The following is a 57,671-nucleotide window of genomic DNA, read 5'->3' as shown; positions in this document are numbered from 1 at the left end:
CGCCATCACTTGCGGCCTGCTGAGCAACCCGCGCGGCACCCTGCATGTGACACCGACCGCCGCTTCTGACGCCGCCGCGAAAGCCAAGCCGTCGATGGTTGCCTTCATCGGGCCGCTGTCGGAATTCCGTGTGTATCTGGCCAGCCAGGGCAGCGCGTTGATCAAAACCACCACCGCGCTCAATCAGGCGATTGCCAGTGGCGACTTGAGTCAGGCGCAGGCGTTGTACCTGCCGGCGCGGGCGGCGTATCAACGCTTGGCTCCGGCGGCTCAGCGACTGGCCGAACTGGACAACCGCATCAACGCGCGCGCCGATTATTTCGAAAAACGCGAGCAGGATCCGGCGTTCGTCGGTTTCCACCGCATCGAATACGCACTGTTCCAGCAACGCCAACTCGATGGTCTCGCCGCCGTCGCCCAGCGTTTGGTGAGCGACGTCACCACGCTGAAACAGCAACTGCTCGCACAATCGTTGCCGCCGGAGCAACTGGTCAACATCGTCGTGCGCAACCTCAACACTCTCGCCGACGTGCGTGCCGCCAGCGGTGAAGAAGAACGCTACAGCCACAGCGACCTCAACGGTTTCGCCGCCAATCTGCAAACCGCGCACAAAGTCGTCGATTTGCTGCGGCCGATGCTGAGCAAATCAGCGGCGGATCTCTTGCCGAAAATCGAGCAGACGCTGGCCGACTTCGACAACCAACTGAATAGCTACAAGGTCAAGGACGGCTACGCCAGCTACGACGCCATCAACGGCGCGCAACGCAAGCAGATCGCCGACAAGGCGCAGGCTTTGGCCGACGCACTTGATGGCATCGATCCAGCCCTTGGCCTCTCCGGCCTGTAAGCAGAAGACCCGTACCGATGAAAGACTCAGAACAACTCAACCTGCAACGCCGCCGCGTACTGATGGGCATGGGCGCTGCCGGTGTCGCACTGGCCGGATCGGCCCTGAGCTGCCCGGCCATGGCTGCCGCACCTGCGCAAGTCACCGAAGCACCGAGCAGCGACAAGACTGAAGACCGTCACGATTTCCACGGCGTGCATCAAACCGGCATCGTCACCCCTCGCCCGGCATCGGGCATGTTGGTGGCGTTCGATGTGTTGGCCAGTGATCGCGAAGATCTCGAGCGACTGTTTCGCACGCTCAACGAGCGCATCGCCTTCCTGATGAAGGGCGGTCCGGTCGCGCAGCTCGACCCGAAACTGCCGCCGCCGGATTCCGGCATCCTCGGCCCGGTCGTCACCCCGGACAACCTGACCATCACCGTGTCCGTGGGCGACTCGCTGTTCGATGAGCGCTTCGGCCTGACGGACGCCAAACCCAAACGTCTGCAACGCATGGTCGGTTTCCCCAACGATGCGCTGGAGGCCGATTGCTGCCATGGCGATTTGAGTCTGCAGTTCTGCGCCAACACCGCCGACACCAACATCCACGCCCTGCGCGACATCGTCAAAAACCTGCCGGACCTGTTGCTGGTGCGCTGGAAACAGGAAGGCAGCGTGCCGCCGCAAGCCCCGGCCAAGCCCGGTGTCCCGGCGCAATCGGCGCGCAATTTCCTGGGTTTCCGTGATGGCTCGGCCAACCCTGATTCCAACGACGATAAAGCCATGGATCGCCTGGTATGGGTGCAATCGGGCAGCGACGAGCCCGCCTGGGCGGCGCACGGCAGTTATCAAGCGGTACGGATCATCCGCAACTTCGTCGAACGCTGGGATCGCACGCCGTTGCAGGAGCAGGAAAGCATTTTCGGTCGGACCAAGAACACCGGCGCGCCGATGGGCGGCCACCACGAAAGCGAGGTCCCGGATTACAGCAAAGACCCGGAAGGCAAGCTGACCAGGCTCGACGCGCACATTCGTCTGGCCAACCCGCGCACCGCCGCCAGCCAGGCCAACCTGATCCTGCGTCGCCCGTTCAACTATTCAAACGGCGTCAACAAGAACGGCCAGCTCGACATGGGCCTGCTGTTCATCTGTTACCAGGCCGATCTGGAAAAAGGCTTTATCACCGTGCAGACCCGCCTCAACGGCGAACCGCTGGAGGAATACCTCAAACCGGTCGGCGGCGGTTACTTCTTCACCCTGCCGGGGGTGACGGGCGACAAGGACTTTATCGGTCGCTCGCTGCTCAACGCCACACAACCCAAAACAGCCGCATAAAACAACTTCAACACTGGAGCCGCCACCCATGAAAAAGACGCCACTCGCGTTATTGCTGACCCTCGGTTTGCTCAACACCCCGCTGTCGGCATTCGCCGCGACAGCACCGCTGGATCTGGTCGGGCCGGTGTCGGACTACAAGATCTACGTCACCGAACAACTCGATGAACTGGCCAGCCACACCCAGCAATTCACCGACGCCGTGAAGAAAGGCGACCTGGCGTCCGCGCAAAAACTCTACGCACCGACCCGCGTTTTCTACGAGTCGATCGAGCCAATTGCCGAGCTGTTCAGTGACCTCGATGCGTCCATCGACTCGCGTGTGGATGACCACGAAAAAGGCGTGAAGGCTGAAGATTTCACCGGTTTCCACCGTATCGAATATTCGCTGTTTTCGGAAAAGAGCACCCAGGGCCTCGACGCACTGGCGGATGGCTTGAACAAAGACGTGCAAGACCTGCAAACCCGCGTCGCTGGCCTGACCTTCCCGCCGGAAAAAGTGGTGGGTGGCGCTGCTGCGTTGCTGGAAGAAGTGGCCGCAACGAAGATCTCCGGCGAGGAAGATCGCTATAGCCACACCGACCTGTATGACTTCCAGGGCAACATCGACGGCGCGAAGAAAATCGTCGATTTGTTCCGTCCGCAAATCGAGCAGCAGGACAAGGCTTTCATAGCGAAAGTCGACAAGAACTTCGCCACCGTCAACAAGGTGCTGGCCAGGTACAAGACTCAGGATGGCGGGTTTGAGACGTATGACAAGGTCAAGGATAACGACCGCAAGGCGCTGGTCGGACCGGTGAATACCTTGGCGGAAGACCTTTCCACGTTGCGTGGGAAGTTGGGGCTGAACTGAGTTTATGTAGGGTTTTTCAGGGCCTCATCGCTGGCAAGCCAGCTCCCACAGGTTTGGCCGGTGTTCACAAAATCTGTGTGCACTGCAAACCCTGTGGGAGCTGGCTTGCCAGCGATGGCGTCAGCAGGCCCGCCGCATCATCCGGATCAATTTACAAAATCCGGTAAAGCAACCGCTCAATCCGCACCCGACTCACGCGCTTGAGAAACTTCGCCACCCCTGCCGGGTATTCCGGCAAGGTCTCCAGATCGTGGAAGCTGGAAATCCGCGAGGTATGGCGGAAGATCGCCTCCAGCTCCTGCGCTCGCGGGGCCACCCACTCGCCTTTGGGATCATCGATCAACAACGCATTTTCCAGGTCCAGGCGGAACGCCCTTGGATTAAGGTTGTTGCCGGTCAGCAGCGTATAGCGCTGGTCGATCCACATGCCCTTGAGGTGATAGGTGTTGTCGCCGTCACGCCACAGGTGCAGGTTCAACTGACCGCTGTCGATGCTGCGCTGATGGCGTTTGGCGAAGCGGCGCAGGCTGATCTCGTACAGGTACGGCAACGCTGCGATCACCCGGAACGGCTCGCTCGGCGGGATGTAGAAGTCGTTGGCGGTCTTGTCGCCGACCACGATGTCGATCTTCACGCCACGGGCCAGCGCGCGGTTGATCTCGCGGATCACCCCCAGCGGCAGGTTGAAGTAAGGCGTACAAATGGTCAGCTGCTTTTGCGCACTGGCGATCAATTCGAGAATCGCCCGGTTCAATGGGTTGTTCTTGCCCACGCCGAGCAATGGACTGACCGACAGCCCCTCTTTGGCGGTGCTGCCGGCACTGGTGTCGTAGGTCGCGTGCTTGAGGCGGCTGCGCAAATCGCCGATGTCGTTACGCAAGCTGCGGGTGGTCGGCAGGTTCGGCAGGTCGAGGCGATGCACTGCTTTTGATTCGATCAGGCCGTGCTTGACCAGGTGATGCATCGAGTCCGCCAGCTCATGGCTTTGCAAGACGTGATAGCGGTCGAACCGGTACTTGTCGAACTTGTGCAGGTAAACGTTGTTCAGGCTGGCGCCGCTGTAAACCACGCAATCGTCGATCACGAAGCCCTTCAAATGCAGCACGCCGAACAGTTCGCGGGTCTGCACCGGCACGCCATAGACCGGCACTTCACTCTGGTGAGTGCGGGTCATTTCCTGATACCACGCCGAATTGCCCGGCTGCTTGCCGGCACCGATCAGCCCGCGCTGGGCGCGCAGCCAGTCAACCACCACGGCGATTTCCAGCTCGGGACGCTTGAGTTTGGCGGCGTGCAAGGCATCGAGGATTTCCTGACCGGCTTCGTCTTGCTGCAAATACAGGGCGACGATATAGATGCGCTGGGTCGCCGCAGCGATTTTCTCCAGCAGGCAACGACGGAACTCGGCGGCGCCGGACAAAATGGTCACGGCCTCGGCGGTCAGCGGAAAGCTGCGCAGTTTAGGCAGCAGAGAGCGTTTGAAAAGCAACGGCATAGGGCTCGCAATGGGTCGAATCCGAAGAACCCGAGAGCTTACACCATCGATCCCTGTGGGTCTTGTGAGGGTCTGTAAAGAGATCAAAAGATCGCAGCCTTCGGCAGCTACTGCACGGGGGGTTGTGAACACCTTGTAGGAGCTGCCGAAGGCTGCGATTTTTTGACTTTAAAAAATAGCTTGCCAATGAAGAACGGCCGTTCTACTGTGCGCAACATGAACAAAATCACTGACACCTCAACCCGCGACATCATTCTGGATGTCACCGAAAAGCTGATCTACAAAAGTGGCATCGCCGCCACGGGCATGGATCTTCTGGTGAAAACCGCCGGCGTCTCCAGAAAGAGCATCTACCGCTACTTCACCAATAAGGACGAGTTGGTGACCGCCGCCCTGCAACGCCGCGACGTGCGCTGGATGCACTGGTACCGGAGCGCTGTCGATCAGGCCGAAACGCCGGCCGATCGCCTGCTCAACCTGTTTACCGTGCTCAAGGGCTGGTTCGCCTCGGAAGGTTTCCGCGGCTGCGCCTTTATCAACACCAGTGGTGAGACCGGCGACGCGCAAGATCCGGTGCGTCTGGTCGCCAGGGAACACAAACAGAAACTGCTCGACTACGTGTGCGAGCTGTGTACCGAACATGGCGCCAAGGACCCGCAGTTGCTGGCCAAACAGCTGCTGATCCTGATTGACGGCGCCATTACCGTAGCGCTTGTGATGGGTGATCACAGTGCCGCCGATAATGCGCAATGCATGGCGCGAAAGTTATTGGACCTGTAACGCCTTAATAAGCCTGACAAGTTGTTTAAACGTTGAATCTATCGGGAGACTGATTATGTCTACTGCAGCTCAGGTACGTCCGCCATTGCCACCCTTCAACCGTGAATCGGCCATCGAGAAAGTTCGTCTGGCCGAAGACGGCTGGAACTCCCGCGACCCTGAAAGGGTTTCGCTGGCTTACACCCTCGACACGAAATGGCGCAACCGCGCCGAGTTCGCCAACAACCGTGAAGAAGCCAAAGCCTTCCTCACCCGCAAATGGTCGAAAGAGCTGGATTACCGCCTGATCAAGGAACTCTGGGCCTACTCGGACACGCGCATTGCCGTGCGCTATGCCTACGAATGGCACGACGATTCAGGTAACTGGTTCCGCTCCTACGGTAATGAAAACTGGGAGTTCGACGACAACGGCCTGATGTTCCAGCGCTACGCGTGCATCAACGACATGCCGATTCAGGAAAGCGAGCGCAAGTTTCACTGGCCGCTGGGTCGCCGGCCGGATGATCATCCGGGGCTGTCGGACCTTGGTCTGTAACCCGCACCTGTAGGAGCTGCGGCACGCTGCGATCTTTTGATCTTGCTCTTAAAAAACGGATCAAAAGATCGCAGCCTCGTTTCACTCGACAGCTCCTACAGGGGGACTTGGGTTTTGCTCAACGCAAAATCGTCAGCGCAAATCCGATCGAACTCATGGCAAACCCGCCGGGTCAACCAGCCATACCCGCCATGAGACTCGGAGACCTACGATGACCGATTATCCAAAACCACCCTTCCCTGCGCAGGCCCAATCCGTTCCCGGTTCGCAACGCAAAATGGAGCCATACCCTGATTGTGGTGAGCAAAGCTACGTCGGCTCTGGCCGCCTGGCCGGCAAGATCGCCCTGATCACTGGCGGCGACAGCGGTATCGGCCGCGCTGTGGCCATTGCTTTTGCCCGTGAAGGCGCTGACGTTGTCGTCGCTTACCTCAATGAACACGAAGACGCCAAGGAAACCGCGCGCTGGGTCGAACAGGCCGGTCGCCAATGCCTGTTGCTGTCGGGTGACCTCGCGCAAAAGTCCCATTGCCAGGACCTGGTCGATCAAACCATTGAACGCTTCGGCCGCATCGACGTGCTGGTCAACAACGCCGCGTTCCAGATGACCCACGAAAACTTCGAAGACATCCCCGATGACGAATGGGTGATGACGTTCGACGTCAACATCACTGCGATTTTCCGTTTGTGTCAGGCGGCGATCAAACACATGCGCCCCGGCGCGTCGATCATTAACACCAGCTCAGTCAATTCCGACATGCCGAAGCCGACCCTGCTGGCCTACGCCACCACCAAAGGTGCGATCGCCAACTTTACCGGTGGTCTGGCGCAGATGCTCGGGCCCAAGGAAATCCGCGTGAACTGCGTGGCGCCGGGGCCGATCTGGACCCCTCTGATCGTCTCGACCATGCCGGATGAAGAAGTGCAGAACTTCGGTGGCAATACCCCGCTCGGACGCCCGGGACAACCCGTGGAAGTGGCGCCGATCTATGTGCTGCTGGCCTCGGATGAAGCCAGCTACATCACTGGTCAACGCTACGGCGTGACCGGCGGCAAACCGATGCTCTGACGTTCGCCCCTGATCAGTGCCGCCCCCGTCCCGTGTAGGAGCTGCCGCAGGCTGCGATGTTTTGATCTGGTCTTCTAGAATCAAAAGATCGCAGCCTGCGGCAGCTCCTACAGGGAATTCGGCGGGAAAAATGAACACGACGCCCGGTCTACCCATTACGAGAGAAGAATCATGAGTTTTACCGTGTGGGTTGCCGTGCTCGGCGCCGTGTTGCTGACCTTGGCGCTGACGTCCTCGTACTTGCGCTGGATGCCGGTGACCACCTCGGCGGTGTGCTTGCTGCTGGGTGTTGCGATTGGCCCCAGTGGCCTGGATCTGCTGAAACTGTCGCTGGAGGACGCCTCGTTGTGGATGGAGCACCTGACGGAAGTCGCGGTGCTCTTTTCGTTGTTTGTCTGCGGATTGAAACTGCGCCTGCCGTTACGCGATAAACGCTGGCGAATCGCGTTCGGCCTGGCCGGCCCGGTCATGGTGCTGACCATCGCCGGCGTTTGCCTGCTGCTGCATTGGGGTTTGCAGCTGCCGTGGGGGCCATCGTTGCTGATCGGCGCGATTCTGGCGCCGACCGACCCGGTACTCGCGGCGCTGGTCCAGGTCAACGATGCGCGGGATGTCGACAGCGTGCGGTTCGGCCTGTCTGGCGAGGCCGGGCTGAATGACGGTATCGCCTTTCCTTTCGTAATCCTCGGGTTGTTATTGCTACAGGGCGACAGCAGCACCGGACTATGGCAGGACTGGTTTTTGCGCAGTGTGTTATGGGCTGTGCCCGCCGGATTGCTGACCGGTTATTGGATGGGCCGCGGCATTGGACGCGTGACGCTGTCATTACGCATCCACAACGAAGACAGCACCCTGAGCCCCAACGACTATCTGGCGCTGGCATTGATCGCGCTGGCCTATGTCGTGGCCGAAGCCATTGGTGGTTACGGCTTCCTGTCGGTATTTGCTGCGGGACTAGGCCTGCGTCAGGTGGAAGTGCAATCCACCGGTGCCGGCCAGCCGCCCGCCGAGCATCTGGTGCAACCGGTGGTCGGTCACCTGAATGCGGAACCGCAGCATGCAGTGCATGGCGATACCGAACGTTTGGAAGACAGCCAGGTTGCTGCCGGGATCATGATGGGTGACATGTTGTCGTTCGGGGGCTTGGTCGAACGGGCGATGGAAGTGTTTCTCGTCACACTGCTGGGTGTTGTGCTGATTGCACACTGGGACTGGCGGGCATTACTGATTGGCGGCGTGTTGTTCTGCCTGATTCGCCCGCTTTGTGTTGCGCTGATGCCGTGGGGATCTTTGCTGGAGGGACGGCAACGTTTGCTGATCGGCTGGTTCGGCATTCGCGGGATCGGCAGCCTGTTCTATCTGTTTTATGCCTTGAATCATGGACTGAGCGATTCCGTGGCCACGTTGTGTACCGACCTGACGCTGTCGGTGGTGGCGCTGAGCATTTTGCTGCATGGCATCAGTACGCAACCGATCCTGGCGCGATATGAACAGCGCAAAAAGCGCTCTCCCCAAAAACCTCAGCAACCCCGCCAACCTGTGTAGGAGCTGCCGAAGGCTGCGATCTTTTGATCGTAAAAAACAAGATCAAAAGATCGCAGCCTTCGGCAGCTCCTACAGGGAGTTGTGGGGGTGCAAAATTGTTGTGAAAAAAATGGATCGCTCAGCAATGGTCAGCGGTCACAACCTTAACCCCCGTCGCACCCTGTGTCGGGGCACGGCAGGTTCGGTTCCCCTGCGGCGCTACGCCTTAGAAAAGGAATCCCGTCATTTAAGGTTACGGTCATGAAAGAATGCTCGACTCCTGCGCAAATCAAGGCTTGCAGGGCTTTGGCCCTGGAACGCAATCGTCAATTGTTCGAAGAAGCGCAGGCGCTCAATCGAGCGGCGCATCAGTTACTCGAATCCGGGCAACTGGACGCCGAACAGTTTGAGCACTATCGGGCGTTGCGAGGCAAAGCCGATGTGAAGTTTGCCGATGCGATTGATCATTTGTGCGTGTTGAATGAGGATTTTCCGCCGATTCCGATGTCGGTGCAGAATTCGCAGGGGTTGCGGCGGGAGCTTGAGACAGCGCAGTGAGGCCGGGCGCCGAGAGCCCTCACCCTCTGGGAGAGGGCTGGGGTGAGGGGCTGTTGATCTTCGACTCGGGTAGCTAAAACCTAGCCCCCAGGATTCGTAACCTGGATAAACACCGCATAACTGCCCAACATCACCCAGAACGTCGCAAAAATCCAAGGCGTACGCACCGAGAACAACAGTGACTTTCGGTAGCCCTTGTGGCTCGACTCCATCTCGCTGAACAGCGGCGATTCATCGTACGCCAGACCCATCAAAGGCTCGCTCTGCAGCAAATTGCTTTGTTTGAAGTGCCAGTGGTCGATGATGTCGTACGCAGCACGAATTCCGGGCCAGGCGTTTAGCGAGCTGAGCAGCCCCAACAGCGCCAGAAATGGTGGCACCACCAGCGTGAACAACTTGCCCCACTCCGGGTTGAGGTTGGACATGCACGACGCAAAGGCAATCACCAAAAACGATTGCGCCGCCAGATAGGCATCGGTGCGATTGGCGAGGATGCTGGTTTCGTACTGGATCTCGCGTCGATAAAAGTCCAGACGTTCCTTGGGTGAACCGAACATCTTGGCGTCATGTTCAGTCTGGATTTCTTCAGCGGTCGGGTGGGTCAATATGCGAGACACGAGACGCGGGCTCCGGGGCAGGTAAAAAACTTAGAAGCCCCCTGCCGCACACTAGTTCAGCCGAATATCCCCACACCTCATTTCATCGACCGAGCAATGATTTCCACAAGATTCAACTGCGTGAATGGTTTAGGCAGGCGCGGCAACTGCGCGGCAAAGCCTTCCAGGCGCTCGGCGTAACCGGTGGCCAGGACGATCGGCAGATCAGGTTTAAGCACCCGCACCGCGTGAGCCAGTTGCGCGCCGCTCATGTGCGGCATGGCCATGTCGGTAATGATCAGGTCAATGACCTCGCCCCGGTCGAACAACGCCAGCGCCTCGGTGCCCGAGGTTGCGCTGACCACCCGGTGCCCGAGGTCCTCGAGCAGCAGACTGGTGCTGGTCAGCACCAGCGAGTCGTCGTCCACCACCAAAACGCTGAGACGCGGTACAGCGATCGGAGCGGCCGCTGGGAGCAATGGCTTCGCCGTCGCACCCTCGCCGGCCACCGGAATCCACAGTTCGGCAGTAGTGCCATTGGCTTTTTTACTTTTGAGGATGAAACGACCACCGAGCTGTTCAATGAAGCCATGCACCATCGACAAACCCAAGCCAGTGCCTTTGCCCACGCCTTTGGTGGTGAAAAACGGGTCGCGGGCCGAAGCCAGCGTCTGTTCGTCCATGCCTTCGCCGGTGTCAGTCATGCTCAGGCAAATGTAACGCCCCGCCGCCAATTCCGAATGACTGAGTTCAAGCACGACTTCGCGTTGCGCGGCAATGGTCACGCTGCCGCCCTCGGGCATGGCATCGCGAGCGTTGGTAGCCAGGTTGAGCAGCGCCAGTTCAAGTTGATTGACGTCCGCCAGCACCGGTTCCAGATCTTCGGGAAAATCTGTATCGATGCGAATGCCCGGCCCCAGCGAGCTGCGAAGCAAGCCGGTAATGCCTTGCACCAGTTGCGGAATGTCCACCGACTCGGTCTTGAGCTCCTGACGCCGGGCGAATGCCAGCATGCGCTGGGTGAGAGACACGCCGCGCAGAGCGCCTTGAGTGGCGTTTTCCAACAGGCGGATGATTTTCGGGTCGTCGCCAATGCGTTTCTGGACGATCTCCAGATTGCCGAGAATTACCGTCAGCAGGTTATTGAAGTCATGCGCTATACCGCCACTGAGCTGACCAATGGCCTGCATCTTCTGCGCCTGGGCCAACGCTTCACGGGTCTTTTCCAAAGACTGTTGGGCCTGATGGGCTTCGGTCACGTCGCGGGTGATCTTGGCAAAACCGAGCAACGTGCCGGTTTCACCGCGAATCGCATCGACCACCACGTGCGCCAGAAATTGCGTACCGTCCTTGCGCACACGCCAGCTTCGATTCTCGAAGCGGCCGGTTTCGGTGGCTATCGCAAGCGCCCGCTGCGGCTCGCCGCGTTCGCGGTCTTCGGGGGTATAGAAAATCGAAAAATGCTGACCGATGATTTCTTCCGGCAGATAACCTTTGATCCGCTGGGCGCCCTGGTTCCAGTTGCTCACCCGACCTTCGGGGCTGAGCATGTAGATCGCATAGTCGGTGACGCCCTGCACCAGCAGACGAAACTGCTGCTCGCTTTGCTTGAGGGTTTCCTCGGCCATCTTGCGGTCGGTGAGATCACGAGTGATCTTGGCGAAACCCAGCAGTTTGCCATTGGGGTCGATGATCGGATCGATCACCACATGCGACCAGAAGTTCGTGCCGTCCTTGCGCACGCGCCAGCCTTCGCCTTCGAACCGTCCTTCGCGGATCGCCGTATCGAGTGCCCGTTGCGGCAATCCGGCTGCGCGATCATCAGCGGTATAAAAACGCGAAAAGTGCTCACCGATAATTTCCGCTTCTTCATACCCCTTGAAGCGTTTGGCGCCGGAGTTCCAACTGGTGATGATGCCGTCGGGGTCGATCATGTAGATCGCATAGTCGACGACCGCATCGATCAGAAGCCTGAAACGCATCTCTTCGATCGCTGCGGTCTTGTTGTTTTCGCTCATCACACTCACCAGCCGTTGTCATGAACGGAAGTATGCGGCAATCCGGGGAATTGGGAAGCCGCCGCCTCATTTTTGATTGCCCACCAGCGCGGCAACAGTTGCTGAATGCGGCTTTCGGCAAAGCGGTCGTCGATCAGCATCACCACACCGCGATCTTCACGGGTGCGAATCACCCGGCCGGCGGCCTGCACCACTTTCTGCACGCCGGGGTAAAGATAGGTGTAGTCGTAACCGGCACCGAATATCGCTGCCATGCGCCGCTTCAGTTGTTCATTGACCGGGTTGAGCTGCGCCAGCCCCAGGGTGGCGATGAAGGCGCCGATCAAGCGTGCGCCCGGCAAATCGATGCCTTCACCAAACGCACCGCCCAGTACCGCAAAGCCGACGCCTTGGCTGTGCGGGGTGAACTGATCGAGAAACGCCTGTCGCGCCCCTTCGACCATGCCCCGCGATTGCTGCCACAGGGTGATGTGCGGGTGCCGTTCGGCCAGCAACGTCGCCACTTGTTGCAGGTAATCGAAACTGCTGAAGAACGCCAGGTAATTGCCCGGCCGTTCGCTGAACTGGCGGGCGATCAGCTCGACGATCGGCTCAAGCGATGCTTGGCGATGGTTGAAGCGCGTCGAGATACGACTGACGATCTGCACCTGCAACTGCTCGGCGCTGAACGGCGATTCGACGTCGATCCATACGCTGTCGGCGGGCGTTCCGAGCAAGTCAGCGTAATAGTTGCGGGGGCTAAGGGTCGCGGAAAACAGCACGCTGCTGCGCGCAGCCTTCAGGCGTGGGCCGATGAATGCCGCCGGTACCACATTGCGCAAACACAGCTGCGAGAGTGGACGTTTGCGGTCGAGGTCGCGCTTGCTGATGTCGAACAGGTAATGCGCGTCGTACAGCTCCGCCACCCGGCCAAATTGCAGCAAGTCGAAATAGAAGTTCTGCAAACCGCTGTCGAGGCCTTGCGGATGATCGTTGAGGTAATCGCCAATCGCTGCGCAACACAGGGAAATCGCCTGCAAGAGCTTTTCCGGGGCTTTGTCGTAGGCCTGATACGCCGCCAGTTGCGGCGCATGCAGCGCGTTCCATTCGCGATTGACCCGTTGCAGCGACTTTTTCAGCGGTTCGGGCGCGGTTTTGCGCACGCTGCCCAGCGTGGCCTGATCGAGACTGGCGCTGTACATCTGCCGGCCGCGCTCGACGAGGTTATGCGCCTCATCTGCCAGCACCGCGACTTTCCATTGATTGAGCTGCGCCAGACCAAACAGCAATGCGCTGAAATCGAAGTAGTAGTTGTAGTCGGCGATCACCACGTCAGCCCAGCGCGCCATCTCCTGACTCAGGTAATACGGGCACACCGTATGCTGCGCGGCGACTTCACGCATCGCGGCTTGATCGAGCAGGTTGATGCGACTGGCCGCTTCACGGGCAGCGGGCAAGCGATCATAAAAGCCCTGGGCCAACGGGCAGGATTCGCCGTGGCATGCCTTGTCCGGGTGTTCGCAGGCCTTGTCCCGCGCGACCATCTCCAACACGCGCAACGGCAAGGTTGCCGATTGGTCGAACAACACCTGGCTGGCGTCCAGCGCCAGTTTGCGCCCGGGCGTCTTGGCGGTGAGAAAGAACACCTTGTCCAGTTGCTGCGGCGCCAGAGCCTTGAGCATCGGAAACAGCGTGCCGAGGGTTTTGCCGATCCCGGTAGGGGCCTGCGCCATCAGACAGCGACCGGTGCTGATCGCCTTGAACACCGATTCGGCCAGATGGCGCTGACCGGGACGAAAATCTGCATGGGGAAAGGCCAGTTGCTGCGCGGCCAGATTGCGCGCCTCGCGGTGGGCCATTTCCTGTTCGGCCCAGTGCAGAAACAGGCCGCATTGCTGCTCGAAAAAAACCTGCAAGGCCTCGACGCTGAACGCTTCGACCAGACAGGTTTCCTTCTCGCTGACGATGTCGAAATACACCAGCGCCACGTTGATCTGCGCAAGATCAAGCTTGCGGCACATCAGCCAGCCGTAGACCTTCGCCTGCGCCCAGTGCAACTGCCGATGATTGGCCGGTTGCTTGCTCAAGTCGCCCCGGTAGGTTTTGACTTCCTCCAGACAGTTCTGCGCCGGATCGTAACCATCCGCCCTGCCCTTGACCTTCAATTGGTGGAACGTGCCTTCTAGGGCCACTTCGCTCTGGTAGTTGTCACTGCGCCGCGAGGCCACGGTGCGATGGCCGGCAATGCCTTCCAGTGCCGTCGGTGATGGCGTGAAGCGCAGATCGAGGTCGCCAGTCTTGGCGGTGAACTCGCACAGCGCCCGCACCGCAATGCTGTAGCTCAAGCGCTCTGCTCCGCCCATTGCACGTAACAGACGGCTACCGGCATCTGATGCTCATGGCAGAACTCCAGCCAGCGCATCTGGTTATCCTGCAAGCGATCACCCGGGCCTTTGACTTCGATCATTCGGTAGGTTTTGTGCTGCGGCCAGAACTGGATCAGGTCGGGCATCCCGGCGCGGTTGGCCTTGATGTCGAGCAGCAAGCGACTGAACCAGTGTTTGAGGTGGACCGCAGGCAAACAGGCCAGCGCTTGCTCTAGCAGGGTTTCATTCAACGCGCCCCAGAACACGAACGGCGACTGCACGCCCCACTTGGCGACGAATCGCTGGCGGATGGTATCGACATAACGGCCGTCATCCAGCTCGGTGAGGCAGGCCTGGAACAACTCGGCGCGGCGTTGCTGAAAGTCTTCATTGAGCAGATCCACCGGCCCGCGCTGGAATGGGTGAAAAAACGCCCCCGGCAGCGGCGCGAAAATCGCCGGCCAGCACAACAGGCCGAACAACGAGTTGATCAGGCTGTTTTCCACGTAGTGCACCGGGCCCTCGTCGTCGTGCAGATGCGCCTGCACATGAAACTCCACAGACCGCGCCGGATCGGTGCGCGGCAAGTGCAGATCCAGACGCTCCACCGGTCGCGGTGCCAGCCGTTTCAACGGCGGGCCACCGAGTTTGCGCCGCAGCCGGGGCAAAATGCGTTGCAGGCCTTGCTGCTCGGTGGCGCTTTGCGGCGCCTGTTCGGCCAGCGTGCCGAGTTCCAGCGCCAAGCCGTATTCGCCACAGCGCTCCAAGACCCGGATCATGCGCAATCGTGCCCCCGGATAGGCGCACGTCCGGTAAATGTCCAAGGCCAGGGCGAACTCAGTGATGCGCTCGCAATACTGGCCGATCTGAAACAACACCTTGGCGCGTCGACGCTCCAGCCACGGGTTGGCGAAGTGCAAGGCGCTGACCTGCGCAACAATGGTTTCCAGCGGCTCACCCGCCTCGAAGCGCAACTGGCATTGGTGCAGAAACAGGCAGGCGTCGACGTCTTCACGGCTGCGCAAACCACGGGAATCGGCGCAGAACTCGACTTTTTCATAGGTGAAAATGCCAAGGTCGGCCAGCACGAACTCCGACCAGTCCTGATACAGGTTGCCGAAGAACATCAACCGCAAGCGGTCGCACAGGTCCATGATGGTCAGGCTGAACAGGCGATCTTGCAGCGCCGGCGCCCAATCATGCAGCGTGCGCGCATCAGTGAACCGCTCGGCCAACGCTGGCAGCCAATCGTCCTTGCGCGCCTTGGGTTGTTCGATGAAAGCGCCGAAGGCTTGCAGGATTTCGGCTTTGAGCAGTACGTCGAACAGCTCTGTGATCGCCAGCGCCGCGTGCTCGTCGATCCAGCCCTGCTCCAGCAGCGGTTGCGCCGCTTGGCCGATGTCACCGATTTCCGGGTAGTTGAGTTTACCGGCACGAAAATGCACGCCCTTGCGCATCACCATCCGCACCAGCAAACCCTGCGAAGCGCGCGGCAACACCTTGAAGTCACGCATGAACGCATGCTCTGCTTCACCCATCACATCGGCATAGCGAAGCTCAAGCCATTCAAGCACTTGCCGGAAGTTGTTGAGGTAATAGAACGGATCGTCGAGGGGATTGGCAGTCACGGGAATTCTGGGCCACGGGGAGCGAGTACTGGTTATGCGTACAGATACCAGTTCTGCCCCGCCCGGCGCAAACGGAAAAGGATCAATGGCATTTTTTCCCCGGCCTATCGAACTTTTTCTGGTTGAATGGCACCAACCGCGTTAGAACACCGACATCGCTCGGAATCACATGGATTAAGGAATTAGAGATGGGCATGAAAATCAAGACTCTGGGCATCCCCTTCGCGGTAGCGACCCTGCTGACTCTGGCCGGTTGCGCGAGCCCGACCGTGGTCACCCTGCAAAACGGCACCCAGTATTTGACCAAGGACATGCCGAAGACCGAAACCGAGGACGGCTTCTATGAGTTCGAGGATATTTCCGGCGCCAAGGTGAAAGTACGCGCGGCGGAAGTGGCTACCGTGCGCGAAGAAGACTGACGAAACACGACCTGTGTAGGAGCTGCCGAAGGCTGCGATCTTTTGATCTTTTTTTTAAGATCAAGATCGAAAGATCGCAGCCTTCGGCAGCTCCTACAAGGGGATTAGGGTGTTACTGATCGAGGGTCATGCCGGGGATCGTGTTGTCGCAACGCAAGTACTGCCCGCCACGCCGGGCCAGTTCGCCCTGCAAACGCTGGCAACGTTCCTGATCCTGCTGGGCCATGCGGTCGATGCTCAGGTTGCCGGTGGTTTGCGGCTGTTTGCCGTCACCCAGGCGAATGGTCACAAATGGCTGTTCAGGCTGGATCTGAAAGCGGCTTTTCTCTTCGACCGGCTCGACCATTTCGCTTTTGGCCGGGCTCGGCAATTGATCGGTGGTGATGCCGTAACGGCTCAGAATCGAGCTTTGAGGCAGATCGGCCCAGGTGTTGGCCGAGAACAGCGCCAATCCCACAATCCCGACATACCCTTTGAAACCTTTCACGTGTGAATCTCCTGTGCTCAATGGCGGCTAGCTATAGAACGTGTGTGCACGTGCTGGCTTTAGGCCGCTTTTGCTGTTTTGCACAGGTTGAGAGTCAGATGATGGCCAATGAGTCACTTTTTATACCTAGTTGTCTTCAATCGCTAGCAGGCTAGCTCCCACAGGGGATGTGTGAACGACACAGATCAAATGTGGAAGCCAGCCTGCCTTTACAGGCGCCGCATCAACATCAGGCGATCACAATCCCATCGTCACTCAAGCTATTCAGCGACACTCCCACCAACGTCACCGAATCATTACCGAACGACAGCACCGTATCCTGCCCAACTGCTGAAGCATGAGCACGGAAGTCATCGCTCGGCAAAACACCCTGCACGCCGAGGAACACCAGTTTGTCGTTGGCGGTGAACCCCACCACCCGATCCTGTCCGAACGCGCCGTTGAACAGGAACGTATCCGCCCCGCCGCCCGATTCCATCAGGTCATTACCGGAGCCACCGACAAACACGTCGTTGCCAGCGCCGCCAATCAAATGATCGTTGCCATCGAGCCCGAACAACCAGTCACCGCTGGCATGCGCCTTGAGCGTATCGGCGCCGTTGGTGCCCTTCACGCTGGATTCGTACGCCGTGACATTGTTGCCAGCCTTCAAACCGCTGGCCGTGACGCTGTGGGTCACATCGTCCTTGAACAGCCCCCAGAGGAAGCCCGGCTCCTTGGTAACAATGCTGCCGATGTCGCGGGTGATGCTGATCCCACCGTTGCCATCGCGGATGTACAGATTGCCCGCGCCGTCATTGGCGAAGTCGAAGGTGTTTACCGATTTCTGCAAGTCGAGGCTGTTACTGCCCTGCCCGCCGAGGATGACGTTATAGCCGCCGCCATCACGAAAGGTGTCGTTACCGGCGCGGCCTTCAAGATAGTCATGGCCGCTGCCGCCCTGGATCAGGTCGTTGCCGTCGCTGCCGATGATGAACGTGCTGCCCTTGTGGGTTTCGGCGTTGCGGTTGAGGTCCTGCACCCAGGTGTTGGCCCGCGCCGGGTCCGACAGGTTGGCGACGATGATCGTCGAGTCCTTGCTGGTCAGGTCGTAGAACTTCGACTCTACGATCCGGTTCATGCCGTCGCCATACGCAGTCGGCAAGTGCGAGATCCAGGTTGGAATATTCAGGATCGAGTACGGCAACACATTCCAGGCGTTAGAGGCGTAGTGATCGTTGAAGCTGACGATGTTGTCGGTGGCGGAGTCCTTGGGCGCATCGTGTACGCCAATCGACGCGCCGGTGAAGGTCGAGCCGTCGAGCGCGCGGAACACCGGGTCGTTTTCGTAGCCAACGTTGAGCACCTTGTCGGTACTGCTCTGGGTGGGCGAAGCGTAGGCGATGTAGTTGGAGTCACTGAAGAAGCCACCCCACTTGCCGCCGCTCAAATCCGCCATGCTGTTGACGGCCAATCCACCGAGGCTGTGGCCGCTGACCAGCACGTCTTTGCCGCTGAGACCGTTTGCCGTGGCGAACGCGACCACGTCATTGAGCAGATTGCCGAAGGCTTCACCGACGTAGTTCTTGGCGTAGTCCTTGGGGCCGAAGGCCGCGAGCAGGTCGTTGATGACGTCGCCGATGGAATCGAGGATCAGGTTTTCTCGCGGGCCGCTGGTACCGCGAAATGCAATGCCCAGTTCAGTGAGATGGCCTTGGGCGTCGTATTTTCCGAGGATCTCCACTTGGGCGCTGGTGTAACCGGCCTTCTCGCCAAAGAAGGTTCCGCGCGCGTCAGTCTTGCCGTCGTAGCCCAATTGCGCAGCAGTGATCGGCGTCCAACCGGCCTTTTGCACCGCTTCGAGGGCAAGTTTTTCTGAATCGGGATTCCACGGGATACCGGGGATGACGCCTTGCGAATCGGTGCCGCCAATCAGCGCGGTCACCAGCGTGGCAGGCAGGCCGAGGCCGAAACCGTTGTGCTGATAACCGCTGGCAAAGCCGTTATCGAGGTTGTGATAGGAATACAGCGTGATGGCCATGGCGTCACTGAACAACGCCTTGGAATCGGCTGTACCGAAGTTTTTGTAGTCATACACACCCATTGCCATTGCCTCTCTTTTTGTTGGAATTGTCAGAGATAGCTCACAGCCGGGGCGCCCCTCGCGGGACGCCGCGGAGCATTTCGATACAACACTTCTCAAATAAAACTCTGTACCTCCTGATCACCGCTCCCCTGTAGGAGCTGCCGCAGGCTGCGATCTTTTGACTTTGTTTTTTAAAGACAAGATCAAAAGATCGCAGCCTGCGGCAGCTCCTACAGGGGAAGCGTTGTTTGCTTCAATTGCGTCGGTTGCGGGAATCTAGGCGAAGACGAAACTCGAATCCGACAGATTAGCCACTCCCACACCGATCAGCGTCACGGCAAACTCGCCAATCTTCAGCACGGTATCGCCACCGGCCTGCGACGCATGCTGTTTGTAGTCGTAGCCCTGCCCCGCGCCTTCAACACCCATGAACAGCAGTTTGTCGCTGCCCTGATAACCATTGATGGCATCGAAACCGAACGCGCCGCTGAACAGGAAGGTATTGTTGCCACCCACCGCGTTCATCACATCGTTACCGCCGCCACCGACGAAGGTCACATGGCCCTTGTCGCTGACCAGCGTGTCGTCGCCACCCAGGCCAAACAGCCAGTCACCGTCGGCCGTGGCGTGCAGCGCGTTGCCGTAGCCATCACCGCTGAGCGAATGGTTGTACTGCGTCAGCTCGCTGCCATTGGTCAAACCCTTGGCTGTAACGCCCCAGGTAATCTCCTTGCTGCCCCACCATGACCCCGACTCCTTGCTCACCAGCGCGCCAATGTCGCGGGTCATGCTGATACCGCCGTAGGCGTCGCGCACATACAGCGTGCCGTCACCGTCGTTGGCGAAGCTGAAGTTCTGCAACGGCTTCTGCAGCTCGAAGGTGTTGTGGCCCTGGCCGCCGAGCAGGATGTTGAAGCCACCGTCATCGCGAAAACGATCATCACCGCCCAGGCCCTCAAGGAAGTCGTTACCCGCCCCGCCCTTGAGCCAGTCGTTGCTCTGGGTGCCGATGATGAAGGTGCTGCCGGTGTGCGGCTCGCCACTGCGGCCCAGATCCTCGACCCAGGTTTTACCCCGGGACGACTCCTCAAGGTTGGAGACGATGATCGTCGAGTCCTTGTGGGTCAGGCCGTAGAACTTCGAATCGATCACCCGATTCAAGCCATCGGCATACCCCAGGGAACTGTGGGCCGACCAGTTCATCGGATTGACGATGCTGAACGGCACCAGGTTCTGCGCGGTCGACGCATAGTTGTCGGTGAAGTTGACGATGTTGTCGGTGGTCGAATCGTGCGGCTTGTCGTGCTTGCCCATCGATGCGCTGCTGAACGTGGTGCCGTCGAGCACGCGGAACACCGGATCGTTTTCGTAACCGATGTTCAGCACGTTGTTGCCAGTGCTGCTCTGGGTCGGCGAGGCGAAGGCGATGTAGTTGGCGTCCTTGAAGAACCCGCCCCAGTTGCCGGCGCTCAACTCGGCCACACTGTTGACGCCAAGCCCGCCGAGGCTGTGGCCGCTGATCAACACGTCCTTGGCGCCAATGCCATGGGCGATGGAGAACGCCGCAACAGCCTTGAGCAGATTGTCGAAGGCATTTTTCGCGTACTGACTGGCGTAGTCCGAAGGACCGACGGCGGCCAGCAGATTGTTTTTCATGTCGCCGAAGGTGTCGCTGTAACCCAGCCCCCCGGTGCCACGAAACGCAATGCCGATGCCGATCAGTTTGCCGGCCGCATCGTACTTGCCGAGCACTTCGGCCTCGGCGCTGGTGAAGCCATCCTTCTCGCCGAAAAACGTGCCTTGCGGCCCGACCTTGCCTTGATAGCCCAGCGCCGTCGCTGTAACCGGCGCCCAGCCCCCGGCCGGCAATGGCTTGCCGGTCGGGGTGTAGGCATACAGCGTCAGAGCGATGGCATCGCTGTACAACGCTTTGCCATCGGCATTTTTGTAATCAAACAGTCCCATGTTGTGCTCTCTCTTCCTTGAAATCAGAACTGCCAGTCGAGCGTCAGACCCACGCCATGGTCCTTCTCGTTCGAACCGATCAGCCCGTTGTAATCCAGGTTCACCCGCACATCGCGATTGAGCGCGAGACCGGCGCGCACGCCGACCACCGCAGCATCACGATCCAGCGACACGCTCTGCACGTTGAACGCGCTGTTGCCATTGGCGAACGCCAAATGGTTTTCAGCATCGATGCTGCTCAGGTTGTGCTGCCAGCCCAGGGTTGCGCCCAGTTCCAGCTGATGCTTGTCCGACAAGGCAAACGTGCGTTTGGCACGAACGCCGAGGGTCGACAGCACCGCTTCGCGATTGTCTTCACCGCCCTTCAGCGCGGCGGCGTCACCCTTCTCGGTGAAGCTGTCGCTGTTGAGGTGCACGTAAGCCAGGTTGGCGAACGGCTCCAGGTTCATCGGTTGCAGGCCCAGATCGTAAGCGGCTTCTGTGAACAATTGCGCAGTGCTCGCATCGCGTTTTACTTTCTGGTTACCACTGACATCGCCGAATTGCAGATCACGTTTCACATCGATACGGTGCCAGCTATAGGCGCCGCCCACGGTCAGACGCAGTGCGTCGATTTCATGGCCCAAGTACGCGCCCAAGTGGTAGCTGTCGACGGATGCCGACGAATGCGTGCCGCTGCCCATGCTCAGGGAACTGTCGCTATAACCAGTAACGAAACCCAGGCGAGTATCTTCAGCAATCAAGCCGTCGACGCCGGCCAGCAAGCCACCGATGGAGCTGTTGGAATCGGCATTTTCATGCCCGCCATCGCTCTTGCCCCACGCGCCCAGCACCTTGACCCAGGCGTTGCTGCGATCGTCCGTCGGCGCGCCGGCGTCGAACAGATCACGTTCGCGCAGACGTTCGCCGACGGCATCGCGCAGGTAACGGCTATCGTTGATCAGCATCGTGCCGATGGCCGGATGAATCTCGCCGGACAACTGCTGAAACGCTTGTTGCGCTACGGCGGCAGTCGGTGACACCAGCAGGGTTTCGAACAGGGCATTGCCCGCGCCCAGACGCTCGGCAGCGGCACCCACGGCGCGCTGGTTCGGCGTCAGACCCACGCTGGCGAACGAAGCGTCGTTACGCCCCACCGCCAGTTGAATGCCGTTCGCCGAGTAAGCGAGCGTGCCGCCAAGAAACGCGTAATCCGGCAACACCTGGCCGAAGCGCCCTTCGATACCGCCCGCCGCTTGCAGGATGTTGTACTGCGTACCGAGCAGGCTTTGCACTTCGCCAGTGGTCAGCAGTGTCGGGCTGTTTTCCAGCGCCATGGTCACGGTGGCGCCTTCGATTACGGCTTTACCGGTGGCGACTATCTGGTCGCTGCTGGTTGGGGACAGTTCCACCGCGTAAGTCGAGCCCGACGCGAAGGTCACGTCACCGGCGACGTTCATCGTGCCGATCGAGTTGCCCGGCGCCACGGTACCGCCACTGTTCACCGACAACGCGCCGATGCGGCCATTGCCGCCGAGGATACCGCCGTCATTCACCGTGACCGCAGAGGCCAGCGAGCCGTTGATAGCGAGTCGGCCCTGATTGACCAGGGTCGGGCCGCTGTAGCTGTTGTTGCCGGTCAGCACCAGTGTGCCGATGCCCTGCTTGGTCAGGCCGCCATGGCCGGAAATGTCGTTGCGCCAGGTATCGAGGCCGCAGGTGATGTCGTTGCACACGCGCTCGGTGGGTTTGCCCTGATCGATGATCGCGCCAATACCCGGCAAGTCCGCGACAAACTGGCCGGAGCCGTAAGCGCCGTCGATGCGGAACTCGCTCGGAATATCCTGCTCGGTGACGAACATCGCCGGGCCATCGATGCCTTTGCGCAGGTTGATCATGCCCCAGCCATACAACGCGTCGATGCCCGGCGCGCCGAGGTCGGTTGCGGTTGTGCGCAACACGCTGGCGACCTGATCGCCGGACATGTACGGGAAGCGTTCCATCAGCACGGCCATTGAGCCGGCCACATGCGGTGCGGCCATCGAGGTGCCGTTGTAGTTTTTGTAGCTGGTGGTCAGGTTGTCGGCGTTGGTGCCCTCGATGATCGCACTGAAGATCTTCGTGCCGGGCGCCGAAACGCAGAAGCTCGCGGTGTAGCCGCAACGTGATGAGAACGTACTCATGATGTACGGATTGGCGCTGGTCTGGTCCGGATTCTGCTGTAACGCGGCGACGGTGATCCAGTTAGGCGCGATGTCCGGGACGAAGTAACCGAGGCCGGCGATGGCGTCCGGGTTGTTCAGGTTGTAGTCGTTGCCAGCGGCGAAAATCGTCACGATGCCACTGCGTGCTGCGGCAATTGCACCGTCATAGGCGCCGCCGGGTTTGGTGCCGAGCAGCGTGCGGATTTCGTTGAATTGCACCTGCGCGTCGTTGACGGTGAAGTGCGGGTACGCCGGATTGCGGCCACCGAGGTCGAAGCGATCGGTGATGCCAATGCCCCAGCTGTTGTTGATGATCCGCGCGCCACTGGCGATCAGCGCATCCCAACCGGCCTTGTACACGGCGCCGTCGTTACCGCGGACGATGCCGTCTTCAGGGCCGGGGTCGCCGTTGTCGGCACTGATGATTTGTGCGCCGAACGCGACGCCATGCATCGGCCCGCCGTCACGGCTGCCCGCCGCAATGCCGCCGACGTGGGTGCCGTGCGCACCGAGTTTGCCGTCGGAGCCGACCGAAGGCGAACCGTCATAACGGAACGCGTCCCCGGCTTTGACCGGGATGTATGGGTCGGTGTATTCGCGGATGCCGCTGGTGACCAGGGTGACGACTTTGTTGCTGCCGGAAAACTCCGGATGCGCGGCGTACACCGGTTGATCGAAGATCCCCAGTTTCACGCCTTTACCGGTGTAACCAGCGGCGTAGGCGTGATCGGCACCGATTGCGCCCAGGCCCCAGTCAGCCTGGAATTCGGCACTGCGCCAACTGCCGACATCGCCCGTGCGACCGTTTTCCACATAGGGCGCGGCCTGTGCGGTGCCCCAGGTGGTGAGCGCGCACAACACCGCGCCAGTCAGCGTTTTCAGGGCAAAGCAGCCACCCGTTTGCGCGGGGGTTTTATTGTTTTTCATCCTGCGACCTTCCTTAGTTGTGTTGCGAAAAATCCGTCTACGTTCAGCTAGCGCCCCCTGTAGGATCTGCCGCAGGCTGCGATCTTTTGATGTTGATTTTTTATAAGCAAGATCAAAAGATCGCAGCCTGCGGCAGCTCCTACAGGGGTTTGCCTGTTTTTGAGGGGTTAGGTCAGAACTGCCAGTTCAGGCTCAATCCAACGCCATGGCTCTTCTCGCGGCTAGCCAACTGCCCGTTGTAATCAAGGTTCACGCGCACGTCTTTGCTCAACGCCAGACTGGCCTGCACGCCGACCAACGCGGCATCGCGCACCAGCGCCGAACTCTCGACGCTGTAAGGCGCGCCACCGCTGGCAAAGCGCAGGTGTTGCTCAGAATCGATGTCGCTCAGGCTGTGCTGCCAGCCCAGATGGCCGCTCACATCCAGTGATTGCCGAGTCGACAGATTGAACGTCTTCACCGCACGCACACCGAGGGTGCTCAGCACTGCATCACGCTGATCGCCGGAGCTTTTCAGCGCCGCCGCATCGCCTTTCTCGGTGAAGCCTTCGGTGTCCACATGCACGTAAGCGAGATTGGCAAACGGCTCCAGCGCCAGCGGTTGCAGTTGCACTCGATACGCCGCCTCGCCGAACACCTGAGTCGTCGCCGCATCAACCTTGGCTTTCTGTTTGGCGCTGACGTCGCCGTATTGCAAATCGCGCTTCACATCGGCGCGATGCCAGCTGTAGGCCGCGCCGGTGCTCAGGCGCCAGGCGCCGATCTCATGCCCGGCGTAAGCACCGAGGTGATAGCTGTCGACCTTGGCCGACGAGTGCGTGCCCGAGCCCATGCTCAGCGAGCTGTCGCTGTAGCCGGTGAGCAGACCGATGCGGGTCTGCTCGTCCAGCGCGCCGTCGACACCGGCCAGCAGGCCGCCAATCGACGTGTTGTAGCCCGCCGTGTCATGGCTCGAATCGGTGCTGCCCCACGCGCCGAGGGCCTTGATCCAGCCGTTGTTTTGCGTCGCCGAAGCATCATTCAGGCGCTCACCGACGGCATCGCGCAACTGGCGGCTATCGTTGATCAGCATCGAACTCACGGCCGGGTAGATTTCGCCGCTCAATTGCTGGAAGGCCTGTTGCGCGGAAGCTGCGTCTGCCGACAGCAGCACGCTTTCGTAAACCGAGTTGCCTGCGCCGAGGCCTTCGACAGCCGTGGCCACCGAACGCTGATTCGGGGTTTGGCCGACGCTGGCGAAAGCGGTCGAGTTGCGTTCGATATTGAGTTGAATGCCGTTGGCCGCGTAATCAAGGCTGCCGCCGATGAACAGATAATTCGGCACCACGGCGCCAAACCGGCCCTGAACACCACCCGCCGCTTGCAGGATGTTGTACTGGCGCCCGAGCAGGCTTTGCGCCTCGGAGGCACTGAGCAAGGTCGGGCTGTTTTCCAGCGCCAGGCTGACGGTTGCGCCGCTGACTGTAGCCGTGCCACCGGCAACAATCTGGTCGCTGCTGCTCGGTGACAGTTCCACCGCGTAGGTCGAGCCTGGCGCGAAGGTCACGTCGCCGGCCACATTCAAGGTGCCGATGGAGTTGCCCGGCGCCACACGCCCGCCGCTGTTGGCGGTCAGCGAGCCGATTCGCCCGGAGCCGCCAAGGGTGCCGCCATCGTTGACGTTCACTGCCGAAGCCAGCGAACCATTAACGCTCAGCAAGCCGCCATTGACTGTGGTCGGACCGCGAAAGGTGTTGTCCCCGGTGAGAAACAGGCGCCCTGCCCCGGACTTGATCAGGCTGCCCTGATAAACCCGCGCCGTGGCGGCCGCATCACGGGCCATGCCCACCGCGTAGTCGGTCTGATCCTGCTGGCTGGCACCCGGCGCAACACCGTTCTGCCAGCCCTTGTCTTGCAGGGTTTGCTGCCAGGCAGTGTGTTCGGCGAGGTCTTCGTTCTGGCGCTGGATCAGCGCCTTGTCGGAAATGTCGTTACTCCAGACATCGCTCTGCCCGGCCGCCAGATTGGCGTCGAAGGCGCCGAGTAATTGCCCGGGCCCGCGCATCGCCCGGTTCAGGTTGGCCACGCCCCAGCCGAGCCGTTCGGTCGGCGCATCCGTCACCGAGCCATCGAGTTGCGTAGCGGTGGTCAACAGCACTTCGAGCGCCTGCTGATTGTTCATGTACGGGTAGCGTTCCATCACCAGCGCCAGGGCGCCGGTGGCGTGCGGTGCCGACATCGAGGTGCCGGACTTGATCGCGTAACCGCCACCGGGAATGGTGCTGTCGATCTTCGCGCCCGGCGTGGTGATGCACCAGTATTTGGCGATGCCGCACTGGTTGTACTTCTGCTGATTGCTCTGATCGAGACCGGAGACCGCCAGCCAGTGACCTTCGAGATCCGGCTGAAAGTACGGCAGCGCTGAGCGCACGCTGGCATTCGGATAACCGCTGTTGCCGGCGCTGAACACGTTGATGACCCCGCGATGGGAAACGTCGGCAGCGGCGTCGAGCCAGGTGCCTTTGTTCCAATGTTGGGCGTAGGCGGCATGCAGATCGGCCAGGGTGCGGTAGCTGACATCCGGCGGCTGACTGCCCCAACTGTTATTGATGGCGCGCACGCCGGCATCGGCCAATGCGTCGTATACCGCTTTGAAATAACGCGGATCGGGATTGGGGCCGAACAGGAAACTGTCGTTCTTGTTGGTGTTGCCGACGTAGATTTGTGCGTTGTACGCCACACCGTGCATGCCGGTGCCGTCACGCGAGGCGCCCATGGTGCCGACCACGTGGGTGCCGTGGGAATCGTTGTTGGGGTTGAGGGTGCCGTCGACGTTGAACGGCGAGCCGTCGACATAGCTGCCGTTGGCCAGCACCGGGTGGTAACGCTCAGTGGCGAATTCGAGATGGGCGGCGTCGAAACCGGAATCGAGCGCACCGATTTTCACGCCTTTGCCGGTGATGCCAGCGGCGTAGGCTTGATCGGCCTGCATGCGCGCAAGGCCCCAATCGCGCTGGAATTCGGCGCTGCGCCAACTGGCGGGATCACCGGGTTTGCCGGATTCCAGGTACTCGGCATGGGCCTGGGAAATAGAAACTGCGAGCAACAGCGTGCCAACCGAAATCGGCTTGATACGTACGTCCATGTTCACTACTCACTTTTATTGTTTTATTCAGGAGTTGCCGAAAGCTGCAAACCAAAAAGCCAGATCAAAAGATCGCAGCCTTCGGCAGCTCCTACAGGGGTAGGCGTGTTACCGGCTTGATCACGTTTGCGCTCTTTGTAGGAGCTGCCGAAAGCTGCGAACCAAAAAGCCAGATCAAAAGATCGCAGCCTTCGGCAGCTCCTACAGGGGCATGCATATTTCTGGATTAATCACTTTCCTGCTCCGTGTAGGAGCTGCCGAAGGCTGCGATCTTTTGATCTTCGGTGTTATCGAGTTTTTGGGCCTTGTCCAAACGCCTCATCCACCCGCGCCAGATCCTGCTCATTCAAGGTGCCGGCGTAATAATGCAACTTGGTCCACGCCATCAAATAGTCGTACCGCGCCTGCGCCAGATCGCGGCGGGTGGTGAACAGTTGTTGCTCGGCGTTCAACGCGTCGAGGTTGGTCCGCTCACCGCCGAGGATGCTTTGCTTGGTCGACACCACCAACGCTTCCGCCGAGCTCAGGGCCTTTTGATAGGCGCGCAATTTATTCACCCCCGACAAGCAAGCGCTGAACTGGCGACGCAGTTCGATCAGTGTCTCGCGGGTCTTGCCGTCCAGTTCGTACTCGGCCTGTTCCATGGTGCGGCTGGCCTGACGGGTCGAGGCCGACACGCCGCCACCGGCGTACAACGGCACGCTCACTTCGAGGCCGATGGTGTTGGTTTCGTAACGCTGGTTGTAGGTGTTGCCGCTTTCCGATTCGTTCTGGCGCATCGAGGCGTAGGCATTGATTTTCGGCAAGTGCCCGGCGCGGTTGCGCTCGACCTCGTAGCGCGCCACTTCCACAGCCTGGCGTTGCGAGGCCAGATTCGGGTTATTGCTGACCGCCATTTCGTGCCAGGTATCGAAATTGGCTGGCTGCAGTGCGAAGGTCTGGAAATTCTGATCCAGCGGCGCCAGATCACCGATATCCACGGCCGGCACGCCGACCAGTGCACCCAGTTCGCGCAGCGCCGCGTCCTGCTCGTTACGCGCCTCGATCTCCTCGGCGGTCGCCAGTTCATAACGCGACTCGGCTTCCAGAATGTCCGTGCGCGTGCCTTCACCCTGCTTGAACATGTGTTCGTTTTGCTGAAACTGCTGCTCGTAAGCCTTCTTCTTCGCCAGCGCAATATCAATCTGGTCCTGGGCAAACAAGGCTTTGGTGTAGTTATCCAGCACGCGCACCAGCAGTTCCTGGCTCTTGCCGCGAAAGCTTTCGTCGGCGAACAGCGACTGCGCCACGCCCTTGCGATACGCCGCATACGCTTCGTAATCGAGCAGCGGTTGTTGCAGGGTCAGGGCCGAGCCGTAACTGCTGTAATTGCGGTCATCGGTTTTATTGCGCGCCCGTTCATCAAGGGACGTGGCCTTCGACGAGTTACGGCCCTTGTTGTAGGTGTAACCGATTCGCGGCAGCAGCCCGGCACGGCCAATGGCGCGGTTTTCCAGGCCAGCATCACGCTCCTTGATTGCGCCGAGGAACACCGGGTCATTGCGCAACGCCTGTTCGTAGATCTCAAACGGCCCCATGGCCGCTACGACTGAGTGACTCGCGAACAGCGTCAGTGCTGCCGCGAGCATGCAAAGCTTATTCATACAGCTGAACATCCTTATTCTTCGGTCAACGCAGAGTTGGCGCGGTCGAGCAGCGGTTTGAACAGATAGTTGAGGAGCGAACGCTCGCCGGTGCGCACAAACATTTCTGCCGGCATGCCGGGCTTGATCACCAGGCCGTGAAGTTTTTCCATGGCCTGATCGCTGACGCTGCTGCGCAATACGTAGTACGGCACGCCGGTTTTTTCATCGACCATCTGGTCGGCGGAAATCAGGCTGACTTCGCCCGGCACACGCGGGGTTTTGCTCTGGTTGAATGCGGTAAACAGGATGTCCACCGGCAGATGCGGGCCGACCTTGTCGATCAGATTGATCGGCAGGTGCCCTTCCACCTCCAGGGTGGTGCCTTGCGGAACGATCTCCAGCAGGGTCTCGCCCTGACGCACCACGGCGCCTTCGGTGTGTACGCCCAGATTGACCGCCACGCCGTCGGCGGTGGCGACAATCTCGCTGTGTTGCAGGTCGAAACCGGCGGAGGTCAGTTGCTCCGACAGCGTGACGCTTTTGAGCTGCGCCTCGGCCAGTTGCGTACGGACTTCCTTCTGATATTCCTCGCTGTGCTGCTGCAGCTTCAGGCGCGATTCAAGAATGCCCTGCTCGACACGCCCGCTTTCACCGGTGTTTTCCGCCAGTTGCTGCTGGACCTGCGAGAGCTGGCGCTGATATTCCATCAAGCGGTTGCGCGGGATGTAGCCGTTGTCGGCCAGCGGTTGCAGGTTGCTCAACTGTTGTTGCAGCGAAGAGGCCTGGGCATTGAGGTCGGTGCGCGCGCGGCGCATGCCGGCCAGTTGCGCGGTGGCGCCTTCGATGCTGGCGCGCAGTCCGGCCTGTTCGCGATAGAACGCTTCGCGGCGGCTGCTGAACAACTGGCGCTGACCTTCCAGCACCAACGCCAATCGCGGATCCGGGTCATTGCTCAATTCAGCCGGAAAGGTCACTTGCTTGAGGTTGTCGCGCTCGGCCTGCCAACGCGCCAGACTCGCCCAGGCCATGCGGTACTGCGCCTGCAGCGATTGCACATCGGCAGCGACTTGCGTCTGATCGAGGCGGAACAGTGGCTGGCCCTGCTTAACGATCTCGCCTTCGCGTACCAGAATCCGGCTGACCACACCGCTGCTCATCGACTGCACGGCTTTGCGTTTGCCCGACACCACCACGGTGCCCTGCACCGGGATGCCTTGATCCAGCGGCGCCAATGCCGCCCAGGTGAAGAAACTGCCCGCGCCGACAATCGCCAGAATCCAGCCCATGCGCGCGAAGAATTTCGCGTCACGTTCCGGGCGTTCAGCGATGTACGCGTGCTCCATGCTCGCTTCGTTTTCAGTGTTCATGTTTGCGCTGCTCATACACCGGAATTCCTTGTCGTGGGCTGATACTGCCGGCTCATGCTGAGCCCGCCCGGTGCTTGTGCAGGTTTCTCGCGTGGTTGTTCATTGGCGGCGCCGGACAGCGCCTTGAGCACGTCCTGACTCGGGCCGAAGGCCTGCAGACGACCTTCGTTGAGCACCAGCAATTTGTCGGCCTGGGCCAGCACCGAAGAGCGATGTGTCACCAGCACCACGGTGGTGCCTTGGGCCTTGAGTTGTGCAATAGCGCTGGCCAGTGCTGCTTCACCCACGGTGTCGAGGTTGGAGTTGGGTTCATCCAGCACCACCAGGCTAGGCGTGCCGTACATGGCGCGGGCCAAGGCCACGCGCTGTTTCTGGCCGCCAGACAAACCGCTGCCGTCCTCGCCCAACTGCGTGTCGTAACCTTGCGGCAGGCGCAGGATCATTTCGTGAACGCCAGCCTGTTGCGCCGCCGCCACGACTTTCTGCGGATCGGCCTCGCTGAAGCGCGCAATGTTCTCGGCGATGCTGCCGCTGAACAGTTCGATGTCTTGCGGCAGGTAGCCAATGTAAGGGCCGAGTTGATCGCGATTCCAGCGGTGGATGTCCGCACCGTCCAGTCGCACCGTGCCACCGAGGGTCGGCCACACGCCGACCAGTACACGGGCCAGGGTCGATTTACCGGAACCGGACGCACCGAGCACACCCAGCACTTCACCCGCACCCAGATTGAAATTGACCATGTGCAAGGTCGCAGCGCGTTGCCCAGGGGGGCCGGCACTGACTTGCTCGAAGGTGATCTGGCCTTTCGGCGCTGGCAGGGCCATCGCGTCATCACTCGGCGGGAAGGCTTGCAGCAACGCATCGAGACGACGGTAAGCCAGCTTCGCCCCGCTCCACTGCTTCCAGACGGCGATCAACTGGTCGATCGGGCTGAGTACGCGGCCCATCAGGATGGAACCGGCGATCATCATGCCGGCGGTCATGTCACCTTTGATCACGAGCAAAGCGCCGAGGCCCAGCACCAGCGATTGCAGGCACAGACGCAGGGTTTTGCTCAACGAGCTGATCACCGCGCCGGTGTCGCTGGCCTGATTCTGCAAACCAAGAAAGCGCGAATGCACCTGGAACCAGCGTTTACGCAACGCACCGAGCATGCCCATCGCCTGAATGGTTTCGGCGTTGTGCAGGTGGCTGGTGGCCAACTGGCTGGATTGCTGCGAGAAACCGGCGGCTTCGCCCAGCGGCTTTTTGGTCATGTATTCGTTGAGGCACGCCAAGGCGATCAGCAGCAGCGCACCTGCGGTGGCGAGCACACCGAGCCAGACGTTGAACAGGTAAATAACGAACAGATACACCGGAAACCACGGCGCATCGAAAAAAGCGAACAGCGCCGGCCCGGTGACGAATTGGCGAATGTGGGTCAAGTCGCCCAGCGACTGCCCGGCATTGCCCTCGCCCTTGAACAGGTTGCGTTCGAACGCCGCCTGGTACACCCGCAGGTTGAAGCGGCGCTCCAGTTGGCTGCCGATGCGGATCACGATGAAGCTGCGCACCACTTCCAGCAGGCCGATAAAGGCAAAAAAGCCGACAACCATCAGCGACAGCATCGCCAGGGTGGTTTCGTTCTGCGAAGACAGCACCCGGTCATAGACCTGGAGCATATAAATCGAGGGCACCAGCATCAGCACGTTAATCAGTGCCGTAAAGCATCCGACGCTGATCAGAATGCTTTTATAGTCACCCAATGCCTTGAACAAGGGCGCGGTGGCTGGGGCCTTCGCCATCTTCATTGATTATTCCTGAGATCTAACTCTCGCCAATCTTTGGCGAGACTTCAAATTGATTATCCGCGCAACGCCGGAACATATTTACAGGGTATTCGCTTACAAATTCATAACAACTTGCGCTATCTAATGCGGTGCAGTTGAGATTGAACATGCCGCTTATAACCTGACAGTGAGGCTTTATATTAAAACCTTGTCGTCTGATAGATCTTTACGACTGTTGCGCAACGCGCTCCAGGGTAATTTTCAGACCTGACTTCAAAGTTGCCAGATAAAGCCCGTCACGTTGTCGGCTGAAGAACTGGATTCTTGAGCCCTCTTTACCAGTCATCGAAATACCGTCCGGTTCGGGAAACCAGCCAATCGGTGCCTCTTCAAGCCATGCCCCCAGGCAGTCAGCGCCTTTACCAATCGTCTGGTTGGATTGCAGATCGACAGCGCAGGTATTCGACGGTTTATCCTGCAGTTTTTGCGCTTCAGCGCTGTCATTGCTAGCGCTCAGCGTCGCCTGCCACTGACCGGCAAATACCGAAGGTTCTTCGAGCCTGAGGCTGCTTGCCATGCTTGTCTCTCCTGAAATCATCATCAGCGCCGCCATCAGCCACGCCACCGTCATGTAGGTAAAAACGTTTCGACTCATAGGAAATTTCACCCCGTTGCGTAGCCTTGCCTACAGGGCAAGACGATGCAAGCGAAGAAAGCGGCGCATCACGCGCCGCCCTCTTGTTTCACATCAAGCCACGATGTCGCTGGTTGCTGCCTGGCCAACGGTGCTGACCTGGAAGTCGGCCGCGCCGAATCCGGAGAAGTCCACCGAGAGCAGGCTGTTGCCGCCCGACGAGGTCAACACTGCATCGCCCGCCGCACCGGTGAAGGCGCTGACGAAGTGCAGGCCGGCGCCCTTGGTGATGCCGGTCAGGTCGATTTTGTCCAGACCGCTGACAAAATCGAGGATCTGATCGATCGCACCCGGCTTCGAATCGGAGCTGGCCGCGAACACGAACGTGTCCGAACCCGCGCCACCCCACAGCTTGTCGGCACCGCCAGCCCCGTAGAGGATGTCGTTGCCGGCACCGCCCTTGAGCTCGTTGGCCACGCTGTTGCCGATCAGCAGATCGCTGCCCGAACCACCGATGGCGTTCTCGATGATCGCGCCCTTGGCAATGGACACGTTACCCACCATTCCGCCAACGTCGGAGAACGAGGCGTCATTGAGGTTGATCTTCTGGTTTTGGGTAAACCCCGAGAAGTCCAGAGTATCCTTGCCGCCCGCATCCCAGACCGAGAACACCACTTTGTCACTCGACGACGAAGCGCTGAGGAAGTCGCGACCGGTGTTGGAGTTGAACCCGTAGGTGGTGTCACCGGTACGGGTGGTGGTGTTGGCGCCGTAGAGTTTCTGGATCGCTGCAATATCATCCATCAGCGGGCCGGAGGCATAGGCTTCCACACCGTTCTTGCTGAAGTTCTGGTTAGTGTTGCTCTCGCTCCAGTAACTCATGATGCTGTAGCCGCGGGTGTCTTGCCCGTAGGAAGCATCGTTATAGGTCGGGTTGCCATTACCGGCGTTGTAGTCGCCAGGGTGGGCCAGACCGAGGCTATGACCGATCTCGTGAGTCAGGGTCTGACGACCGTAGTTGTTCAGATCCGGGTTCTTGTTTTGCGTGTAGCCACTGTTGATCAGATACCACGAAGTGCCGTCATAACCATTGCCGGTGCCCGGCAGATAGGCAAACGCTGCAGCGCCGTCCTGACCACCGCTGTAGTTGCCGAAGGTCATGTGACCGTCACCGCCCGTAGCTTTTTCGGTGAAGGTGACGTTGGCGACATCGGCCCAGGATTGCATGGCGAGCTTGGCCTGGTTTTGTTGTTGTGTACTGAACTGACTGAACCCGCTGATCCCGTGCTTGTTCATCGTGCTCGATGAAGCAGAAGTCAGGAACGTGTAGGTGAGTTCGATCTTGCCGCTGCCGTCCTTGTCCTGGTAGGCAGCGCCGTCGCGCAGCAACTGGGTTGCGGCCTGGTCGACGGAAAAGGAGGGTTTGCCATTGACCGTGAGGTTACCGCCGCGATCGTATTGATGGCTGAAGCTATTGATCTGGTTCCAGGCGGAGCTGGATGCTGCCAGCGACTGCGCAGCCCCTACAGGTTGGAAAGCCTGTTCGGCGGTATCAATAGCGTTCTTTTTAACTTTCGACATAAACACACTTCCTTGTTAAGCAATGGAACAGTTTTTGTCCGATAGCGACAATCTCTGGCGAGATCGTCCTATCACTCGCCCAATGAAGGCGTAAGAAACCTGACACAATTTGAAATCTGCCGTAAAGCATTTTTTTGAATTTAAATCGGGCTGTTCCGGGAATCTCCCGTAAACAAAGCATGTGCGGTCGAAAGAATGTTTCAGACGTCTCGATTGCGCCTAATTGTCTGACGATTTTCTATTTAATTATTAAATATGGCTAAGTTGTTTTTTGTCGAAGGCGTCTCACTTTCTGCTACTTATTAGTGCAAGTGCCAGCGCATTGATATCAACCATATTCATCACCCACTGTAGGAGCTGCCGAAGGCTGCGATCTTTTGATCTTGCTTATACAAAAACAGATCAAAAGATCGCAGCCTACGGCAGCTCCTACAGGGGAAATCGTGGGTCAGCTACCGGTACGAATCTTGTTCCAGACCCGAGTACGAATCCGGTCGATGTTCATCGGCATTGCCTCCAGCGCGAACAATCTGCCCAACATCTCCGGAGTCGGATAAACCTTGGTGTCGTTCTTGATTGCCGGGTCGATCAGGCTGTCGGCCTGCTCATTACCGTTGGCGTAGTGCACCGAGTTGCTGATGTCGGCCATCACATCCGGGCGCAACAGGTAGTTCATGAAGGCGTAACCGGCCTTCTCGTCCGGTGCGTCGTTCGGCATCGCGACCATGTCGAACCAGATCGGCGAACCTTCCTTGGGAACCGCATAGCCGATCTCGATGCCGTTCTTCGCCTCTTTGGCGCGGCTCTCGGCTTGCAGGATGTCGCCGGAGAAACCCACCGCCACGCAAATATCACCGTTGGCCAGATCGCTGGTGTACTTCGAGGAATGGAAATAGCTGACGAATGGCCGCACTTTCATCAGCAACGCTTCGGCTTTCTTGTAGTCCTCGGGGTTCTTGCTGTGGTGCGGCAGGCCCAGGTAATTGAGCGCCGCCGGGAGCAATTCCGGGCCGTTGTCGAGGATGGCGACGCCGCACTTCTGCAGTTTTTCCATGTACTCGGGCTTGAAGATCAGGTCCCAGGAATCGACCGGCGCGTCGTCGCCCAACACCGCTTTGATCTTGGCCACGTTGTAACCGATGCCGGTGCTTCCCCACAGATACGGGAAACCGTGCTCGTTGCCCGGGTCGTTGGTTTGCAGGGCCTTGAGCAACACCGGGTTGAGGTTTTTCCAGTTCGGCAACTGGCTCTTGTCGAGCTTCTTCAACGCGCCGCCCTGAATCTGCCGGGCCATAAAGTGGTTGGACGGAAAGACCACGTCGTAACCGGAGTTGCCGGTCATCAACTTGCCATCGAGTGTTTCGTTGCTGTCGTAGACGTCATACGTGACGCCAATGCCGGTTTCTTTCTGAAAATTTTTGGTGGTTTCAGGCGCGATGTAGCTGGACCAGTTGTAGACCTTGACCGTGTCGGCGGCGTGACTGATGGAGGCGACCAGCAACAGCGGCGCCAGAGTGAGGGTTTTCTGGATCATGGGTCGATTCCTGTAGAGGCTATTGTTGTTTGGCAGGCAATCAAAAGATCAAGCAATCAGAAAATCAGCACGTAGGTTTTGCGCACGGTTTCCTGGATATCCCAGATGCCGAGCGTGTTGGCCGGCAACATCAATGCGTCGCCACCTTGTATGCGCAGGGTTTCGCCACCGTCGTCCGGGGTGAACGTGCAACGCCCGGAAATGAAATGGCAGAACTCCTGCGCGGTAATCTGCCGCCGCCAACGGCCGGGGGTGCATTCCCAGACGCCGGTTTCGACGCCATCGTCGCGCTCGACGCTGGTAGTCGAGGCAATGGCGATCGGCTCGCCAAGCGGTACGGCGACCGGATTGGATTCGTCCAGTTGTAGCGTGGCGGTGTTTTTGAACTGGGTGATGCTCATGGCGTTACCTGTCTTGTGAATAAACAACTGTCAGTGCATGAAACCTTCCATGAACCCGGCCACCTGGCTGGCGAGTTTGCGCCGCCATGGCGCAGTCGCCGGGTTGGCCAGAGTCTGATCTTCGTGGACAAAGCTTTTGATGATCGCGTTGTAGCCAAGCCAGCGGCACGGTTCCGGCTCCCAGGCACGCAGCGCATGAATCCCGCCGTCCGGCAGCACCCACGGCTGGTGAACCAGTTCGCTGTCGCGCTCAAGGATCAGATCGGCCAGGGTACGACCGCCGAGGTTGCTGGCACCGACGCCCTCCCCGCCATAGCCGCCGGCCAGTGCAATACCGTTGGCCCGATCGCAAAGCATGTGCGGCTTGAAGTGTCGGGACATGCCGAGGTTGCCGCCCCACGCGTGGGTGATCTGCACATTTTTCAGTTGCGGGAACAGCTCACCGAACAGATAGCGACGCAGCTCCACTTCATCGCGGGTCAGATCAAAGTTGTGGCGCAGCTTGCCAGCGAATTGATAACCACCACGGGCGCCGAAAATCAGACGGTTGTCGGCACTGCGCTGGCCATAGGTGACCTGGCGACTGAATTCGCTGAACGCCTGGCCGCGGCTGAGGCCGATCTCGTCCCAGGTAGCGGCGGACAGCGGCTCAGTGGCGACGATCAGGCTTTGCACCGGCAATTGGTAGCGCCCCAGAGGTGGCAATGTCACCGAATAACCTTCCACCGCCGGCACGATCCAGCGACTGCGCACATGGGCTTTGGCAGTGCGCAAGCTGCCCGACTGCCAGTGCGTAACGGGGCTGTTTTCGTAAATCTTCACGCCCATGCCTTGTACGGTGCGCGCCAGGCTGCGCACCAGTTTGGCCGGGTGAATAGTCGCCACATGCGGGGCATAGATGCCACCGTAAGGTTTGGCGACACGAATCTGCTGCGCCAACTGCTCGGGGCTGAGCCAGCGGTAATCGTCGTCGGTCAGGCCCTGGGCGTGGAGTTTGGCCAGATATTCGCGCAGCGTGGCTTCCTGTTCCGGATATCGCGCCGCGCAGTACAGCACGCCGCCCTTGCGGTAATCGCAGTCGATACCCTCACGTTCGAGGACGACTTCCACTTCATCAGGAATGCTGTGCAGCAGATCAAACGACGCGCGGCGCTGCTCGGGGGACAGGCCGGCGAGCAAACGATCCTCGCCAAGCAGATTACCCATCAGCCAGCCGCCGTTGCGCCCGGATGCGCCAAACCCGGCGGTTTGTGCCTCGATAATCGCGACATTCAGGCCCGGCGCGTGCTTTTTCAGGTAGTACGCCGTCCACAGCCCGGTGTAACCGGCGCCGATGATTGCCACGTCGACGTCCAGATCCCGCTCAAGCTCGGGCCGCGCGATCAGCGGCTCGTCGAGTTGATCCATCCACAAACTGATAGTGCGCCACGCTGGCATGCAAGACTCCGCCACTGAAAACCTTCGATGGCGTTGATCCTATTGCGCAAGCTCAGGGAATGTCTTGCGCGCGTGTCCGCAAAGAAATTTGTTTAACGTAGGCCTTGGGTGACTGGCCGGTATGTTGCCGAAAACAGCTATAGAAAGCCGAGAGCGAATTGAAACCAGCGGCGAACGCCAACTCATCGATGCGCACTGGCGGCACGGCATCGTCCAGTGACTTGAGCAGATGTTGCAGTCGCGCGTGGTTGACGTAGCGGTAGAAACTTTGCCCAAGCACCTGATTAAGCAGGTAGGAAATCTGATTGCGGCTGTACCCGCACTCTTTCGCGACCCGTTGCAGATCAAGTTCCGGATCGAGATACGGTTGCTGACGTTCAAAGTATTGCTGCAGATCGTCGGCCATAAAACTCAATTGACGCGGCGACAGGCCCAGGCGACTGACGGCCGGGCGCTGGCTCGGCGCTGTCGTATTGCCGGCCTGCGCACGCACCAGTGAGGCGTATTCATTGACGCGCCAGATCAGCCCGTCTTTTACCGTGATCGCCTCGCTGGAGCGGAACGACACCAGTCCTTCACCGCCGCGCAGGGTCACTTCGTACTGAATGAACGCCGTGTTGCCGTCGACGCGAATGCGGTCGCAATGCTCAAGCGCTTCGTCGGATTCACGCGGCATGCTCACACGCACGTACTCGCGCAACTCGTCGAGGCCGAGCACGCGGTTCTGGAAAAAATCGCTGTATTGAATGTCCGGGTGATACAGCGCCATGACGCTGTCCAGATCGCGGTGTTTCCAGCTCAAGTGATAGCGCATGACCGTGGCGGTCGTGGCCTGGGTCTGTGCGGGGCCGTCGTCGTCGGCGTGCATAAGGAGCTCGGCGAAAAAGAACCGAGCTTGCCCAAGTTCGGCACGGGCATCAATGACTAATCCGTGGTGGCATTTTGGCGATGAATGCGTAGGCCGTGACCTACATCAAAAAATACGAATCAATCGCAAAATGAACTGAAAATTCTCACAGGAATTTCACATTGAGATGCTACTTTTAATGTCAGTCACCGGTTGAGCCAATGAAGGCTCTTCCCACCTAACATGAGCTAAAGGAAGCGCTCGATGAAGAAGGCGGGCAACACATGAATAAAGGGTCAAGCAAAGTCACGTTCCCCAACGCCTGCCAGCTGATGCGCTGGCATTTTCATCCCATGGGTTTCGAGGCAACGATGGATGCACCGGGCAGCATGATTGCCCGATTGTTTGATCGAGCCAGTGGTGAAACCATGATCGCCATCGCTGGCATCCCGTGCGCAACAGTAATGAATGCGGCAGACGTCGAGCGAATTATCGAGGCTGTGGAGGATGAGCTGGACGCTTTCATACCTCCAGAGTCTCTCAGGAATTACGCATAACTGTTTGATTTACAACAAAAAGCCCGCATTGATGCGGGCTTTTTTGTGAGTCACGCGGTTTGCTTTTCCGCTCGATGATCAGCGAAGAACGGTTTGCCTTTCGCCACGCGGTCGGACGCTTTGGGCATGTTCACCGCTTGCGCTTCCTGCGGATCGACATACCAGTAACAGTGGCTGACCGCGCGGGTAATCCCTACGTACGCCAGGCGTAAAATTTCGTCCTTTTGCGCGCTGTCGTACGGCTCACTGTCACCGGTTTTGCCCAATCCGGCCATGCGATACACCTGATTTTTGTAGGGGGAACTGGTCAGGTGCTGACAGTCACCCAGCAGAAACACCGCGTCTGCCTGCAGACCCTTGGCGCTGTGATAGGTCAGTTGTCTCAAGCGGCGAGCTTCGTACGGCAAGCTAGAATCAACATTAACTACAGACTGAATATGCTGCTCAATCAATAACTTATCGCTGCTTTTTCGATAAAGCATCAAGATTGAATGTCCTTGTCGATAGTGCTCTGCAAGGCGCTCGCCCAGTGCCTGATCGTCGCGCTCCAGCACGTTGACCGGCTGCAATGGCTTGGGCTCACCGCTCGCCTTGGCCTTCTTGCCGGGGATCGCCGGCGCGGCACGTACGATGTGTTCCGCCGCATCGATGATGTGCTGATGACTGCGATAGTTGTCGCTGAGCATCACACGCGTGGTGCTCGGCGACGGGAATTCCTTGTTGAACTCCATGAAATAGCTCGGTGAACTGCCGCGCCAGCCATAAATCGATTGCCAGTCATCCCCCACACATAGCAGCGACGAGCGCTGCGCGCCTCGCCCGACATGCATGGCCGGCCCACGGCTGCGAATCTCCGAGAGGCTCGCGCGTATCCACGAAACGATCTGTGGCGAAACGTCCTGAAACTCATCGATCATCAGGTGCGACATCGGTCGCAGCAGTTCATCGCTGAGCAGTTTGAGGTTTTCCGGCGAGTGCTCGCTGAACAGCGCGAACATGCGGTTGTAGGTCATGATCGGGGGTTTCTGGTCGAGCAGATGATCTTCCAGGGCGCGCCAAAACAGGCTCAACGCCTCAAAGAAAAACCGGTCGGGGTCATCTTTGGCGAAACTCATGCGGCCAACAGCGTCCGGCACGTCCAGCCCCAGGTTCTCGATAAAACCGGCCGCGGCGACAAAACAGTCGAGCAACGGCGCTGAAGCGAGTTCGCCTTTAACCTTGTAGTCGAAGCCCGGGCCAGCACTGGCATCGCCCGCCAATGTCGCCAAAACCCGCTTTGACGACTCGTAACTATCTATCCATATCAATGGCTTACGACAGAAAGCTTGAAACAGGGTGCGCTTGACTGCCCATTCTGCACGTATCGAAAGCTTCGCATTGGGTCGGCTCAGCTGCGCGTTTTCCCGGGGATCGAAACCGAGCACGACCCACGCGTCGAGGCTTGGAATGTAGCCATGGCAGTGGAATTTAGCGCCGTTGATTTCGAAGGTCTGGCGGTTTGGCTCAATGCCTTTGATAGGCCAGGCACCGGCGCCGAACCACAGATCTTCGATGGCATCGCACAGTTCTTCATCGCGTTTGGCCGCCAGCTCGGTGACAGCCATGCGCTTCTGCACATCAGGGTGATCACGCTCCAGCTCCTTGAGCTGCAACCCGGCCTTGGACATCGGCTGAATCAGTTGGCGGAAACGTTCGTCCTGAGTGAACAAGCGGTGATAGCAGGCATTGAGCTGTTGGCGCTGCGCGTCGTTGATACGCAGATCGAACGGATTGCTGTCGACCTCCTCGTCAGCGCCGGGCGCTCGATGGCTGAGGTTCTCGAAAGCCTGCAAACGTTCGAAACCCGCGAGGCTGCGCACCATTGGCAGGATTCGCGAGTGGAAGGTTCGCACCAGTTCCCGCGCCTGTTTCAGGCTCAGCGCTCGTCCCCAAAGCGCAAACAGCTCGATCAGTTTGTTGATGAAGTCCTTGCGCGACTCGCGGGTGAAGGTCACCACGGTCATCGAATCGAGCTCAAAGCCCAGATAGTGAGTCAGCAATAGAATGCGCAGCACCAGCGTGGTCGACTTGCCCGCTCCGGCGCCGGCCACCACGGAAGTCGATGGCGTATCGCTGAAAATCATCTTCCACTGCGCAGTGCTTGGCTGAGCGTGTGCGGGGAGTAAACGCGCGACATCAGCCTTGATGCGCTTCTTCAGCTCCGCAGTGAGCGGCAGACGCCAGTCGTCGAACAGGTGGTTATCCACGCTTGGCGGACGATGTTCGGTGTTGCGGCTGTCGCGGATCAGCAACACTTGCCGGCCTTCTTCAAACCCCTCGAGCTTGCCCTCTTTATACCCGTACTCGACACCCGCGGTATGACCGCTACGGAAGCCGTCCGCCTGACCATGTAGCCACGAAGCACGGTGTTGCGCGCGCAAACGCGTCAAACCGTGGCCGAAGAAACGTGCGGCCATACGTTTGAACCACGGCATCTCGGCCAATGGACGAAGTTCGGGAGGAAGATCGGGGGTTTGTTGCGCCACGCTGACGGGCTCCAGTGGGTAAGGCTGTTGAGGGCTATGGTGTCTTTATTTAACGCTGAGTTCTAGCGAAATGCTTACGCTTCATTGGTTTAGGCGATGAACTGAAGGTGGAGTGAGAAATTTTCGATTTTTTTTTGATCGACTTATTCGATGCTGATGCCGCACTTTTTACGCTTTTTATCGATACTTGGCTGATAGATGATCGCCGTCATAAACCACCGGTATTGGGCCGGGCGCAGTCACCGCGCCCCGTCATTAACCTTTTGAGGAGACGATCATGCTTGAACTCAGACCTTTCAACACACTGGGCGGCGCCCATCATGGCTGGTTGGATGCCCATCACCATTTTTCGTTCGCCGAGTACTACGACCCACAGCGCATGAGCTGGGGCAATCTACGGGTGTGGAACGATGACGTAATCGCCGCGGGCAGCGGTTTTCCGCAGCACCCGCACCGCGACATGGAAATCATCACCTACGTGCGCGAAGGTGCGATTACTCATCAGGACAACCTCGGCAACAAGGGCCGCACCGAGGCTGGCGACGTGCAAGTCATGAGTGCCGGCACTGGTATCGCGCACAGTGAATACAACCTCGAAGCCCAGGACTCCAAAATCTTCCAGATCTGGATCCTGCCCACCGAAACCGGTGCCCCGCCGTCCTGGGGTGCAAAACCCTTTCCCAAAGGTCAGCGTGAAGGGTTTGTGACACTTGCCAGCGGTAAGGATGGCGATGATCAGAGCCTGCGTATCCGCGCCGATGCACGCTTGGTGGCAGCGAACATCAAGGCTGGGGAAACGGCGGAATATCGTCTCGACGAAGGACGCCGCGCCTATCTGGTACCGGCTACGGGTGTGATTGAAGTCAACGGCTTGCGCGCACAAGCTCGAGACGGCGTGGCGGTTGCGCACGAGCAGGTGCTGAACGTTACTGCGATTGAAGACAGTGAGATTGTGTTGGTGGATCTGGCTTGATCGCCTGATTGCAGGCAAAAAAAGGGGCAACCACTATGATCGCCCCTTTTTTTGGCTCGGCAGCCCTGATTTCAGCTTATTTGCTGGAAATGGCGCCATCCACCAGAGCTTGCGCTTCAACCACCAATTGCTTGAGGTGTTCGTCGCTGATGAAGCTTTCGGCGTAGATCTTGTAGATGTCTTCGGTGCCTGACGGACGCGCCGCAAACCAGCCGTTCTCGGTCATCACCTTCAAACCGCCAATCGCCTGATCGTTGCCCGGTGCGTGGCTGAGAATGCTTTGAATCTTCTCGCCCGCCAATTCGGTCGAAGTGACTTGCTCCGGCGACAGCTTGCTCAGCAGCGCTTTCTGCTCCGGATTGGCCTTGGCGTCTACGCGCACCGAGAACGGCTCGCCCAGTTCATCCGTCAGCGCCTTATAGGCCTGGCTTGGATCGCGTCCGGTGCGAGCGGTCATTTCTGCCGCGAGCAGTGCCGGGATCAGACCGTCCTTGTCGGTGCTCCATACACCGCCGTCCTTGCGCAGGAACGATGCACCGGCGCTTTCCTCGCCACCAAAACCCAGGGAACCGTCGAACAAGCCGTCCGCAAACCATTTGAAACCGACCGGCACTTCGTAGAGACGACGCCCCAGGCGCTTGGCCACGCGATCGATCAGACCGCTGCTGACCACGGTTTTACCCACACCAGCATCGGCACGCCACTGCGGACGGTTCTGGAACAGATAATCGATGGACACCGCCAGATAGTTGTTCGGCGCGAGCAAGCCACCGGACGGAGTCACGATGCCGTGGCGATCGTGATCCGGATCGCAGGCAAACGCCACGTCGAAACGCTCCTTCAAACCGATCAAGCCTTGCATCGCATGGCTCGATGATGGGTCCATGCGAATCTGGCCATCCCAATCGACGGTCATGAAACGGAAGGTTGGATCGACTTGCTTGTTCACCACGTCCAGATCCAGACGATAGTGCTCGGCAATCGCCGACCAGTAGCGCACCCCTGCTCCACCCAGCGGATCGACACCCAGATGCAGTTTCGCATCACGAATGGCATCGAAGTCGATCACGTTGATCAGATCAGCCACGTAAGTATTCACGTAGTCATGACGATGGGTGGTGCTTGCCTTGAGCGCCTGCTCGTAGCTGATGCGTTTCACGCCAGCCAGTTTATTCGCCAGCAGTTCGTTGGCCTTGGCTTCGATCCACTTGGTGATATGGGTGTCGGCCGGCCCGCCATTTGTTGGATTGTATTTATAGCCACCGCTTTGTGGCGGATTGTGCGACGGCGTGATGACGATGCCATCGGCCAGGCCCGAAGTACGGCCGCGGTTGTAGCAAAGAATGGCATGGGAAATGGCCGGCGTCGGCGTGTACTCGTCACCTTCGGCGATCATCACGGTCACACCGTTCGCCGCCAGCACTTCCAGAGCGCTGGCACCCGCGGGGGTCGACAACGCGTGGGTGTCGATGCCGACAAACAGCGGCCCGGTGATCCCTTGGGCCTCGCGATACAGGCAGATCGCCTGACTGATCGCCAGCACGTGCCATTCGTTGAAACTCAGGTCGAAAGAACTGCCCCGATGCCCCGACGTGCCAAACGCCACACGCTGCGTGGAAATGGAAGCGTCAGGCTGGCCGGTGTAATAAGCCGTTACCAGTCGCGGGATATCGACCAACAATTCTGCCGGTGCCGGTTTGCCCGCAAAAGGACTGAGTGTCATGCAAAACCTCTGAAATAGAGTGATTCAGGAATAGAGCGCAGTTTACTGGCAGTTTGACCGCAGTGCGATGGGATCTATCCGGAACACTTCCGATGTTTTTTAACGTTAACCCTCGGGTGCCAGACGCAATGCGTCGCCCAGCAGCCCGACGACATTGGCCAGATCGTGGTCCCCGTGACTCAACGAGCTCAAGCGCAGATGGTGCGCGTGCAAACCCTGCAGGCTGAACAACTCCCCTGGCGCGATGATGATCTGTTGCTTGAGCAGGCGCTGAAAGACATTCCCCATGTCCACCGGACGCAACGAGCTTACCCAGACCGTCGCCCCGCCCTGCGGCTCGACAATCTGCAGCGAGTCGCCCAGGCGCTCGCGCAATAACTGGATCAACTGCGTCCGTCGCTCCTTGAGCATCCGCCGCAGTACCGACATATGCTGGTCCAGCCGGCCGCCGCCCAGCAGTCTCGCAATCGCTTTCTGGCGGATCAGCGACAAGCTGAACGCGCGTAACAGGAAATGGCGTTGCAACTCACTGCGCCAATGGCGCGACAGGATAAAACCGAAAGGCGCCTCTGCACCGATGAACTTCTCGAACGTGGAAAACACCAGCAGGCGATCCGGGTCCAGCCAGTCGCGCAGGCGTCGGGATTCGATCCCTTCATCGAGTTCGCTGTAGCAGTCGTTTTCCAGAACCCAGGTGCCATGACAGCCGAGCAAATGGGCGATGGCCTGCCGATTGGGCGCAGATAGCAGGCTGCCGTGGGGCATGCTCAACGCTGAGGATAACAGGATCAGTCGTACCGGTTCGTTCTTGAGCAAAGACTCCAGGCGCTGCGGATCAATCACCCCGTCGGCGAGCAGCGGCAATTCGATCACGCGCACTTCGGCTGACTCCAGCAGACGCAGGATCACCCAGTCACACGGCGACTCAACCACCACGGTGGCCCCACGCAACTCGAGTACCGAAATCAGAATTTCCAGTACCCCGCGCAAATCGGCGCCGATATAGACGTCATCGGCATGCCAGCAATTCACCGTCGATGAGGTGTAACGCGCAGCCAGAACGGTGCGCAACTCCAGCTCACCGCAAGGCTGCACCAGTATTTGCGGCTGTCGCGGATACTGGCGTAGCAACTCCCGCTCAAGCATCAATAAAGGACGGTCCAGCGGTTGCAGCGAAGCCGGCTCATCAGCGCTCAGTACACACATGCCCGGTCGCTTGGCATTGACGTAGACGGTTTCGAGCAGATCCCTGCCACACTCGGGCAAGTCCAGCGCGGGCAGTGCTTGCGCGTAATAACCGGATTTGGCGATTGAATAAACCCGGCCCTCCTTTTCCAGCAACGAATAAGCGTACTGGACGGTCGAGATCGACACATTGAGTCGATCAGCCAGTTGCCGCAAGGATGGCAAGCGCCCTGCCGCGCCGCTCCCTGCTTCCTCGATCAGTAACGTCAGGTAGCGATAAACAGCCTGATAAACAAAGTCGTTTTCCCGCGACGTTTTCACGAGCCGGCATCCATTGGCTGTGATTCAGGGTTATGCGATGGGCTCACGGTCAGCCTTCCGCCGATCGATCGTTTGCTGGCTCGGCACCCGCCTCCTGCGCACTGGCACTGTCGCCGGACGCAAGCAACCGAACGGGCCCCATGGAGTAGAGACGCACAATCAATTTGACCGGCAACCCGCTGACGTCCGTCATCCACTTCAGCACTTGCTCAGGTGCATGCAGACCCTGCATTGCCCGGTGCAGATCCGGCAATGCCACCAACATGCCGGGATGACAATTGCGCAGAAACCGTTCCAGTCCTGCCCCGCTATCAACAAACGGTGCAAACAGCAGGCACATCAGCTGGGTATCGTTCATGTCGAAACCGGCCGAGAGCCAGCCTTCCGCCTGCACCCGCAACTGTCGCGGATCCTGCAGATTGCCGAAGTTGGCGAGCATCTGTTCGCAAACCGGCTCGGGTACCTGTCTGCGCCGCATCGTCTCCAGACTGCTGTGCAGGTATTCGCTGATTCCGGCCTCGTAGGTTCTCCCCTCGATGAACCGCGCCTGCATTCCTCGAAGATGCGCAGCGACCAGAGGATCTGCATATTCATCGTCAATTTGATAAAGGCTCAGGTCATCCGCCTGGAACCCGAGAAAGTCACTGAGCAACGGCCAGCGCTCCTCGAGCTTGCCGACGATCATGTCATTGATGTTGATGAAACCGGTGCGCCGACACGCTTCGAACTCACCTTCGGGGCGCCAGGTTACCTGCTCCTCTTCGGTGTAGAACTCGCGGTAGTAATCCCCGCCCAGCCCGTCGAGCAGCGGGAATAGCGCTTCAAAGCCAGCAGAGCTCACCAGCGGACCGGCAATGGAGGCTTTTTGAACAGCACGACTCAAGCCGTCGAGAAAGTGCTTCTGGCGGTGTAACGACTCACTGCCGATCATGGCATCGACGCCATTGTTCCAGCGGGAGATCTGACCGTAGTACTCGGCAGTAGCCAGATAAGCGTCGTCCCACAACTCAAGCGCTTCGCCGTAGTTTCTTCGATGCCCCAGCAAAAGCAGGTTAAGACGATGGGTCTCGCGCCCCTCTTCGCAAATCGGTGCCTGATGGTCGAATGGCAGGACCTGGCGATGATCCAGCATCAACAGCTCGACCCGAGGATCGTCATAGAGGAACAGCGCCCCGTAGCTTCGGTGCATGTTCTGCAGTGCCGTGTCACTGTTGCCGCTCCAGCGTAAAGTCGCCACCCGTAGCTGAAACGTACCGGGCGCGCGCCCGGCGATACTCAACTGCGCTGCCCGCAGCAGCGCCAATGTGTAACAGCTGTCGCGCGACCCGGTCTGGTTGACCAGCACCTTGAATTGACCGATGTTCTCCATGCCGCCAGCAGCCACGGCCAATCGCTGAATCAGCAACTGCAATGCCGTGCGCTCCGCTCGAGAGAAAAAACTCAGCAAACGTTGCAATACTTGCTGGTAGACATAATTCATTGCCTGATCATGGATCGTGCTCATCGGTATTTACCCGGTATAAAAGGTTTCATGGCGCGCAGACAGAAGACCGACCGCACGACAATTAATCAATAAGTAATAGACGCTCAGATGCTAACACTTACAAATTCGTAGTTATTTGAAACACTTGACCTGAGAAAAACTCTATTTTCGCCACAGGGCGCTCTCAAGTGATTGTTATGCAAGGGTATTTTTTATTGACAAATAATCCTAGGAAACTTCCCACAACGTCCCACGACAAGTGATTACAAGAAAAAGAGAAGGAGTTTCGGAATAGCCCTACAGCAATTAAACAAAGATTGCCGTGTTTAACAAAACTGAGGTCTATATGTTGAGGACGGTAAATTGAATGCACAGCCATGGCTCATTCCTTGAGATGAAAGTAATCACTCAATTATCAGGGCTTACATTGCGATTAGAAGATACAGATCCAGAGCAAAAACCAGTTCAGTTGCTGAACAGGTCCCGGACATGGCGCCAGAGAGCTTTGCTTTTCAGACGGGGATAAACACGAAAGAGTCCGTGGGGCCACGGACTCTGATGACGAGGGTTACGCCGACTCGATTTGAAGGGCAACCCGTTCGCGGCATGGGCATTCGTCCATGTAGCGATGCGCTTCGACGAACTCGCTGAACGGGAACACCCGGGTCTTGAGCGGAAGCAACACGCGGTCAGCGGTCAACTGGTTGATGTCACGCAGGGCACGTTGCAGGGCCACGTGATCCTGGGTGATACCCAGCTCCGGTTTGCCGGTGAAGTTGCCGATGCAATGCACAAAGAACTGGATGTTCTTCTGGAACGCTGCGCATGCCGGGAACGGCGTCTGGTTCCCACCCTGCAGGCCGTACAGCACAAGGCTGCCACGGGGCGCCAGCACATCGCCAAGCAGCGACATCTGCGGACCGCCAAGGCCGTCGAACACCACATCGACGCCACGGTTGTCGGTGATCTTGTTGATTCGCATCAACAGATCTTCCTCTTCGGTGACAATCACCTTTTCCGCGCCCAGAGACAGCAGGTACTCGCGCTCTCCCGCCTCTTTGGTGGCGGCAATGACCCGCACGCCCATGGCCTTGCCCAGTTGTACAAACGAAGGGCCGGCGCAATGGCTGGCGTCAGTGACCAGGGCAAACTGCCCCGGTTTGACCCGTGCCAGATCGGCGTAGGCGAAATAGGCGATCAACAGCGGTGTGTAATGCACACTGGCTTCGATCGGGCTGAGCACATCCGGATAACGGGTCAGCGCAGTACGCGGCAGTACGATCGACTCGCCGTAGACTGGATAGTCGTTCGGACTTTCGGCCGGGAAACTGGCGACCTTGTCACCGACGGACAGGTCTTCGACATCAGCGCCAATCGCCGTGACCACGCCGGCCATTTCATGACCAAGGCCTGATGGCAGGCGTGCCTGGGACGACGCCAGATTCTGGCGCCAGAGCGTGTCGTACCAACTGATGCCGATTGCCTCGACACGCACCTGCACTTCGCCAGGACCTGGCTGAGCGGCCGCATGCTCTTCGCATTTGAGCACCTCGGCCGGACCAAACTTGTGAAAACGGATCGTGCGGGACATCGCAAACCTCGTCAAAGTAACCTCTAATGCCATGAACTCTATCTGGGCTTTTAACCCAAGACTATCAGTGGCTATTAATAGTCGACATGCCTGTCATTGATTCCGCAGTATGGGCGGTATTGGCAAAATCCTTGAAAAACTGCTGCCACCGTCTGAGTAAAGCTGAATTTTCCGGTGCAGAGTACCAGTCTTTCCCCGTAAGATTCATGCCGGCCATTGTTCTCATATGGCTGCCCTCGTCAAGCTTGATGACTCTGCCAGGACTCCAGATGAATCGTAATGACCTGCGTCGTGTCGACCTGAACCTGTTGATCGTATTCGAAACGTTGATGCATGAGCGCAGTGTGACCCGCGCCGCCGAGAAATTGTTCCTCGGCCAGCCGGCGATCAGTGCGGCGCTCTCGCGCCTGCGCAGCCTGTTCGATGATCCCTTGTTCGTACGCACCGGCCGGAGCATGGAACCGTCCGCCCGCGCGGTGGAAATCTTCGCCCTGCTCTCGCCTGCCCTCGACTCGATTTCGACCGCCGTCAGCCGTGCGGCAGAATTCGATCCGGCCACCAGCACTTCGGTATTTCGGATCGGGTTGTCGGATGACGTCGAATTCGCCTTGCTGCCGATGCTGCTAAAACGCCTGCGCGCCGAATCACCGGGAATTGTGCTGGTGGTGCGCCGGGTCAACTACATCTTGATGCCGGGCTTGCTGGCTTCCGGCGAAATCTCCATCGGCGTCAGCTACACCACCGACTTGCCGGCCAATGCCAAGCGCAAGGTACTGCGCCGTAGCGCGCCCAAGTTACTGCGCGCCGACACCGTGCCGGGGCCGCTGAGCCTCGACGATTACTGCGCCCGCCCCCACGCCCTGGTGTCGTTTGCCGGCGACCTCAGCGGTTTCATTGATGAAGAGCTGGAGAAACTCGGCCGCAAACGCCATGTGGTACTGGCCGTGCCGCAGTTCAATGGTTTGAGCACGCTGCTGGCCGGAACTGACATTGTCGCAACCGTGCCGGACTATGCCGCCGAAGCATTGACGTCTGCTGGTGGCGTCCGCGCAGAAGATCCGCCGTTGCCGACGCGCACGTTTGAACTGCACATGGCGTGGCGTGGGTCGCAGGATAATGATCCGGGCGAGCGTTGGTTGAGGTCGCGGATTCAGATGTTTTTTGGCGACCCTGAGAGTCTCTAGGCGTCGTCGGGCAGGCTGTTGATCTGATCATTTTTGCCTTTCCACAAACCATGGAGCTCCATTCACTTCCAGTGGATTGCTACATTGGGGGCACATCTGAGGGCATGCTTTGGATGGTTTGAAAAGGATGCCCTGAGCTCAGGTCCAATAGCGTCTTTTCTCGAAAAATCATACGCTGCTGTTCCCGTGCCGCCGTCGCAGCAATCGCGCGGCCGCTTGCGCGTCAGCGCCTCGGCGACCCTGGCTTCGGACCGCCTGATCCCGTCGCTCGCCGCCTACCTTAAGGTCTAACCGAAAGTGGAGATCGAATTGCAGTTCAACGACTGGGTGGTGGATCTGGTAGAAAGTCATTTCTACGTGGAATGTGTTTGTGCAGAAAACACCATCCGTTGATTGCGTGTACGGTCTTTACTGCCAATGCGCGCACAACTTGACCAACTCATCGACCACATAGCGGACCTTGGGACGCAGGTGCGACACCTTCGGCCAGACCGCATGCACATCAACCGCTTCAGGCTCATAGGCTTGCAGCACCTCGACCAGCCTGCCGGCCTCGATGTCATTCTGGAACAGGCTGCGTGGCATCTGGCACAGGCCGGCGCCAGCCACGGCGGCAAGAATCATGACTTCGCCATCGCCGATCTGATGCGTTGAAGGAGGGGCGTAACGGACGGTCTGACCCGCCTGCATCACTCGCCATGCCAGCGGCTGGCCGCGCCGATGACCGACGATGCAACGATGCTGGGTCAGCTCTTCCAGGGTTTGCGGGGTGCCGAAGCGCGCAAGGTAGTCAGGGGAAGCGCAGACGGCCCAGCGTTGGCGGGTCAATCGTCGCGCTACCAGGCCGCTGGTGTCCTGCAGTTCGCCGAACCGTACTAACAAATCGATACCCTCTTCGAACGGGTCGACCAGATGGTCGGAAAACGTCAGGCTCAATTGCAGCGCCGGGTATTTATTGGCGATCTCAAACAACAGCGGGGCGACGACCCGCCGTCCGAAGGCCACCGGGATATCAACCCGCAAACGGCCAGAAGGTTCACCACCACTTGGCCCCAGCCCGCTTTCAGCGGTGCCGATTTCCTCCAAGGCCGTGGAGCATGCGACGTAGTAGGCCTCACCATCGGCGGTGAGAGATATCCGTCTCGTCGTGCGATGAAACAACTGCGTGCCCAAACGCTCTTCCAAACGCGCAATGGCCTTGCCTACGGCAGATTTTGACAGTCCCAAGCGATCTGCTGCCTGGGTAAAGCTGGACGAGCGCGCGGCCACAACAAAGGTGATGACGCCCTGAAAGGAGTCGATAGGTACCATGCTGCGCCCGCCATTGTAGAATTTAAGTCTATCCAGATTATAGCTGCAGGCCGTTTATCGCCACCGCACTCAACAAACGATGGATTTCAGCAAGGCAATGGTGCACTTCGCGCACCTCCCCATATAAATGTCCTAGAAGGAATACATCATGCCCGTCGTACGTGTGAGCTGGTTCGAAGGTAAGGAACATGCGCAGAAATCCGCTGTTGCAGCCGACATCACCGAAAGCATCGTTAAACACACCGGTACCGATGCCAATTACATCTACGTGATTTTCGAAGACGTAGCCGCAACGGATTGGGCCGGTGCCGGCAAGCTATTCGCCCAAGCCCCCGAAAAGCCCTGACGCCCCTGACCTGCATCACATGCACCGGCTAATCCAGCGCTGCGGCCGTGCAGGTATCTGTCGTACATCTGCCGGAGATAACCATCATGCTTCCCCCTATTTCCTGCCTGTTTTCCCTTACGGTGAAACCCGCAGAGTTCGCTGAATTCAAGGCGCTGATCGCCACCATCGTTGCCGCCACCCGCGCCAAGCCCGGTACGCTGGTTTACGAATACAGCGTTAATGAAGACAACAGCGCCGTGCACATTTTGGAGCGTTATAACGTCGATGCAGTGGTCAGTCACGTCGACACCACGCTCGCCCCTTTCGGCCAACGTTTTCTGGAACTGTGCACCGTTTCCAGCCTCGTGGTGTATGGCACCCCCGACGCTGAAATTCGCAAGCGCCTGGACCCGTTCGGCGCCGTTTACATGACCCCATTCGACGGTTTCAGCCGCTGAGTTGAAACAAGGCGCAGATCCAACAGTGACTATCCTGCCCTGCCCATCCTTATCCCGCACAGAGATCACCATGTCCGCTATCGCTGAAGTTATTAAGTCTCGCGTCTCCGCCAACAGCTACGACACTGAACGGGATGAGCGCGGCTAACTTTATCCGCGGCGTGTTTCGGCGCTATTTATCCGAGACAAACAGTTCGATCCGCAAACGCAGTAATTGACGCTTTCGCGCAGCGACGGAGGTGCTGCCGCTGGTAGCCGATGCCGCTTCTAAAAATTGAGGCTGACCCCGGCATCTGGAATGGACCTGATGTGAGCCTCGATCAAGAGGCCACTTGGCAAACGGCTTCCAGATTCACGCCATCAGGTGTCAGCACATAAGCGGCGTAGTAATCGGCGTGGTAGTGCGGCCTGATGCCCGGCGGCCCATTGTCCCGTCCGCCGGCAGCAATGCCGGCTGCGTGGAAAGCATCAACCGACTCACGACTTGGGGCGATCAGTGCTATATGCACCCCGTGACTGGCGACGGACGCGTCATGCAACCAAAAGAAAGGCTTTCCTCCAGAACCAAACCCCAGCCGTCGAGGCTTCAGCCCTGGCGGATCCGCCTCGGTACTCATCAACAGGGTGATCCCTAACGGCCTGAGCACCGATTCGTAGAAGGCTTGAGAATACGAAGTGTCCGAAACAGCGATGCCCATATGATCTATTGCCGAACCAGTAAAGTCGCTCATCAGGTAACTCCTTAATTGCCGATTCATCGGCATCGCATACAGCTTTTAACCACAGAGAAGGACTGTTCCGTACCCGCCTAGACCTGGGATGCACCACCGTCGGCGAACAGTTCAGCGCCATTGACGTAGCTTGACGCATCACTTGCGAGGAACAGCGCGGCCTGGCCGATCTCGTGGGCCTGACCGATCCGACCAAGTGTGCTCTTCTCGCTGAGAACATCGATGATCTGCTGTGCGTTCTCGCCCAGTACATCGCGCAGAGACTGGGTGTTCACCGGGCCGGGACTGAGCAGGTTGATGCGAACGCCAGAGCCCTTGATATCCAGAATCCAGCTGCGCACCAGCGCCCGTAGCGCTGCCTTGGTAGCCCCGTAGACACCGAGGCCGGGGCCAGGATTGATGGATGCGGTCGAGCCAATGATGACGATACTGCTCCCCTTGCCCATTAAAGGCAGCGCACCCTGCACCGTGAAAGTCGTGCCCTTGACGTTGGTTGTAAACAGCTTATCGAAGCCTGCGACGGTGATTGCTCCCAAGGGCTCGACTGCACCTGTCCCAGCGTTGGCAATCAGCACGTCAATACGGCCATGGACCGCCTGTATGTGACCGAATAGCGCGTCAAGGTCGGCGGGGTCCGAAATGTCTGCGCATACGGTAGACGCGTGCGCACCGAGGCGGCTCACGGCATCGTCGAGTTGGGCCTGGCGACGCCCGGTTATGATCAAAGTGGCACCTTGGTTGGCGAACGCTTCTGCAATCGCGAAGCCAAGGCCCGAAGAGCCACCGGTTACCAAAACGACTTTATTGTTGAACAGCATGAGAAACACCTCCAGGAATTTATGTAGCAAACACTATATAGATTTGCGCCCACCCACAAGTTTTTTAGCGACCACTACATAAAAAGACCTGCACGCGGCGATTGATATACGTTGTAGCGGTCGCTACAGTCGCCGTATCGACTCAGCGAGATGACCATGAACGAAAACAACCGACAGCGCCGTCCCGCCTTCGACCGCGAGCAAGGGATAGCCATCGCTCAGGCGCTGTTTCATCAACACGGTTTCGACGCGGTGAGCCTGGCCGATCTGACCAATGCCATGAACATCAAACCACCGAGCTTCTATGCCGCCTACGGCAGCAAGGCGGAGCTATTCGAGCGGGCGATGCGTCGCTACGCCGGTGAAAGCGCGCTTCCTTTAGACAGGCTTCTGGCGCCGGGTCGACCTCCTGCTCAAGCGCTGACTGCACTATTGATTAGCGCTGCGACGCAATACGGACGAGATAAAACCTTGCGTGGATGTTTGATCACCGAGGGCATGCGGGCGGACGACCCGATTGCCCGAAACATGGCAGAGAAATTGGGTGATGCCGCGATTCAGACGATCCGTGGTTATCTTGACCAGGTTTGCCCGCAAGCCGCGCAAACGCTGGCCGACTACGTGCTGATTACCCTGCGAGGCCTATCCGCCGCCGCATGCAGTGGCCTGTCTCGAAAACGCTTGATGGAAGTAGCCCAAGTTGCCGGCAAAGCAATTTCCCTGGTATTGGCAGAACACGAGCCACCGCAGACTTCTGAGCCACTCAGTACTGCGCATCTTCCAACAAGCTTCGACTCAGGGCGTTCGTCGGCTTGACATCTTGAACAGCCACCACTCACCTCAGAAGTCGGTGATCACCGTGCCGGCAATACTCTGGGCAAACCCACCTCCAAACACGTTGGCCGGCGTGGTAAAACCCGGCTGCTGCTCACCGTTCATTACTCGCCGCGCAGCTTCTACCGCCGCCAGCGGCGTATAGGAATAGCCGTTCACGGTTTCAATCACCGAGCGCGCGATTTCGCCATCAGTCCCGGTGACCTCAACCACTGCCCGCGCGCGATGAGCAGCCCTTTGCTCGGGTGTGGGACCATCAGGCAACTGCGACAGATCACCTTCGGGAAACGCGTCACCCGTGATATGCACGAACATCGCAATATTGCGGATGCCGGTCGAATGCCAGCCCGTCACCAGGTCGCCGAATGACAACGGCGCACAGAGGACCGGTCCCTGGCCAAAATCAAAGAGCCGCGGCGCTGCATCCGGTGTCGCAACCAGTTCGCCATCAACCCTGGCGAGCACGCCTGCGCCGATGATTTCGCTGACGCTCATCGCAGACCCGCGAGACATCGAACCGGGAACCTGAAGCGCGACACTCAGCGCAACCGGTTTTACTGCACGCTTGGCAACATGCACCGCCAGCGAATCGGTAGGAACGACATCCCAGCCGACACCCGGCAACAGCATGACGTGATTCGCAGCCGCTTCAGCACCCAGCCCCTCAGCCATGCGGTAAATATTGATCTCGGCAGTGATGTCCAGATAGTGCACGCCGACCTTGATACAGGCGTGCATCAACGGCTCGGCCGTTTGCGCGAACGGCCCGGCGAAGTTCAGCAATACTGAGATGCCAGACAAAGAGTCTTCGGCATCATGGGTATCAAACACCCGATAAGGCACATCCAACTGCGCTGCGAGCGTTTCGAGACGCTTGGCATTACGCCCGGCGATTTCGAAATCCAGACCGAGCGCTTTTGCTCGCTCAGCAGCCATACGACCGGTATAGCCTGTAGCTCCGTAGATCAGTAGCGTACTCATTGGACGTGCTGCCATTTCTTGTAGACGAATTCGAGGCTGTACCCATCCGGGTCCAGCACATTGGCGGCGTAGTAATCGGGGTCGTAATGCAAGCGCGCCCCAGGCGGGCCGTTGTCGACCGCCCCCTGATGCAGGGCCGCGGTATAAGCGGCGTCAACCTCCGCGTGGCTGCTTGCGACAAAACCAACATGGACCGCGCGCCCTTCCACGACGCCCTCACGCAACCAGAAAAACATCCGGCCATTGGCACCGAAGCCTTTCAGGTCAGGATGACCCGATGGGCCATCCTTGCCGTCGTAATTCAACCGCGCGGTGATACCCAACGGGCTCAGGGCGGCTTCGTAGAAACGGATGGACCGTGCGATATCGCTCACGGACAAAAAGATATGATCCAGCATGGCGAAATCCTCATGTATTCAGATGTTGTAGCCACCGGCCACTTCGAGCGTCTGGGCATTGATCCAGGCGCCCTCTTCTGACAGCAACATGGCAATGACGCGCGCGACGTCTTCCGGCTCGCCGACCCGGCCGAGCGCTGTTTGCGCCGCCAGCTTCGCCTCGAACTCAGCGTTTAGCCCCCCGCCCAACTCGGTGCGGATGGCGCCGGGTGATACCGCGTTGGCCCGTATGCGCCGATCGCCGAATTCTTTGGCCATGTAACGGGTGAGCACCTCAAGCCCGCCCTTGAAGGCAGCATAGGGTGCCACGCCAGCGGTGGCGACGCGGGTAGTGGCACTGGTCAGGTTGACAATACTGGCGTTTTCCGCGAACAGCGGCAGTAGGGTTTGAGTGAGAAAAAACGGCCCTTTGAGGTGTACGTTGAACAGGCCATCGAACTGCGCCTCGGTGACAGTTGCCAAGGGATTGAACAGGCCGTACCCGGCATTGTTGACCAGGCCATTCAGCAGGGTGGCGTTCCAGGTGTCCCACAAGGTCAGTACCACTGACTCGCGAAACGCTTCGAAGCTGCCAACATCAGACACGTCGAGCTTGAGCGCGACAGCTTTGCCACCGACGCGCTCGATGCGTTCCACGACTGAGGCAGCGGCCTGGGAATCAGCGTTGTAGGTCAGGATGACACCCATACCGCGCCGAGCAATGTGCTCGGCTGCACTGGCACCGATTCCACGGCTGCCGCCGGTAATGACGATGACGCTCATTTGATGTTCCTCTGTGGCTTATAGGTGGCCCCACAGTACTCATCATGATCGCCAGGGTCGTGCCCATTTCAACTTGAAACCTGCCTGTTTCTGCTTTTCGCTTGCATGGCGCAGCGTTCTGCCGTCAGCATGCCCGGCATGGACAATCAACTGAATGAACTCAGGTCGCTCGCGGCCAAGGCTGAAAATCGCCGCACCGAAACGGGCATCCCGCGCGTGGCCATGGTCAAGGGCAAGATCCCCGAACACATGCTGGCGGCGGTCTATGACCCGATGATCAATGTGATCCTGCAAGGCAGTAAAAGCATGAGCGTGGGGGATCGGACGCTTCGGTATGACCCTGCGACCTATTTCGTCATGTCCATTGATTTGCCAGCAGTGGGGTCTGTTCATCCAAGCGAATCGGGAGAACATTACTTGGCAGTTAGCCTTACTCTTGATCCAACTGTGTTGTCGACGCTGTTTGAAGACCTGCCCAAACCTGTCAGCCGCCCTGAGAACAATCTCGGGTTTTCAGTAGCGCCAGTCACAACCGATTTGATGGATGCGTGGGTACGAATGCTGCGATTGATGGGGGATCCGGACGCCATCGCAGCCCTGGCCCCGGTTTATGAACGGGAAATCATCTTCCGTGTGCTCCAGGGTCCCCATGGCTGGATGTTGCGCGAGATTGCAGCGCCCGATACGGCGATGGCCCGAGTCAACATGGCGATCCAGTGGATCCGTCGTGACTTCGCGCAGCCCATTGGGGTGGAACGCTTGGCGCAACGAGCTTCAATGAGCGTCTCGGCGTTTCATCGCCACTTCAAGGCAGTCACCAGCCTGAGTCCTTTGCAGTATCAAAAACGGGTTCGCCTGCTCCAGGCTAGAACACTGATGGTGGCCCACGCCAAGAGTGTCATGGCGGCTGCCTTCGAGGTCGGCTATGAAAGTGCGACACAATTCAGCAGGGATTATTTACGGGTATTTGGACTTCCTCCTGCACAAGATGCCGGGAGGATCCTCGGGGAAACGAGCGCCGCCAGACGCTAATCAGTGGTTAACCGGCTAGAAAAGATCCATGACCGTCAGCCAATCCGCATTTACCGGTTAGCCTTGCTGATAGTCCGAGCCATCCGCCATATTTGCCTATGCATCGTGCATTAGCAGGCCTGGCGGTAAGCAAGCCGTCAGGCGCGCGACTACTTGCTCGGCTGCGCGTCATCCTTCTGCTGCATTTGTATCGATGACTTCGCGCCGTCGGTGTTGTCTTTGGTTTCGTTATCCGAGTTATCGAAACAGCCTTGCAGCATGAGTGCACAGCACAGGCTTAGAAACAGAAGTGGCTTGTTCATATCGGGTGTCTCCATCGTTGCGTGGTAGGGACGGCTCGGTTTCAGTGTCGCCAGGGCAGTCATAGGGGTGGACGCCAAAAGCACCGCGACAGTTCGTTTTTTTGATCATTCTCGGCGAGAGGAGACTGCGCCGCCGATTGAAAAACACCGTAATGAAAAAGCCCGGGATTTAAATCCGGGCTTTTTCGTTTCTGCACCCCTTTTGCATTTCTGTGCGACAGATCCCGTTTCAGGGCTCCCCCAAT

General features: G+C 58.9%; 47 protein-coding genes (1 of these 47 cut by a window edge). 16 read left to right on the top strand and 31 right to left on the bottom strand.

The features are described 5' to 3' along the window. The 3 genes in view from efeO (ICA16_RS04060) to efeO (ICA16_RS04050) are tightly spaced (at most 28 nt apart) and all read left to right on the top strand, a layout consistent with a single transcriptional unit that may run on beyond the window. Positions 1 to 847: the 3' portion of an iron uptake system protein EfeO gene (efeO, locus tag ICA16_RS04060; protein WP_210699989.1), read on the top strand. The gene continues 353 nt to the left of window position 1, outside the view; 847 of the gene's 1,200 nt are visible here — the last part of the coding sequence; its start codon lies beyond the left edge, outside the window; it ends in the stop codon at positions 845 to 847. A 17-nt stretch (positions 848 to 864) separates the two neighbouring features. After that, positions 865 to 2,163, top strand: coding sequence for an iron uptake transporter deferrochelatase/peroxidase subunit (efeB, locus tag ICA16_RS04055; RefSeq protein WP_210699988.1), 1,299 nt, complete (start codon positions 865 to 867; stop codon positions 2,161 to 2,163). A gap of 28 nt (positions 2,164 to 2,191) precedes the next feature. Further along, entirely contained in the window at positions 2,192 to 3,016 is an 825-nt protein-coding gene (gene efeO, locus ICA16_RS04050; protein WP_210699987.1) for an iron uptake system protein EfeO, read from the top strand. A 151-nt stretch (positions 3,017 to 3,167) separates the two neighbouring features. Here efeO (ICA16_RS04050) and pssA read toward each other — a convergent pair whose 3' ends face one another. Next, positions 3,168 to 4,511 carry a CDP-diacylglycerol--serine O-phosphatidyltransferase gene (pssA, locus tag ICA16_RS04045; protein ID WP_210552768.1) on the bottom strand — a complete coding sequence of 448 codons (1,344 nt, stop codon included), beginning with the start codon at positions 4,509 to 4,511 and terminating at the stop codon, positions 3,168 to 3,170. A gap of 216 nt (positions 4,512 to 4,727) precedes the next feature. On the opposite strand from pssA, the gene ICA16_RS04040 reads away from it, so the two are divergent. From ICA16_RS04040 to ICA16_RS04020, 5 genes are all read left to right on the top strand, one after another. After that, positions 4,728 to 5,291 (top strand): TetR/AcrR family transcriptional regulator, encoded by a 564-nt coding sequence (locus ICA16_RS04040; protein ID WP_210699986.1) that lies wholly within the window; start codon positions 4,728 to 4,730, stop codon positions 5,289 to 5,291. A 55-nt stretch (positions 5,292 to 5,346) separates the two neighbouring features. Further along, the gene (locus ICA16_RS04035) at positions 5,347 to 5,826 is read left to right on the top strand and encodes a nuclear transport factor 2 family protein (protein ID WP_210699985.1); all 480 of its coding nucleotides are present in this window, start codon (positions 5,347 to 5,349) and stop codon (positions 5,824 to 5,826) included. A 211-nt stretch (positions 5,827 to 6,037) separates the two neighbouring features. After that, on the top strand, positions 6,038 to 6,895 hold the full coding sequence (locus ICA16_RS04030; RefSeq protein ID WP_150603568.1) for an SDR family oxidoreductase: 858 nt from the start codon (positions 6,038 to 6,040) through the stop codon (positions 6,893 to 6,895). 171 nt (positions 6,896 to 7,066) lie between these two features. Further along, the gene (locus tag ICA16_RS04025; protein WP_210699984.1) at positions 7,067 to 8,440 is read left to right on the top strand and encodes a cation:proton antiporter; all 1,374 of its coding nucleotides are present in this window, start codon (positions 7,067 to 7,069) and stop codon (positions 8,438 to 8,440) included. 240 nt (positions 8,441 to 8,680) lie between these two features. Beyond that, entirely contained in the window at positions 8,681 to 8,977 is a 297-nt protein-coding gene (locus ICA16_RS04020) for a hypothetical protein (protein WP_150615566.1), read from the top strand. An 80-nt stretch (positions 8,978 to 9,057) separates the two neighbouring features. Here ICA16_RS04020 and ICA16_RS04015 read toward each other — a convergent pair whose 3' ends face one another. From ICA16_RS04015 to ICA16_RS04000, 4 genes are all read right to left on the bottom strand, one after another. Continuing rightward, a complete protein-coding gene (locus ICA16_RS04015) occupies positions 9,058 to 9,594 on the bottom strand; it encodes a hypothetical protein (protein WP_150603888.1) in 537 nt (178 codons plus the stop codon). Between the two features lie 77 nt (positions 9,595 to 9,671). Continuing rightward, on the bottom strand, positions 9,672 to 11,591 hold the full coding sequence (locus ICA16_RS04010) for a hybrid sensor histidine kinase/response regulator (RefSeq protein ID WP_210699983.1): 1,920 nt from the start codon (positions 11,589 to 11,591) through the stop codon (positions 9,672 to 9,674). Positions 11,592 to 11,596: 5 nt separating this feature from the next. Beyond that, positions 11,597 to 13,915 (bottom strand): ATP-dependent DNA helicase, encoded by a 2,319-nt coding sequence (locus ICA16_RS04005; protein WP_210699982.1) that lies wholly within the window; start codon positions 13,913 to 13,915, stop codon positions 11,597 to 11,599. Continuing rightward, positions 13,912 to 15,564, bottom strand: a complete 1,653-nt coding sequence (locus tag ICA16_RS04000; protein WP_210699981.1) for a VRR-NUC domain-containing protein — start codon at positions 15,562 to 15,564, stop codon at positions 13,912 to 13,914. Before ICA16_RS04000 ends, ICA16_RS04005 begins: the two co-directional genes overlap by 4 nt. Positions 15,565 to 15,758: 194 nt before the next feature. Here ICA16_RS04000 and ICA16_RS03995 point away from each other — a divergent pair, with 194 nt between their 5' ends. Next, positions 15,759 to 15,983, top strand: coding sequence for a YgdI/YgdR family lipoprotein (locus ICA16_RS03995; protein WP_150603884.1), 225 nt, complete (start codon positions 15,759 to 15,761; stop codon positions 15,981 to 15,983). A 112-nt stretch (positions 15,984 to 16,095) separates the two neighbouring features. Here ICA16_RS03995 and ICA16_RS03990 read toward each other — a convergent pair whose 3' ends face one another. From ICA16_RS03990 to ICA16_RS03925, 14 genes are all read right to left on the bottom strand, one after another. Further along, a complete protein-coding gene (locus tag ICA16_RS03990) occupies positions 16,096 to 16,470 on the bottom strand; it encodes a hypothetical protein (protein WP_150615562.1) in 375 nt (124 codons plus the stop codon). Positions 16,471 to 16,699: 229 nt separating this feature from the next. Then, on the bottom strand, positions 16,700 to 18,553 hold the full coding sequence (locus ICA16_RS03985) for a polyurethane esterase (protein ID WP_210700172.1): 1,854 nt from the start codon (positions 18,551 to 18,553) through the stop codon (positions 16,700 to 16,702). A 258-nt stretch (positions 18,554 to 18,811) separates the two neighbouring features. After that, positions 18,812 to 20,500, bottom strand: a complete 1,689-nt coding sequence (locus ICA16_RS03980; protein WP_210699980.1) for a polyurethane esterase — start codon at positions 20,498 to 20,500, stop codon at positions 18,812 to 18,814. A gap of 23 nt (positions 20,501 to 20,523) precedes the next feature. Next, the gene (locus ICA16_RS03975; RefSeq protein WP_210699979.1) at positions 20,524 to 23,610 is read right to left on the bottom strand and encodes an autotransporter serine protease; all 3,087 of its coding nucleotides are present in this window, start codon (positions 23,608 to 23,610) and stop codon (positions 20,524 to 20,526) included. 172 nt (positions 23,611 to 23,782) lie between these two features. After that, positions 23,783 to 26,734 (bottom strand): autotransporter serine peptidase EprS, encoded by a 2,952-nt coding sequence (gene eprS / locus ICA16_RS03970; protein ID WP_210699978.1) that lies wholly within the window; start codon positions 26,732 to 26,734, stop codon positions 23,783 to 23,785. A gap of 287 nt (positions 26,735 to 27,021) precedes the next feature. Continuing rightward, on the bottom strand, positions 27,022 to 28,389 hold the full coding sequence (locus ICA16_RS03965) for a TolC family outer membrane protein (RefSeq protein ID WP_150615558.1): 1,368 nt from the start codon (positions 28,387 to 28,389) through the stop codon (positions 27,022 to 27,024). 2 nt (positions 28,390 to 28,391) lie between these two features. Then, positions 28,392 to 29,741: an HlyD family type I secretion periplasmic adaptor subunit gene (locus tag ICA16_RS03960; RefSeq protein WP_150603874.1), complete on the bottom strand. Its 1,350-nt coding sequence runs from the start codon at positions 29,739 to 29,741 to the stop codon at positions 28,392 to 28,394. Beyond that, positions 29,738 to 31,516 carry a type I secretion system permease/ATPase gene (locus tag ICA16_RS03955; protein ID WP_150615557.1) on the bottom strand — a complete coding sequence of 593 codons (1,779 nt, stop codon included), beginning with the start codon at positions 31,514 to 31,516 and terminating at the stop codon, positions 29,738 to 29,740. Before ICA16_RS03955 ends, ICA16_RS03960 begins: the two co-directional genes overlap by 4 nt. A 205-nt stretch (positions 31,517 to 31,721) precedes the next feature. Next, positions 31,722 to 32,150, bottom strand: coding sequence for an AprI/Inh family metalloprotease inhibitor (locus ICA16_RS03950; RefSeq protein WP_210700171.1), 429 nt, complete (start codon positions 32,148 to 32,150; stop codon positions 31,722 to 31,724). 93 nt (positions 32,151 to 32,243) lie between these two features. After that, positions 32,244 to 33,710 (bottom strand): serralysin family metalloprotease, encoded by a 1,467-nt coding sequence (locus ICA16_RS03945; protein ID WP_150603872.1) that lies wholly within the window; start codon positions 33,708 to 33,710, stop codon positions 32,244 to 32,246. A gap of 448 nt (positions 33,711 to 34,158) precedes the next feature. Beyond that, positions 34,159 to 35,244, bottom strand: a complete 1,086-nt coding sequence (locus tag ICA16_RS03940; RefSeq protein WP_210699977.1) for a polyamine ABC transporter substrate-binding protein — start codon at positions 35,242 to 35,244, stop codon at positions 34,159 to 34,161. Positions 35,245 to 35,300: 56 nt separating this feature from the next. After that, complete coding sequence (locus ICA16_RS03935; protein WP_210699976.1) at positions 35,301 to 35,645, bottom strand: cupin domain-containing protein; 345 nt, start codon at positions 35,643 to 35,645, stop codon at positions 35,301 to 35,303. 30 nt (positions 35,646 to 35,675) lie between these two features. Then, the gene (locus ICA16_RS03930) at positions 35,676 to 37,082 is read right to left on the bottom strand and encodes an NAD(P)/FAD-dependent oxidoreductase (protein WP_210699975.1); all 1,407 of its coding nucleotides are present in this window, start codon (positions 37,080 to 37,082) and stop codon (positions 35,676 to 35,678) included. A 52-nt stretch (positions 37,083 to 37,134) separates the two neighbouring features. After that, positions 37,135 to 37,950, bottom strand: coding sequence for a helix-turn-helix transcriptional regulator (locus ICA16_RS03925; protein ID WP_210699974.1), 816 nt, complete (start codon positions 37,948 to 37,950; stop codon positions 37,135 to 37,137). A 263-nt stretch (positions 37,951 to 38,213) separates the two neighbouring features. On the opposite strand from ICA16_RS03925, the gene ICA16_RS03920 reads away from it, so the two are divergent. Then, a complete protein-coding gene (locus tag ICA16_RS03920) occupies positions 38,214 to 38,486 on the top strand; it encodes a DUF1652 domain-containing protein (RefSeq protein WP_150603867.1) in 273 nt (90 codons plus the stop codon). 50 nt (positions 38,487 to 38,536) lie between these two features. Here the strand turns inward: ICA16_RS03920 and ICA16_RS03915 are convergent, their stop codons facing one another. Next, positions 38,537 to 41,011, bottom strand: a complete 2,475-nt coding sequence (locus ICA16_RS03915; RefSeq protein WP_210699973.1) for a UvrD-helicase domain-containing protein — start codon at positions 41,009 to 41,011, stop codon at positions 38,537 to 38,539. A gap of 277 nt (positions 41,012 to 41,288) precedes the next feature. Here ICA16_RS03915 and ICA16_RS03910 point away from each other — a divergent pair, with 277 nt between their 5' ends. Beyond that, a complete protein-coding gene (locus tag ICA16_RS03910; protein ID WP_210699972.1) occupies positions 41,289 to 41,984 on the top strand; it encodes a pirin family protein in 696 nt (231 codons plus the stop codon). Positions 41,985 to 42,060: 76 nt separating this feature from the next. Here ICA16_RS03910 and pgm read toward each other — a convergent pair whose 3' ends face one another. The 4 genes from pgm to ICA16_RS03890 form a co-directional block, all read right to left on the bottom strand. Continuing rightward, complete coding sequence (gene pgm, locus ICA16_RS03905; protein WP_150615550.1) at positions 42,061 to 43,707, bottom strand: phosphoglucomutase (alpha-D-glucose-1,6-bisphosphate-dependent); 1,647 nt, start codon at positions 43,705 to 43,707, stop codon at positions 42,061 to 42,063. Positions 43,708 to 43,812: 105 nt separating this feature from the next. Next, the gene (locus ICA16_RS03900; RefSeq protein WP_210699971.1) at positions 43,813 to 45,213 is read right to left on the bottom strand and encodes an aminotransferase-like domain-containing protein; all 1,401 of its coding nucleotides are present in this window, start codon (positions 45,211 to 45,213) and stop codon (positions 43,813 to 43,815) included. A 49-nt stretch (positions 45,214 to 45,262) separates the two neighbouring features. Beyond that, complete coding sequence (locus ICA16_RS03895; RefSeq protein ID WP_210699970.1) at positions 45,263 to 46,717, bottom strand: hypothetical protein; 1,455 nt, start codon at positions 46,715 to 46,717, stop codon at positions 45,263 to 45,265. 547 nt (positions 46,718 to 47,264) lie between these two features. Further along, positions 47,265 to 48,287: a zinc-dependent alcohol dehydrogenase family protein gene (locus tag ICA16_RS03890; protein WP_150603861.1), complete on the bottom strand. Its 1,023-nt coding sequence runs from the start codon at positions 48,285 to 48,287 to the stop codon at positions 47,265 to 47,267. A 269-nt stretch (positions 48,288 to 48,556) separates the two neighbouring features. On the opposite strand from ICA16_RS03890, the gene ICA16_RS03885 reads away from it, so the two are divergent. Then, complete coding sequence (locus tag ICA16_RS03885) at positions 48,557 to 49,471, top strand: LysR family transcriptional regulator (RefSeq protein WP_228734124.1); 915 nt, start codon at positions 48,557 to 48,559, stop codon at positions 49,469 to 49,471. A 408-nt stretch (positions 49,472 to 49,879) separates the two neighbouring features. On the opposite strand, the gene ICA16_RS03880 is transcribed toward ICA16_RS03885, so the two are convergent. Then, positions 49,880 to 50,782, bottom strand: a complete 903-nt coding sequence (locus tag ICA16_RS03880; protein ID WP_210699969.1) for a LysR family transcriptional regulator — start codon at positions 50,780 to 50,782, stop codon at positions 49,880 to 49,882. A gap of 148 nt (positions 50,783 to 50,930) precedes the next feature. Here ICA16_RS03880 and ICA16_RS03875 point away from each other — a divergent pair, with 148 nt between their 5' ends. Both ICA16_RS03875 and ICA16_RS03870 read left to right on the top strand, forming a co-directional pair. After that, the gene (locus tag ICA16_RS03875; RefSeq protein WP_210699968.1) at positions 50,931 to 51,128 is read left to right on the top strand and encodes a tautomerase family protein; all 198 of its coding nucleotides are present in this window, start codon (positions 50,931 to 50,933) and stop codon (positions 51,126 to 51,128) included. 86 nt (positions 51,129 to 51,214) lie between these two features. Beyond that, positions 51,215 to 51,568: a putative quinol monooxygenase gene (locus tag ICA16_RS03870; protein ID WP_210699967.1), complete on the top strand. Its 354-nt coding sequence runs from the start codon at positions 51,215 to 51,217 to the stop codon at positions 51,566 to 51,568. A gap of 320 nt (positions 51,569 to 51,888) precedes the next feature. Here ICA16_RS03870 and ICA16_RS03865 read toward each other — a convergent pair whose 3' ends face one another. Then, positions 51,889 to 52,299, bottom strand: a complete 411-nt coding sequence (locus ICA16_RS03865; RefSeq protein WP_210699966.1) for a VOC family protein — start codon at positions 52,297 to 52,299, stop codon at positions 51,889 to 51,891. 77 nt (positions 52,300 to 52,376) lie between these two features. Next, positions 52,377 to 53,117 (bottom strand): SDR family NAD(P)-dependent oxidoreductase, encoded by a 741-nt coding sequence (locus ICA16_RS03860; RefSeq protein ID WP_210699965.1) that lies wholly within the window; start codon positions 53,115 to 53,117, stop codon positions 52,377 to 52,379. Positions 53,118 to 53,273: 156 nt separating this feature from the next. Between ICA16_RS03860 and ICA16_RS03855 the strand changes: the two genes are divergently transcribed. Continuing rightward, positions 53,274 to 53,933, top strand: a complete 660-nt coding sequence (locus tag ICA16_RS03855; RefSeq protein WP_210699964.1) for a TetR/AcrR family transcriptional regulator — start codon at positions 53,274 to 53,276, stop codon at positions 53,931 to 53,933. A 24-nt stretch (positions 53,934 to 53,957) separates the two neighbouring features. Here ICA16_RS03855 and ICA16_RS03850 read toward each other — a convergent pair whose 3' ends face one another. The 3 genes from ICA16_RS03850 to ICA16_RS03840 are packed head-to-tail and all read right to left on the bottom strand — an operon-like array spanning position 53,958 to position 56,092. Further along, complete coding sequence (locus tag ICA16_RS03850; protein WP_210699963.1) at positions 53,958 to 54,932, bottom strand: saccharopine dehydrogenase family protein; 975 nt, start codon at positions 54,930 to 54,932, stop codon at positions 53,958 to 53,960. After that, positions 54,929 to 55,330 carry a VOC family protein gene (locus ICA16_RS03845; protein WP_210699962.1) on the bottom strand — a complete coding sequence of 134 codons (402 nt, stop codon included), beginning with the start codon at positions 55,328 to 55,330 and terminating at the stop codon, positions 54,929 to 54,931. Before ICA16_RS03845 ends, ICA16_RS03850 begins: the two co-directional genes overlap by 4 nt. An 18-nt stretch (positions 55,331 to 55,348) precedes the next feature. Continuing rightward, positions 55,349 to 56,092, bottom strand: coding sequence for an SDR family NAD(P)-dependent oxidoreductase (locus ICA16_RS03840; protein ID WP_210699961.1), 744 nt, complete (start codon positions 56,090 to 56,092; stop codon positions 55,349 to 55,351). Between the two features lie 138 nt (positions 56,093 to 56,230). Here ICA16_RS03840 and ICA16_RS03835 point away from each other — a divergent pair, with 138 nt between their 5' ends. Further along, positions 56,231 to 57,124, top strand: coding sequence for an AraC family transcriptional regulator (locus tag ICA16_RS03835; RefSeq protein WP_210699960.1), 894 nt, complete (start codon positions 56,231 to 56,233; stop codon positions 57,122 to 57,124). A 149-nt stretch (positions 57,125 to 57,273) separates the two neighbouring features. Here ICA16_RS03835 and ICA16_RS03830 read toward each other — a convergent pair whose 3' ends face one another. Continuing rightward, positions 57,274 to 57,426: a hypothetical protein gene (locus tag ICA16_RS03830; protein WP_191623970.1), complete on the bottom strand. Its 153-nt coding sequence runs from the start codon at positions 57,424 to 57,426 to the stop codon at positions 57,274 to 57,276. Between the last annotated feature and the right edge of the window lie 245 nt (positions 57,427 to 57,671).

This window comes from Pseudomonas anatoliensis (assembly GCF_017976235.1).
GTDB lineage: Bacteria > Pseudomonadota > Gammaproteobacteria > Pseudomonadales > Pseudomonadaceae > Aquipseudomonas > Aquipseudomonas anatoliensis.
Note: the sequence above shows the minus strand (reverse complement) of the source record. Positions and strands in the feature narration are given on the sequence as shown.

Bases quoted from the DNA above. Each gene is read 5' to 3' on its own strand.
- ICA16_RS03845 (WP_210699962.1), bottom strand. From the start codon at position 55,330: ATGCTGGATCATATCTTTTTGTCCGTGAGCGATATCGCACGGTCCATC.
- ICA16_RS03950 (WP_210700171.1), bottom strand. From the start codon at position 32,150: ATGAGTCGAAACGTTTTTACCTACATGACGGTGGCGTGGCTGATGGCG.
- ICA16_RS04025 (WP_210699984.1), top strand. From the start codon at position 7,067: ATGAGTTTTACCGTGTGGGTTGCCGTGCTCGGCGCCGTGTTGCTGACC.
- ICA16_RS04010 (WP_210699983.1), bottom strand. From the start codon at position 11,591: ATGAGCGAAAACAACAAGACCGCAGCGATCGAAGAGATGCGTTTCAGG.
- ICA16_RS03985 (WP_210700172.1), bottom strand. From the start codon at position 18,553: ATGGGTGTGTATGACTACAAAAACTTCGGTACAGCCGATTCCAAGGCG.
- ICA16_RS04020 (WP_150615566.1), top strand. From the start codon at position 8,681: ATGAAAGAATGCTCGACTCCTGCGCAAATCAAGGCTTGCAGGGCTTTG.
- ICA16_RS03955 (WP_150615557.1), bottom strand. From the start codon at position 31,516: ATGAAGATGGCGAAGGCCCCAGCCACCGCGCCCTTGTTCAAGGCATTG.
- ICA16_RS03860 (WP_210699965.1), bottom strand. From the start codon at position 53,117: ATGCTGTTCAACAATAAAGTCGTTTTGGTAACCGGTGGCTCTTCGGGC.
- ICA16_RS03980 (WP_210699980.1), bottom strand. From the start codon at position 20,500: ATGGGACTGTTTGATTACAAAAATGCCGATGGCAAAGCGTTGTACAGC.
- efeO (WP_210699987.1), top strand. From the start codon at position 2,192: ATGAAAAAGACGCCACTCGCGTTATTGCTGACCCTCGGTTTGCTCAAC.
- ICA16_RS03850 (WP_210699963.1), bottom strand. From the start codon at position 54,932: ATGAGTACGCTACTGATCTACGGAGCTACAGGCTATACCGGTCGTATG.
- ICA16_RS04040 (WP_210699986.1), top strand. From the start codon at position 4,728: ATGAACAAAATCACTGACACCTCAACCCGCGACATCATTCTGGATGTC.
- ICA16_RS03910 (WP_210699972.1), top strand. From the start codon at position 41,289: ATGCTTGAACTCAGACCTTTCAACACACTGGGCGGCGCCCATCATGGC.
- ICA16_RS03830 (WP_191623970.1), bottom strand. From the start codon at position 57,426: ATGAACAAGCCACTTCTGTTTCTAAGCCTGTGCTGTGCACTCATGCTG.
- ICA16_RS03940 (WP_210699977.1), bottom strand. From the start codon at position 35,244: ATGATCCAGAAAACCCTCACTCTGGCGCCGCTGTTGCTGGTCGCCTCC.
- ICA16_RS03945 (WP_150603872.1), bottom strand. From the start codon at position 33,710: ATGTCGAAAGTTAAAAAGAACGCTATTGATACCGCCGAACAGGCTTTC.
- ICA16_RS03920 (WP_150603867.1), top strand. From the start codon at position 38,214: ATGAATAAAGGGTCAAGCAAAGTCACGTTCCCCAACGCCTGCCAGCTG.
- ICA16_RS04035 (WP_210699985.1), top strand. From the start codon at position 5,347: ATGTCTACTGCAGCTCAGGTACGTCCGCCATTGCCACCCTTCAACCGT.
- pssA (WP_210552768.1), bottom strand. From the start codon at position 4,511: ATGCCGTTGCTTTTCAAACGCTCTCTGCTGCCTAAACTGCGCAGCTTT.
- ICA16_RS03865 (WP_210699966.1), bottom strand. From the start codon at position 52,299: ATGAGCGACTTTACTGGTTCGGCAATAGATCATATGGGCATCGCTGTT.
- ICA16_RS03835 (WP_210699960.1), top strand. From the start codon at position 56,231: ATGGACAATCAACTGAATGAACTCAGGTCGCTCGCGGCCAAGGCTGAA.
- ICA16_RS03895 (WP_210699970.1), bottom strand. From the start codon at position 46,717: ATGAGCACGATCCATGATCAGGCAATGAATTATGTCTACCAGCAAGTA.
- ICA16_RS03930 (WP_210699975.1), bottom strand. From the start codon at position 37,082: ATGCCAGCGTGGCGCACTATCAGTTTGTGGATGGATCAACTCGACGAG.
- ICA16_RS04030 (WP_150603568.1), top strand. From the start codon at position 6,038: ATGACCGATTATCCAAAACCACCCTTCCCTGCGCAGGCCCAATCCGTT.
- ICA16_RS03965 (WP_150615558.1), bottom strand. From the start codon at position 28,389: ATGTTCAGCTGTATGAATAAGCTTTGCATGCTCGCGGCAGCACTGACG.
- ICA16_RS03995 (WP_150603884.1), top strand. From the start codon at position 15,759: ATGAAAATCAAGACTCTGGGCATCCCCTTCGCGGTAGCGACCCTGCTG.
- ICA16_RS03925 (WP_210699974.1), bottom strand. From the start codon at position 37,950: ATGCACGCCGACGACGACGGCCCCGCACAGACCCAGGCCACGACCGCC.
- pgm (WP_150615550.1), bottom strand. From the start codon at position 43,707: ATGACACTCAGTCCTTTTGCGGGCAAACCGGCACCGGCAGAATTGTTG.
- eprS (WP_210699978.1), bottom strand. From the start codon at position 26,734: ATGGACGTACGTATCAAGCCGATTTCGGTTGGCACGCTGTTGCTCGCA.
- ICA16_RS03885 (WP_228734124.1), top strand. From the start codon at position 48,557: ATGAATCGTAATGACCTGCGTCGTGTCGACCTGAACCTGTTGATCGTA.
- ICA16_RS03840 (WP_210699961.1), bottom strand. From the start codon at position 56,092: ATGAGCGTCATCGTCATTACCGGCGGCAGCCGTGGAATCGGTGCCAGT.
- ICA16_RS03935 (WP_210699976.1), bottom strand. From the start codon at position 35,645: ATGAGCATCACCCAGTTCAAAAACACCGCCACGCTACAACTGGACGAA.
- efeB (WP_210699988.1), top strand. From the start codon at position 865: ATGAAAGACTCAGAACAACTCAACCTGCAACGCCGCCGCGTACTGATG.
- ICA16_RS03890 (WP_150603861.1), bottom strand. From the start codon at position 48,287: ATGTCCCGCACGATCCGTTTTCACAAGTTTGGTCCGGCCGAGGTGCTC.
- ICA16_RS03870 (WP_210699967.1), top strand. From the start codon at position 51,215: ATGCTTCCCCCTATTTCCTGCCTGTTTTCCCTTACGGTGAAACCCGCA.
- ICA16_RS03875 (WP_210699968.1), top strand. From the start codon at position 50,931: ATGCCCGTCGTACGTGTGAGCTGGTTCGAAGGTAAGGAACATGCGCAG.
- ICA16_RS03975 (WP_210699979.1), bottom strand. From the start codon at position 23,610: ATGAAAAACAATAAAACCCCCGCGCAAACGGGTGGCTGCTTTGCCCTG.
- ICA16_RS03880 (WP_210699969.1), bottom strand. From the start codon at position 50,782: ATGGTACCTATCGACTCCTTTCAGGGCGTCATCACCTTTGTTGTGGCC.
- ICA16_RS03960 (WP_150603874.1), bottom strand. From the start codon at position 29,741: ATGAGCAGCGCAAACATGAACACTGAAAACGAAGCGAGCATGGAGCAC.
- ICA16_RS03855 (WP_210699964.1), top strand. From the start codon at position 53,274: ATGAACGAAAACAACCGACAGCGCCGTCCCGCCTTCGACCGCGAGCAA.